The 55808-nt window shown below is 72.7% G+C and carries 52 protein-coding genes and 1 tRNA gene (1 of these 53 running past the window's edge); 23 read left to right on the forward strand and 30 right to left on the reverse strand.

The window, feature by feature from the left end; genetic code table 11:
• Positions 1-126 precede the first annotated feature (126 nt).
• Both ABZ312_RS00005 and metG read right to left on the reverse strand, forming a co-directional pair.
• Entirely contained in the window at positions 127-672 is a 546-nt protein-coding gene (locus ABZ312_RS00005) for a hypothetical protein (RefSeq protein WP_500331459.1), read from the reverse strand.
• Entirely contained in the window at positions 672-2399 is a 1728-nt protein-coding gene (gene metG / locus ABZ312_RS00010) for a methionine--tRNA ligase (RefSeq protein WP_500331461.1), read from the reverse strand. Before metG ends, ABZ312_RS00005 begins: the two co-directional genes overlap by 1 nt.
• Positions 2400-2535: 136 nt before the next feature.
• Between metG and ABZ312_RS00015 the strand changes: the two genes are divergently transcribed.
• The 4 genes from ABZ312_RS00015 to ABZ312_RS00030 all read left to right on the forward strand — a co-directional run bounded on the left by ABZ312_RS00015 (position 2536) and on the right by ABZ312_RS00030 (position 7291).
• Complete coding sequence (locus tag ABZ312_RS00015; protein WP_500331462.1) at positions 2536-3612, forward strand: AI-2E family transporter; 1077 nt, start codon at positions 2536-2538, stop codon at positions 3610-3612.
• A 110-nt stretch (positions 3613-3722) separates the two neighbouring features.
• A complete protein-coding gene (locus tag ABZ312_RS00020; protein WP_500331464.1) occupies positions 3723-5552 on the forward strand; it encodes an acyl-CoA dehydrogenase in 1830 nt (609 codons plus the stop codon).
• A gap of 95 nt (positions 5553-5647) precedes the next feature.
• Positions 5648-6937 carry a M18 family aminopeptidase gene (locus ABZ312_RS00025; protein ID WP_500331466.1) on the forward strand — a complete coding sequence of 430 codons (1290 nt, stop codon included), beginning with the start codon at positions 5648-5650 and terminating at the stop codon, positions 6935-6937.
• A gap of 132 nt (positions 6938-7069) precedes the next feature.
• The gene (locus tag ABZ312_RS00030; RefSeq protein ID WP_499512825.1) at positions 7070-7291 is read left to right on the forward strand and encodes a hypothetical protein; all 222 of its coding nucleotides are present in this window, start codon (positions 7070-7072) and stop codon (positions 7289-7291) included.
• Between the two features lie 16 nt (positions 7292-7307).
• Here ABZ312_RS00030 and ABZ312_RS00035 read toward each other — a convergent pair whose 3' ends face one another.
• Entirely contained in the window at positions 7308-9125 is a 1818-nt protein-coding gene (locus ABZ312_RS00035; protein ID WP_500331468.1) for an NHL domain-containing thioredoxin family protein, read from the reverse strand.
• A 216-nt stretch (positions 9126-9341) separates the two neighbouring features.
• Between ABZ312_RS00035 and ABZ312_RS00040 the strand changes: the two genes are divergently transcribed.
• Complete coding sequence (locus ABZ312_RS00040; RefSeq protein ID WP_500331470.1) at positions 9342-10721, forward strand: FG-GAP and VCBS repeat-containing protein; 1380 nt, start codon at positions 9342-9344, stop codon at positions 10719-10721.
• Positions 10722-10835: 114 nt separating this feature from the next.
• On the opposite strand, the gene ABZ312_RS00045 is transcribed toward ABZ312_RS00040, so the two are convergent.
• The 4 genes from ABZ312_RS00045 to pdhA (ABZ312_RS00060) form a co-directional block, all read right to left on the reverse strand.
• Positions 10836-11030 (reverse strand): hypothetical protein, encoded by a 195-nt coding sequence (locus ABZ312_RS00045; protein WP_500331472.1) that lies wholly within the window; start codon positions 11028-11030, stop codon positions 10836-10838.
• 105 nt (positions 11031-11135) lie between these two features.
• Positions 11136-12542 (reverse strand): dihydrolipoamide acetyltransferase family protein, encoded by a 1407-nt coding sequence (locus ABZ312_RS00050; RefSeq protein WP_500331499.1) that lies wholly within the window; start codon positions 12540-12542, stop codon positions 11136-11138.
• A gap of 52 nt (positions 12543-12594) precedes the next feature.
• Positions 12595-13560 carry an alpha-ketoacid dehydrogenase subunit beta gene (locus tag ABZ312_RS00055; protein WP_500331500.1) on the reverse strand — a complete coding sequence of 322 codons (966 nt, stop codon included), beginning with the start codon at positions 13558-13560 and terminating at the stop codon, positions 12595-12597.
• Between the two features lie 11 nt (positions 13561-13571).
• The gene (pdhA, locus tag ABZ312_RS00060; RefSeq protein WP_499512830.1) at positions 13572-14723 is read right to left on the reverse strand and encodes a pyruvate dehydrogenase (acetyl-transferring) E1 component subunit alpha; all 1152 of its coding nucleotides are present in this window, start codon (positions 14721-14723) and stop codon (positions 13572-13574) included.
• Between the two features lie 310 nt (positions 14724-15033).
• On the opposite strand from pdhA (ABZ312_RS00060), the gene ABZ312_RS00065 reads away from it, so the two are divergent.
• From ABZ312_RS00065 to ABZ312_RS00075, 3 genes are all read left to right on the forward strand, one after another.
• Positions 15034-15738 (forward strand): response regulator, encoded by a 705-nt coding sequence (locus ABZ312_RS00065; RefSeq protein ID WP_500435993.1) that lies wholly within the window; start codon positions 15034-15036, stop codon positions 15736-15738.
• Between the two features lie 94 nt (positions 15739-15832).
• The gene (locus ABZ312_RS00070) at positions 15833-16513 is read left to right on the forward strand and encodes a GntR family transcriptional regulator (RefSeq protein WP_500331476.1); all 681 of its coding nucleotides are present in this window, start codon (positions 15833-15835) and stop codon (positions 16511-16513) included.
• Complete coding sequence (locus tag ABZ312_RS00075; RefSeq protein WP_500435995.1) at positions 16513-17817, forward strand: MFS transporter; 1305 nt, start codon at positions 16513-16515, stop codon at positions 17815-17817. Before ABZ312_RS00070 ends, ABZ312_RS00075 begins: the two co-directional genes overlap by 1 nt.
• A 15-nt stretch (positions 17818-17832) precedes the next feature.
• Here ABZ312_RS00075 and ABZ312_RS00080 read toward each other — a convergent pair whose 3' ends face one another.
• On the reverse strand, positions 17833-18663 hold the full coding sequence (locus ABZ312_RS00080; RefSeq protein WP_500331478.1) for a maleylpyruvate isomerase family mycothiol-dependent enzyme: 831 nt from the start codon (positions 18661-18663) through the stop codon (positions 17833-17835).
• 131 nt (positions 18664-18794) lie between these two features.
• Here ABZ312_RS00080 and ABZ312_RS00085 point away from each other — a divergent pair, with 131 nt between their 5' ends.
• The 3 genes from ABZ312_RS00085 to ABZ312_RS00095 all read left to right on the forward strand — a co-directional run bounded on the left by ABZ312_RS00085 (position 18795) and on the right by ABZ312_RS00095 (position 21080).
• Positions 18795-19595 (forward strand): carbon-nitrogen family hydrolase, encoded by an 801-nt coding sequence (locus ABZ312_RS00085; RefSeq protein WP_500436115.1) that lies wholly within the window; start codon positions 18795-18797, stop codon positions 19593-19595.
• 91 nt (positions 19596-19686) lie between these two features.
• Positions 19687-20055: a PNPOx family protein gene (locus tag ABZ312_RS00090; RefSeq protein ID WP_499512835.1), complete on the forward strand. Its 369-nt coding sequence runs from the start codon at positions 19687-19689 to the stop codon at positions 20053-20055.
• Entirely contained in the window at positions 20052-21080 is a 1029-nt protein-coding gene (locus ABZ312_RS00095; RefSeq protein ID WP_500331480.1) for a phosphotransferase, read from the forward strand. Before ABZ312_RS00090 ends, ABZ312_RS00095 begins: the two co-directional genes overlap by 4 nt.
• A gap of 19 nt (positions 21081-21099) precedes the next feature.
• Here ABZ312_RS00095 and ABZ312_RS00100 read toward each other — a convergent pair whose 3' ends face one another.
• A complete protein-coding gene (locus ABZ312_RS00100; RefSeq protein WP_500435997.1) occupies positions 21100-22674 on the reverse strand; it encodes a protein kinase domain-containing protein in 1575 nt (524 codons plus the stop codon).
• A gap of 245 nt (positions 22675-22919) precedes the next feature.
• On the opposite strand from ABZ312_RS00100, the gene ABZ312_RS00105 reads away from it, so the two are divergent.
• Positions 22920-24689, forward strand: coding sequence for a Stk1 family PASTA domain-containing Ser/Thr kinase (locus ABZ312_RS00105; RefSeq protein WP_500435999.1), 1770 nt, complete (start codon positions 22920-22922; stop codon positions 24687-24689).
• A 113-nt stretch (positions 24690-24802) separates the two neighbouring features.
• On the opposite strand, the gene ABZ312_RS00110 is transcribed toward ABZ312_RS00105, so the two are convergent.
• From ABZ312_RS00110 to pdhA (ABZ312_RS00150), 9 genes are all read right to left on the reverse strand, one after another.
• Positions 24803-25366 (reverse strand): bacterial proteasome activator family protein, encoded by a 564-nt coding sequence (locus ABZ312_RS00110; protein ID WP_500331486.1) that lies wholly within the window; start codon positions 25364-25366, stop codon positions 24803-24805.
• Positions 25367-25542: 176 nt separating this feature from the next.
• The gene (locus tag ABZ312_RS00115) at positions 25543-25899 is read right to left on the reverse strand and encodes a hypothetical protein (protein WP_500331488.1); all 357 of its coding nucleotides are present in this window, start codon (positions 25897-25899) and stop codon (positions 25543-25545) included.
• A 75-nt stretch (positions 25900-25974) separates the two neighbouring features.
• Positions 25975-26946 (reverse strand): NAD(P)H-quinone oxidoreductase, encoded by a 972-nt coding sequence (locus tag ABZ312_RS00120; RefSeq protein ID WP_500331490.1) that lies wholly within the window; start codon positions 26944-26946, stop codon positions 25975-25977.
• 10 nt (positions 26947-26956) lie between these two features.
• Positions 26957-28027: a potassium channel family protein gene (locus ABZ312_RS00125; protein ID WP_500331491.1), complete on the reverse strand. Its 1071-nt coding sequence runs from the start codon at positions 28025-28027 to the stop codon at positions 26957-26959.
• Positions 28024-29433, reverse strand: coding sequence for a molybdopterin molybdotransferase MoeA (locus ABZ312_RS00130; protein WP_500331493.1), 1410 nt, complete (start codon positions 29431-29433; stop codon positions 28024-28026). The genes ABZ312_RS00125 and ABZ312_RS00130 overlap by 4 nt, the downstream gene beginning before the upstream one ends.
• Positions 29430-30341 (reverse strand): NTP transferase domain-containing protein, encoded by a 912-nt coding sequence (locus tag ABZ312_RS00135; RefSeq protein ID WP_500436001.1) that lies wholly within the window; start codon positions 30339-30341, stop codon positions 29430-29432. The genes ABZ312_RS00130 and ABZ312_RS00135 overlap by 4 nt, the downstream gene beginning before the upstream one ends.
• 28 nt (positions 30342-30369) lie before the next feature.
• Positions 30370-31710: a dihydrolipoamide acetyltransferase family protein gene (locus tag ABZ312_RS00140; RefSeq protein ID WP_500357389.1), complete on the reverse strand. Its 1341-nt coding sequence runs from the start codon at positions 31708-31710 to the stop codon at positions 30370-30372.
• Complete coding sequence (locus tag ABZ312_RS00145) at positions 31710-32735, reverse strand: alpha-ketoacid dehydrogenase subunit beta (RefSeq protein ID WP_500331581.1); 1026 nt, start codon at positions 32733-32735, stop codon at positions 31710-31712. Before ABZ312_RS00145 ends, ABZ312_RS00140 begins: the two co-directional genes overlap by 1 nt.
• Positions 32732-33832, reverse strand: a complete 1101-nt coding sequence (gene pdhA, locus ABZ312_RS00150) for a pyruvate dehydrogenase (acetyl-transferring) E1 component subunit alpha (RefSeq protein ID WP_500331583.1) — start codon at positions 33830-33832, stop codon at positions 32732-32734. Before pdhA (ABZ312_RS00150) ends, ABZ312_RS00145 begins: the two co-directional genes overlap by 4 nt.
• Positions 33833-33981: 149 nt before the next feature.
• Here pdhA (ABZ312_RS00150) and ABZ312_RS00155 point away from each other — a divergent pair, with 149 nt between their 5' ends.
• On the forward strand, positions 33982-34524 hold the full coding sequence (locus ABZ312_RS00155) for an Lrp/AsnC family transcriptional regulator (protein ID WP_078619887.1): 543 nt from the start codon (positions 33982-33984) through the stop codon (positions 34522-34524).
• Between the two features lie 35 nt (positions 34525-34559).
• Here the strand turns inward: ABZ312_RS00155 and ABZ312_RS00160 are convergent, their stop codons facing one another.
• The 3 genes from ABZ312_RS00160 to ABZ312_RS00170 are packed head-to-tail and all read right to left on the reverse strand — an operon-like array spanning position 34560 to position 37462.
• The gene (locus tag ABZ312_RS00160) at positions 34560-35288 is read right to left on the reverse strand and encodes an alpha/beta hydrolase family protein (protein WP_500331585.1); all 729 of its coding nucleotides are present in this window, start codon (positions 35286-35288) and stop codon (positions 34560-34562) included.
• Positions 35289-35321: 33 nt separating this feature from the next.
• Positions 35322-35939, reverse strand: coding sequence for a TetR/AcrR family transcriptional regulator (locus ABZ312_RS00165; protein ID WP_500331587.1), 618 nt, complete (start codon positions 35937-35939; stop codon positions 35322-35324).
• Entirely contained in the window at positions 35936-37462 is a 1527-nt protein-coding gene (locus ABZ312_RS00170; protein ID WP_500436003.1) for a 3-hydroxyacyl-CoA dehydrogenase, read from the reverse strand. Before ABZ312_RS00170 ends, ABZ312_RS00165 begins: the two co-directional genes overlap by 4 nt.
• A 131-nt stretch (positions 37463-37593) precedes the next feature.
• On the opposite strand from ABZ312_RS00170, the gene paaN reads away from it, so the two are divergent.
• Positions 37594-39270, forward strand: coding sequence for a phenylacetic acid degradation protein PaaN (gene paaN / locus ABZ312_RS00175; RefSeq protein WP_500357394.1), 1677 nt, complete (start codon positions 37594-37596; stop codon positions 39268-39270).
• A 45-nt stretch (positions 39271-39315) separates the two neighbouring features.
• Here paaN and ABZ312_RS00180 read toward each other — a convergent pair whose 3' ends face one another.
• Genes ABZ312_RS00180 through ABZ312_RS00190 form a run of 3 tightly spaced genes read right to left on the reverse strand, consistent with a single transcriptional unit; the run spans position 39316 to position 42115 of the window.
• Positions 39316-39996 (reverse strand): TrmH family RNA methyltransferase, encoded by a 681-nt coding sequence (locus ABZ312_RS00180; RefSeq protein WP_500331592.1) that lies wholly within the window; start codon positions 39994-39996, stop codon positions 39316-39318.
• Complete coding sequence (locus ABZ312_RS00185; protein ID WP_500331594.1) at positions 39993-41435, reverse strand: HTTM domain-containing protein; 1443 nt, start codon at positions 41433-41435, stop codon at positions 39993-39995. The genes ABZ312_RS00180 and ABZ312_RS00185 overlap by 4 nt, the downstream gene beginning before the upstream one ends.
• A complete protein-coding gene (locus ABZ312_RS00190) occupies positions 41432-42115 on the reverse strand; it encodes a DUF5819 family protein (RefSeq protein ID WP_500331596.1) in 684 nt (227 codons plus the stop codon). The genes ABZ312_RS00185 and ABZ312_RS00190 overlap by 4 nt, the downstream gene beginning before the upstream one ends.
• 205 nt (positions 42116-42320) lie before the next feature.
• On the opposite strand from ABZ312_RS00190, the gene ABZ312_RS00195 reads away from it, so the two are divergent.
• Complete coding sequence (locus ABZ312_RS00195; RefSeq protein WP_500436005.1) at positions 42321-43448, forward strand: acyl-CoA dehydrogenase family protein; 1128 nt, start codon at positions 42321-42323, stop codon at positions 43446-43448.
• A gap of 25 nt (positions 43449-43473) precedes the next feature.
• Here the strand turns inward: ABZ312_RS00195 and ABZ312_RS00200 are convergent, their stop codons facing one another.
• The 3 genes from ABZ312_RS00200 to ABZ312_RS00210 form a co-directional block, all read right to left on the reverse strand.
• Positions 43474-43806 (reverse strand): rhodanese-like domain-containing protein, encoded by a 333-nt coding sequence (locus ABZ312_RS00200; RefSeq protein WP_499512856.1) that lies wholly within the window; start codon positions 43804-43806, stop codon positions 43474-43476.
• A 49-nt stretch (positions 43807-43855) separates the two neighbouring features.
• Positions 43856-44683, reverse strand: a complete 828-nt coding sequence (locus ABZ312_RS00205; protein WP_500436007.1) for a hypothetical protein — start codon at positions 44681-44683, stop codon at positions 43856-43858.
• Positions 44684-44764: 81 nt separating this feature from the next.
• A complete protein-coding gene (locus ABZ312_RS00210) occupies positions 44765-46159 on the reverse strand; it encodes a DUF2252 domain-containing protein (protein ID WP_500331599.1) in 1395 nt (464 codons plus the stop codon).
• Between the two features lie 177 nt (positions 46160-46336).
• Between ABZ312_RS00210 and ABZ312_RS00215 the strand changes: the two genes are divergently transcribed.
• A complete protein-coding gene (locus tag ABZ312_RS00215; RefSeq protein ID WP_500331601.1) occupies positions 46337-48826 on the forward strand; it encodes an ATP-binding SpoIIE family protein phosphatase in 2490 nt (829 codons plus the stop codon).
• A 55-nt stretch (positions 48827-48881) separates the two neighbouring features.
• Positions 48882-49319, forward strand: a complete 438-nt coding sequence (locus tag ABZ312_RS00220; RefSeq protein WP_500331603.1) for a MarR family winged helix-turn-helix transcriptional regulator — start codon at positions 48882-48884, stop codon at positions 49317-49319.
• Between the two features lie 7 nt (positions 49320-49326).
• On the opposite strand, the gene ABZ312_RS00225 is transcribed toward ABZ312_RS00220, so the two are convergent.
• Entirely contained in the window at positions 49327-49737 is a 411-nt protein-coding gene (locus ABZ312_RS00225; RefSeq protein WP_499512861.1) for a winged helix-turn-helix transcriptional regulator, read from the reverse strand.
• A 114-nt stretch (positions 49738-49851) separates the two neighbouring features.
• Between ABZ312_RS00225 and ABZ312_RS00230 the strand changes: the two genes are divergently transcribed.
• The gene (locus ABZ312_RS00230; RefSeq protein ID WP_500359617.1) at positions 49852-50466 is read left to right on the forward strand and encodes an FMN-dependent NADH-azoreductase; all 615 of its coding nucleotides are present in this window, start codon (positions 49852-49854) and stop codon (positions 50464-50466) included.
• A gap of 107 nt (positions 50467-50573) precedes the next feature.
• Here the strand turns inward: ABZ312_RS00230 and ABZ312_RS00235 are convergent, their stop codons facing one another.
• Positions 50574-51149: a TerD family protein gene (locus tag ABZ312_RS00235; RefSeq protein ID WP_431959002.1), complete on the reverse strand. Its 576-nt coding sequence runs from the start codon at positions 51147-51149 to the stop codon at positions 50574-50576.
• 160 nt (positions 51150-51309) lie between these two features.
• On the opposite strand from ABZ312_RS00235, the gene ABZ312_RS00240 reads away from it, so the two are divergent.
• Together ABZ312_RS00240 and ABZ312_RS00245 are read left to right on the forward strand one after the other, a co-directional pair.
• A complete protein-coding gene (locus tag ABZ312_RS00240; protein ID WP_500436008.1) occupies positions 51310-51831 on the forward strand; it encodes a MarR family winged helix-turn-helix transcriptional regulator in 522 nt (173 codons plus the stop codon).
• Between the two features lie 545 nt (positions 51832-52376).
• Positions 52377-52988, forward strand: a complete 612-nt coding sequence (locus ABZ312_RS00245; RefSeq protein WP_500436010.1) for a hypothetical protein — start codon at positions 52377-52379, stop codon at positions 52986-52988.
• Positions 52989-53180: 192 nt separating this feature from the next.
• Here the strand turns inward: ABZ312_RS00245 and ABZ312_RS00250 are convergent.
• Positions 53181-53264, reverse strand: a tRNA-Leu gene (locus ABZ312_RS00250).
• 364 nt (positions 53265-53628) lie between these two features.
• On the opposite strand from ABZ312_RS00250, the gene ABZ312_RS00255 reads away from it, so the two are divergent.
• The 3 genes in view from ABZ312_RS00255 to ABZ312_RS00265 are tightly spaced (at most 57 nt apart) and all read left to right on the forward strand, a layout consistent with a single transcriptional unit that may run on beyond the window.
• Complete coding sequence (locus ABZ312_RS00255) at positions 53629-54474, forward strand: FHA domain-containing protein (RefSeq protein WP_500331610.1); 846 nt, start codon at positions 53629-53631, stop codon at positions 54472-54474.
• Positions 54475-54484: 10 nt separating this feature from the next.
• Entirely contained in the window at positions 54485-55009 is a 525-nt protein-coding gene (locus ABZ312_RS00260; protein WP_500436012.1) for an FHA domain-containing protein FhaB/FipA, read from the forward strand.
• Between the two features lie 57 nt (positions 55010-55066).
• Positions 55067-55808: the 5' end (the start) of a PP2C family protein-serine/threonine phosphatase gene (locus ABZ312_RS00265; protein ID WP_500331631.1), read on the forward strand. It continues 809 nt past the right edge of the window; 742 of the gene's 1551 nt are visible here — the first part of the coding sequence; the start codon lies at positions 55067-55069; its stop codon lies off the right edge, out of view.

Genomic DNA, 55808 nt, shown 5'->3' on the forward strand with positions numbered 1-55808 from the left:
GTGAGGAAGCTCGCGGCGAGCGAGCCCGTGGCGGGGCGGTCGTAGGTGTAGGCCGGGCCCTTCGGCGTACGCGGTTCGGTACAGGCCCTTGAGCCTCCTGCCCGGTGGCGACGCCCGGCCGGACGCTCAGCCGTCCAGGGCGACGAGGGCGACCACCGGGTGGGCAGGGTCGCTGTCGTCGACGGCGACACCGCGGCTGTAGGCGCCGTGGTCCGCGCCGGCGGGCACGTGGTCGCCGGCGTAGCGGGCGTGCGTGAGGCCACCGGCGGCGCGGCGGCAGGGGTCGGCGGGGGGCTCGCCGACCCGCAGGGCCTGCACGTCTGGGCCGAGCGCGCCGAAGCCGGAGGCGGACAGGAACCGCTCCAGGCCTGCGGCGGTGGTGCGGAAGCTCAGTTCGAGGTCGTGCTCGCCGGACAGCCCGCCGCCCTGCGCGAGGTAGTGCACGTCCTGCGGGTCGTCGGGCAGTCGCAGGCCGAAGCGCCCGGCGGCCTCCGCCAGCGTGACGTTGCTGCCGCGGCACGCCCCGTCCCGGTCCGGGGCGGCACCGGAGCGGCGGTCGTCCGAGCCGGTCAGCGAGACTGCGAGGATCACCCCGGCCACCACCAGCACCAGGGTCAGGCCCACCGCCAGGATCAGCACCAGCGGGGACCTGTCCCTGACCGTGGTCGGCATCAGACCGCCTCCGGCTCCCCGCCGAAGCGCTCGCGGTAGGCGTCCAGGCCCTCCTCGGTGATCTTCGCGAAGAGCACCGGCGGGACGGTGAAGGGCGTCCCGGCCGGGACGGCGGCCAGCGCGCGGGCCTCCTCGGGGGTGACCCAGGCCGCGGTGTCGTCCGTCAGGGCGAAGGCCCCGCGCATGGCGGCGGCCGTGGCCGGGATGAAGGGCTCGGAGACGACCGCGTAGAGGTGGATCAGGTTCATGGCGGTGCGCAGGGTCAGGGCGGCGCCGTCGGCGTCCGTCTTGATCTCCAGCCAGGGGGCCTTCTCCTCCAGGTAGGAGTTTCCGGCGCTCCACAGGGCGCGCAGCGCCTGCGCGGCCTTGCGGAACTGCAGGTCCTCCATGTGCCGCTCGTACTCGGCGAGGAGCTCGGCGATCTGCGCGCCCAGGCGCTCCTCGGCCTCCCCGGCCTCCCTGCCCGCGGGCACCTCGTCGCCGAAGCGCTTGCGGGAGAAGGACAGCACGCGGTTGACGAAGTTGCCGAGGGTGTCGGCGAGGTCCTTGTTGACCGAGGCCGCGAAGTGCTCCCAGGTGAAGGAGGTGTCGTCGGACTCCGGCGCGTTCGCGATCAGGAAGTAGCGCCAGTAGTCGGCGGGCAGGATCTCCAGGGCGGCGTCGGTGAAGATGCCGCGCCGCTGCGAGGTGGAGAACTTGCCGCCGTAGTAGGTCAGCCAGTTGAAGGCCTTGACGTAGTCGACCTTCTTCCACTTGTCACGGGTGCCCAGCAGGGTCGCCGGGAACATCACCGTGTGGAAGGGGACGTTGTCCTTGGCCATGAACTCGGTGTAGCGCACGTCGGTGTCGACGTCGTACCACCAGGAGCGCCAGTCGCGGGTCTCGCCGTCGCCCGCGGCGTCCGACCACTCCTTGGTGGCGCCGATGTACTCGATCGGCGCGTCGAACCAGACGTAGAAGACCTTGCCCTCGGCCGCCAGGTCCGGCCAGGTGTCGGCCGGCACCGGCACGCCCCAGTCGAGGTCGCGGGTGATGGCGCGGTCCTGCAGGCCCTCGGTCAGCCACTTGCGGGCGATGGAGGAGGCGAGCGTCGGCCAGTCCTTGCCGTGCTCGTCGACCCAGGCCTCGACCTCGTGGGAGAGCTTGGACTGCAGCAGGAAGAGGTGCTTGGTCTCGCGGACCTCCAGCCGGCTGCTGCCGCTGATCGCGGAGCGCGGCTCGATCAGGTCGGTCGGGTCCAGCACACGGGTGCAGTTCTCGCACTGGTCGCCGCGCGCCTTGTCGTAGCCGCAGTGCGGGCAGGTGCCGACGATGTAGCGGTCGGGCAGGAAGCGCTCGTCGTCCAGGGAGTAGACCTGGCGGATGGCGCGCTCCTCGATGAAGCCGTTCTCCTTCAGCTCCCGCGCGATGGCCTGGGTGATCTCGCGGTTCTGCTGCGAGGAACTGCGGCCGAAGTAGTCGAAGGAGAGCGCGAAGCCGTCGTAGACCGCCTTCTGCGCGTCGTGCTGCTGCGCGCAGAACGCGTCGACCGGCAGGCCGGCCTCCTGCGCGGCGAGCTCGGCCGGAGTGCCGTGCTCGTCGGTGGCGCAGATGTACAGCACTTCGTGGCCGCGCTGGCGCAGGTACCGGGAGTAGACGTCGGCCGGGAGCATGGACCCCACCATGTTGCCCAGGTGCTTGATCCCGTTGATGTACGGAAGGGCGCTGGTGATGAGGTGTCGAGCCATTGCCGGCTGCTCCCAAGTCGCTACTGTGGGTGAGGATTTCCTCTACGGACCGTCAATATCGTATCCGACCGGGAAGGTCCACCCGTTCGCCCTTTCCGGCATGCGGACACGGCCGGGGCCGTGATCGGCTGGCCGGGTGGACGCGCCCCTTCTGCCGGCCTCCGCGCGACGGACGGCCGCGTGGTGCGGCGTCGTGCTGCTGGTGGCCGGTGTGGGCGCGCTCGTCGTCTGGCTGGTCGTCACCTTCGCGTCGGTCGTCACCCCCGTCCTGCTGGCCCTGCTGGGCAGCGCCCTGCTGGGCCCGCTGTACCGGCGGCTGCGGGCCGTCAAGGTGCAGCGGTCGGCGGCGGCGGCGCTGACCTGCGTGGCCCTGGTGGTCTTCGTCGCGGCCGCGGGGTTCGTGGTCGTCCACAGCCTGCTGGAGACCGGGGACGAGATCGTGGCCTCGCTCAAGGACGCGGCCCGGAAACTGCTGCCACGCCTGGGCGCGTCGGGGACCTCGCTGAACGACACCATCGACAGCCTCAAGTCCTTCGCCACCAAGTACGGCGCCCGCGCCGCCTCCGGGGTGGTGTCCGGCATCAGCATCGTGGGACAGCTCATCGCGACCGCCGTGCTGGCGCTGCTGCTGACCTTCTTCTTCCTGCGCGACGGCGCCCGGTTCCCCGCACTGCTGCGCGAGGCCGCCCCGCACGGCACCGGTCCCCTGCTGGAGCGGATCGCCCACCGCGCCTTCGCCGCGGTCCAGGGCTTCATGCGGGGCACGACGGTGATCGCGCTGATCGACGCCACGCTCATCGGCATCGGCCTGCTGATCCTGCGGGTGCCGGGGGCGCCGGGCCTGGCCGCGCTGGTCTTCATCGGCGCCTACATCCCGTACCTGGGGGCGTTCATCTCCGGCGCGGTGGCGGTGCTCGTCGCCCTCGCCGACCGCGGGTGGGTGATCGGCGTGTGGGCCCTGGGTGTGGTGCTGGCGGTGCAGGTGCTGGAGGGGCACGTACTGCAGCCGATGGTGCAGAGCCGTACGGTGCACATGCACCCCGCTCTGGTGCTGCTGGCGATCACCGCGGGGGCGAGCCTGGCGGGCATCCTCGGGATGCTGCTGGCGGTGCCGATCGCGGCCGCCGCCTTCGGGGCCCTGGACGAACTCCGGCGCCACGAGCCGGACGTTCCTCCAGAAGTCGAAGGCCCTCCGTCACATCCGGCCGGATAGGGGTTGTTTTTATTACCCGCGGGTAGCATCATTACCGCCTGGTAAGTGATAAAGCTGCGAGGACTGCGAACCCTTCCCGCCGTCCGACCGACCCCGACGGAGCCGTCGCCATGGGCCACTACAAGTCAAACCTTCGCGACATCGAGTTCAACCTCTTCGAGGTCCTCGGACGCGACAAGCTGTACGGGACCGGCCCGTTCGCCGAGATGGACGTCGAGACCGCCAAGGACATCCTGTCCGAGGTCGCACGCCTCGCGGAGAACGAGCTCGCCGACTCCTTCGCCGACGCCGACCGCCACCCGCCGGTCTTCGACCCGGAGACCAACACCGCCCCCGTGCCGGACTCCTTCAAGAAGAGCTACAAGACCTTCATGGACTCCGAGTACTGGCGCCTGGGCCTGCCGGAGGGCATCGGCGGCACCACCGCCCCGCCGTCCCTGATCTGGTCGTACGCGGAGCTGATCCTCGGCTCCAACCCGGCGATATGGATGTACTCCTCCGGCCCGGCCTTCGCCCGCATCCTCTTCGAGGAGGGCAACGAGGTCCAGAAGAAGATCGCCGGGATCGCGGTCGAGAAGACCTGGGGCTCCACGATGGTCCTCACCGAGCCGGACGCCGGCTCGGACGTGGGCGCCGGCCGCGCGAAGGCCGTCGAGCAGGAGGACGGCTCCTGGCACATCGAGGGCGTGAAGCGCTTCATCACCTCCGGCGAGCACGACATGGAGGAGAACATCCTCCACTACGTCCTCGCCCGCCCCGAGGGCGCCGGCCCCGGCACCAAGGGCCTGTCCCTCTTCCTCGTCCCGAAGTACCTCTTCGACTTCGAGACCGGCGAGCTGGGCGAGCGCAACGGCGTCTACGCCACGAACGTCGAGCACAAGATGGGCCTGAAGGCCTCCAACACCTGCGAGATGACCTTCGGCGACAAGCACCCCGCCAAGGGCTGGCTCATCGGTGACAAGCACGACGGCATCCGCCAGATGTTCCGCATCATCGAGTTCGCCCGCATGATGGTCGGCACGAAGGCGATCTCCACCCTCTCCACCGGCTACCTCAACGCGCTGGAGTACGCCAAGGAGCGCGTGCAGGGCCCGGACCTCGCGCAGTTCATGGACAAGAGCGCACCCAAGGTCACCATCACCCACCACCCCGACGTGCGCCGCTCCCTGCTGACGCAGAAGGCCTACGCCGAGGGCATGCGCGCGCTGGTCCTCCACACCGCCTCCGTCCAGGACGCGATCGCCGTCGCCGAGGCGGCCGGCGAGGAGGCCAAGGCCCTCGAGGCGCTCAACGACCTGCTCCTGCCGATCGTCAAGGGCTACGGCTCCGAGAAGGGCTACGAGCAGCTCGCCCAGTCCCTGCAGATCTTCGGCGGCTCCGGCTTCCTGCAGGAGTACCCGATCGAGCAGTACATCCGCGACGCCAAGATCGACACCCTCTACGAGGGCACCACGGCGATCCAGGGCCAGGACTACTTCTTCCGGAAGATCGTCCGCAACCAGGGCGCCGCGCTGACCACCCTCTCCGAGGAGATCAAGAAGTTCCTCGCCGAGGCCACCGGTGGCGACGAGCTGGCCGCCGCCCGCGAGCAGCTCGCCAAGGCCGCCGTGGACCTGGAGGCCATCGTCGGCAAGATGCTCACCGACCTCGCCGCCACCGAGCAGGACGTGAAGTCCATCTACAAGGTGGGCCTGAACACCACCCGCCTGCTGCTCGCCTCCGGCGACGTCGTCGTCGGCTACCTGCTGCTCAAGGGCGCCGCCGTCGCCGCCGGGAAGCTGGCCGCCGGCGCCTCCGCCAAGGACACCGCCTTCTACACCGGCAAGATCGCCGCCGCGAAGCACTTCGCCGCCGAGGTCCTGCCGCAGGTCTCCGTCGCGCGGTCCGTCGCCGACGGCGTCACCCTCGACGTCATGGACCTGCCGGAAGAGGCGTTCTGACCCGGCCCTGACCGGTTCCGGCCGGGACCGATACGGCAACGACGGCCCGCTCCTCCCACGAGGAGCGGGCCGTCGCGCGTCCTTATGCTTGAAGCATGAACCCTCAGCCCCACTTCGGCCGCGGCCACACCGACGACCTCGCAGCCTTCCTCACCGCCAGCCCGTCTCAGTACCACGCGGTCGCGAGCGCCGCCGAGCGCCTGGAGAAGGCCGGATTCCAGCAGGTGGCCGAGACCGAGGCGTGGGGCGCCGGGGCGGGCGGCAAGTACGTGCTGCGGGGTGGCGCGATCATCGCCTGGTACGTGCCCGAGGGCGCCGGACCCGCCACCCCCTTCCGGGTGGTCGGCGCCCACACCGACTCCACCAACCTGCGCGTCAAGCCGCGTCCCGACTCGGGCTCCTTCGGGTGGCGCCAGATCGCCGTCGAGATCTACGGCGGCGCCCTCCTCAACACCTGGCTCGACCGCGACCTGGGCCTGTCCGGCCGGCTGGTGCTGCGCGACGGCACGACGACGCTGGTCCACGTCGACCGGCCGCTGCTGCGGGTGCCGCAGCTCGCCGTCCACCTCGACCGCGCCGTCAACACCGACGGCCTCAAGCTCGACAAGCAGCGCCACATGCAGCCCGTCTGGGGCCTCGGCGAGGTCGACGAGGGCGCCCTGATCGCGTTCCTCGCGGAGGAGAGCGGCGTGGCCGCCGCCGACGTCGTCGGCTGGGACCTGATGACCCACGACGTCCAGCCGCCCGCCTACCTCGGCCGCGACCGCGAGTTCCTGGCCGCGGGCCGGCTCGACAACCTGCTCTCCGTGCACGCCGGCACCGCCGCCCTGGCGGCCGTCGCCGGGGCCGACCTGCCGTACGTCCCCGTACTGGCCGCCTTCGACCACGAGGAGACCGGCAGCGAGTCCGACACCGGCGCCGTCGGCCCGCTGCTCGGCAACGTCCTGGAGCGCTCCGTCTTCGCCCGCGGCGGCAGCTACGAGGACCGCGCCCGCGCCTTCGCCGGCACCGTATGCGCCTCCTCCGACACCGGCCACGCCGTCCACCCCAACTACGCGGAGAAGCACGACCCGACGCACCGCCCGATGCCCAACGGCGGCCCGATCCTCAAGGTCAACGTCAGCCAGCGCTACGCCACCGACGGCACCGGCCGCGGCATCTTCGCCGCCGCCTGCGAGCGGGCCGGCGTGCCCTGGCAGGCCTTCGTCTCCAACAACGCCATGCCCTGCGGCACCACCATCGGCCCCATCACCGCCGCCCGGCACGGCATCACGACCGTGGACGTCGGCGTGCCGATCCTCTCGATGCACTCCGCGCGCGAACTGTGCGGCGCCGACGACCCGTACCTGCTGGCCAGCGCCCTGAAGGCGTTCCTGGAGGGCTGATCCGCGGCCCCGCCGGTGAAGTCCGCCCGCCGGGAGCGGACTTCATCGGCGGGGACCGGTCATGAGATGCCCGCCCCGGGGTACACGGGTTCTACGAGTCCGTAGTGCCAACCCAGTTCGGAGGCGGACATCATGGGCATCGGCGGTTGCATCGGTCTGATCGCGGTGGGGGCCATCCTCACCTTCGCGACCGACTGGCACATGGCCGGGGTCAACCTTGACCTGGTCGGACTGATCATGATGGCGGTCGGCGTCATCGGTCTGGCCGCGTACGTCAGCATCTTCAAGAAGCGCCGGGTCGTGGAGCCGATGCCGGTGATGGACGAGCGCGCCCGCAACTACCCGCACGTGTGACGGACGTGCGGGGGCGTCAGGCGTCCATCCCCGCGAGCACCAGGGCGAGCCGGGTGTCCCCCTCGGCGGTCAGCCGGACGGGGACACCCCAGTCCTGCTGGTGCACATGGCAGGCCGGGAACTCGTTGTCGGGGTCGTCGTCGCACGACGCGGCCATCGCCGACACGTGCAGCACCCCCTCGCCGACGTCCCCGTTCAGGACGACGTCCCGGAAGAGGTCCGTGCCCTTGCCGGCCCCCTCCAGCAGCAGCTCCGGCGGTGTCGCGCTGACCAGCAGCCGCGTCGAGGGGCCGTAGCGCTCGTCGAGCTTCTGGCCGGCCGGGGCGGAGAACACCACGTCCAGCCGCAGCGGCCCCGGCGCCACGTCCGTCGCGGGCCGCTGCGTACGGTGCGCCGCACCCTCGACCCGCGCCGCCTCCTCCGGCAGGCGCAGCCGCGTCAGCCGGTGACGGGCGGACTCCACCACCACGATCTCCGCGCCGTCCACCACCGCGCCCGACGGCTCCCGCAGGTCCGTCGCGAGCGTGCCGACCTCACCGGTCGCCGGATCGAAGCGGCGCAGCGCGTGGTTGTACGTGTCGCTGACCGCGACCGACCCGTCCGGCAGCGCGGTCACCCCCAGCGGATGCTGCAGCAGCGCCTGCTCCGCGGCACCGTCACGGTGACCGAAGTCGAACAGCCCCGTGCCGACGGCGGTGCGCACCCCGTACCCCGCGCCGTCACCGGCCCGCTCCACCCAGCGCAGCGCGCTCGTCTCGGAGTCCGCGACCCACAGCCGCTCGCCGGCCGCCGCCAGTCCCGACGGCTGCGCGAACCACGCCTGCTCCGCCGGCCCGTCGACCAGCCCCTCGTTCGTCGTCCCGGCCGCCACGGCGACCGTCCCGTCCGCCGGGTCGTACGTCCACAGCTGGTGGACGCCCGCCATGGCGATCCACACCTTGCCGTCCCACCACGCCACGTCCCACGGCGAGGACAGGTCGGTCCCCAGCGCCGGGCCCGAGGTCGCCGACCCCTGCCACCACTGCCTTCCGGTGCCGGCCACCGTCTCCAGGGCCCCGCCCGCCGGGTCGAACGTCCGCAGCCGGTGGTTCACGGTGTCCGCGACGACCACGGTGCCGTCCGGCAGCAGCGCCAGCCCCTGCGGCTCGTTGAAGTCCCCCGGCCCGCCGATCCGCCGCACGACGGTCTCCCCGTCCGGCTCCATCTCCACCAGCTGGTGCCGGGTCGAGTCCGACACCAGCAGGTTCCCCGACGGCAGCCGCAGCGCCTTCCCCGGGAACCGCAGGTCCGTCGCCACCGGCTCCGGCGGCACGTACGGCCCGTCGCCGCGGCGCAGCGTCCCCTTCGCCGCGTGCTCCGCCTCCAGCTCGGTGACCAGCGCCTCCAGCGCGTGGGCGTGCCCCTCCCCGGAGTGCTGGGCCACGACGTAGCCCTCCGGGTCGATCACGGTCAGCGTCGGCCATGCCCGCACGGCGTACTGCTTCCAGGTGGCCAGCTCCGGATCGTCCAGCACCGGGTGGTGCACCCCGTAGCGCTCCACGGCGTCCACGACCGACCGGTGCTCCGCCTCGTGCACGAACTTCGGCGAGTGGACGCCGACGATCACCACGGTGTCGCGGTGCTTCTCCTCCAGCTCGCGCAGCTCGTCTAGGACGTGCAGGCAGTTGATGCAGCAGAAGGTCCAGAAATCGAGGATCACGATCGATCCCCGCAGGTCGGAAAGATCCAGCTGCTTGCCGCCGGTGTTGAGCCAGCCGCCCTTCCCGACCAGCTCGGGGGCACGGACACGGGCACGGCGGGGCTTGGGGGAGGAGGCGGAGGCGGAATCGTTCATGCTGCAAGGGTGCCACCCCGCGCGAGGGGCGATCGCAGCCGTGGGCCCGGTACAACCTTTGCCCGTCGTGGACCGTCTCTCCTGTACCGACCGTCCCTCGTGCCACGGCACGACCAGGGGCACCGCAGCGTTCCGCCGCGTCGTGCTCCCCCGTCCGGACGGGCGATCCAGACCGGCGCGGGCCGCCGAAAGGCCCCGCACGCAGCAGGAGCTCGCATGCCCACGCGCAAGAACCTCCGCCTGGTCGCCGCGACGGCCGCAGCCGTCGCACTGACCGGAGGGCTGCTCACCGTCTCGGCGGGGACCGCAGCCGCCGCACCCGCCAAGTACGCCGACGACTTCAACGGCGACGGCTACCGCGACTTCGCCACCGGCGGCAGCGGTTCGGTCACCGTCACGTACGGGACCGCGAACGGCCCAGGAACCAAGGTCAAGACCTTCACCCAGAGCAGCGCCGGCATCCCCGGCACCGCGGGCGACAGCGGAGGATACGCCGACATGTTCGGCGACGCCCTGGCGGCCGCCGACTTCAACCGCGACGGGTACGCCGACCTCGCGGTCGGCGACGGCTCCGAGAAGGTGGGCAGCCGCGCCGCCGCGGGCGCGGTCACCGTCGTCTGGGGCTCCAAGTCGGGGCTGTCGTCCACCGCCACCCGCATACCGCTCAAGTCCCCCCACGCCGGATACGAGTTCGGCTACGCACTCGCGACCGGCGACTTCAACGGCGACGGCAAGATCGATCTGGCCGTCACGGACGTCGAGTCCGTGTACATCTACCGGGGCGGCTTCGCCAAGTCCGGCACCACGGGCAAGGTCACCCGCCACACCCCGGCCCCGGGCGCGGACAACATGCTCGAACCTGCCGGGCTCGTCGCCGGGAAGGTCACCAAGGACGCCGCCACCGACCTGTACGTCCTCGGCCAGGGCTACCGCAATGACAAGGCCACCTCGGTCGCCTGGTTCCTGCGCGGCGGTTCCACCGTCAAGGCGGGCAAGTTCACCACGTACAACACCTCGTCCCCGAACTACGGCCCCTCGGGCGTGATCGCGGACTTCGACAAGAACGGCTACGGCGACCTCGCGGTCGGCGACCACCCGTACAACAAGGGCGCCGGGGCCGTCTTCGTGCTGCGCGGCGGCTCGGGCGGCCCCACGACCGGCTACCGCCTCACCCAGGCCACCGCCGGTGTCGCCACCGGCGCCACCGGCGGCGACGCGTTCGGCACCACGCTCTCCGCGGGTGACACGAACCGCGACGGCTACCCGGACCTCGCGGTCGGTGTGCCCGGGGAGAAGATCGGCACCGCCAAGCACGCGGGCGGCGTGCACGTCCTGCGCGGCGGCAAGAAGGGTCTGACCGGCACCGGCTCCCAGTGGTTCAGCCTGCAGACCGCGGGCGTCCCCGGCGATGCCACGGAGTACTCCGGGTTCGGCTGGTTCGTCCGTCTGCGCGACCTCGACCGGGACGGCGACGCCGACCTCCTGGCCTCCGGGGGCAGCTACGACCCGTCGGGCGTGCTGCTGCCCGGCGGCACCAAGGGCATCACCGCGGCCTCCGCCCGGGTGATCCCGCTGCTCGCCGCGTTCCCGCAGTAGCGGGGGCGGGGTTCGACGGCGGAAGGGGCCCGGGCAGCCGCTCGCCCGGGCCCTTCCCCGTGCCGCCCGCGCCGGACGGCGGAGTCCGCCGGGAGGTCCGGCGGTGCGGGGGGCTCAGGGCCGCAGGTCGTTCACGACGTCCGTGGTGGCGACGAGGCCGGAGTGGATGGTGGGGGCGAGGCTGGAGCCGGCGAGGCAGAAGCCGAGGAGGACGCAGAGGATCGCGTGGGAGACCTTCAGCGACTTCGCCCGCAGCAGGATGAGCGTGATCACGATCAGGAGCAGGACCACGGAGATGGATACCGCCATGGCCGTATGACGTCACAGATCGGCGCCCGGGTGGGGGCGACACGCGCGGGAAGGGCCCGGACGCACAAATGTCCGGGCCCTTCCCGTTGCCGTGCCAGGGGCCGATCAGGCCCAGGTGATCAGGCGCTTGGGGTACTCCAGGACCGCCGCGACGTCGGCGAGGACCTTGGAGCCGAGCTCGCCGTCGACCAGGCGGTGGTCGAAGGAGAGCGCGAGCGTGGTGACCTGGCGGGGCTTGACCTTGCCCTTGTGGACCCAGGGCAGCTCCTTGACCGCGCCGAAGGCGAGGATCGCGGACTCCCCGGGGTTGAGGATGGGCGTGCCGGTGTCGATGCCGAAGACGCCGACGTTGGTGATGGTGACCGTGCCGCCCTGCATGTCGGCCGGCGAGGTCTTGCCCTCACGGGCCGTGGCGACCAGGTCACCGAGGGCGGACGCCAGTTCGGGCAGGGTCTTGCCCTGGGCGTCCTTGATGTTGGGGACGATCAGCCCGCGCGGGGTTGCGGCGGCGATGCCCAGGTTGACGTAGCCCTTGTGGACGATCTCCTGGTTGGCCTCGTCCCAGGCGGCGTTGACCTCCGGGTTGCGGCGGATCGCGACCAGCAGGGCCTTGGCGACCAGCAGGAGCGGGCTGACCTTGAGCCCGGCGAAGGCCGGGTCGGTCTTGAGCTCCTGCACGAGCCGCATGGTCCGGGTGATGTCGAAGGTGACGAACTCGGTCACGTGCGGCGCGGTGAAGGCACTGGCGACCATGGCCGCGGCCGTCGCCTTCCGGACGCCCTTGATCGGGACGCGGGTCTCCAGCGCGCCCGCGGCGGGTGCCAGGGCGGCGGGAGCCGGTACCGCCACCGGGGCGGCGGTGACCTGCGCGGGGGCGACCGGCGCGGCGGTGGGGGCCGCCGCCTTCTGGACGTCCTCGCGGGTGATCGTGCCCTGCGGCCCGGTCGGGGTGACCGCGGCCAGGTCCACGCCCAGGTCCTTGGCGAGCTTGCGCACCGGCGGCTTGGCCAGCGGGCGGACCTCGGCGGGGGCGAACCCGGCGTGGGCCGCCGGGGCCGGGGCTGCGGCGGCCGGCGCCGGGGCGTGGCCGTTGAGCTCGCCCTGGACGGCCTGCTGCGCCCCGGTCTGCGCCGGCACGGCGGGCTGCTTGCGCGCCCGGCGCTTGGTCGACGAGGCGGCGACGCCGTAGCCGACCAGCACGGGCTGGCGCTTCTGCGCCGGCTCCGCGGCGGGGGCCGGCGCGGCGGCCGGCTCCGGTGCGGTCCCGGCGGCCGGTTCGCCGCCCTCGCCCTCACCGGTGTCGACGGCGATGATCACGGTGCCGACGTCGACGGTCTCCCCCTCGGGGAAGCGCAGCTCGTGCACCACCCCGTCGAACGGGATCGGAAGCTCGACCGCGGCCTTGGCGGTCTCCACCTCGCAGACCACCTGGCCGTCGGTGACGGTGTCGCCGGGCTTGACGTACCACTTGAGGATCTCGGCCTCGGTGAGTCCCTCGCCGACGTCCGGCATCTTGAACTCACGGAAGCGCTGCGGTGCTGCCACTGTCGTCACAACCCTCTCCTCAGAACGCCAGCGATCGGTCGACGGCGTCCAGCACCCGGTCCAGGCCGGGCAGGTACTCCTCCTCCACCCGGGCCGGCGGGTACGGGGCGTGGAAGCCGCCGACCCTCAGCACCGGGGCCTCCAGGTGGTAGAAGCACCGCTCGGTGATGCGGGCCGCGATCTCCGCGCCCATGCCGAGCTGCACCGGCGCCTCGTGCACGACGACCAGGCGGCGGGTCTTCTCCACCGACGCCTGGACGGCGTCGAAGTCGAGCGGGGACAGCGACCGCAGGTCCACGACCTCCAGGCTACGGCCCTCCTCGGCGGCCGCGGCGGCCGCCTCCAGGCAGACCTTCACCATGGGGCCGTACGCGGCCAGGGTGAGGTCGGTGCCCTCCCGGGCGGTACGGGCCCTGTGGAGCGGCGCGGGGATGCCGTCGGTGTCGACCTCGCCCTTGTCCCAGTAGCGGCGCTTGGGCTCGAGGAAGATGACCGGGTCGTCGGAGTCGATCGCCTGCTGCAGCATCCAGTAGGCGTCCTGCGGGGTCGACGGGGAGACGACCTTGAGCCCGGCGGTGTGCGCGAAGTACGCCTCGGGCGACTCGCTGTGGTGCTCGACGGCGCCGATGCCGCCGCCGTAGGGGATGCGGATGACGACCGGGAGCTTGATCTTGCCCAGGGCGCGCGCGTGCATCTTGGCGAGCTGGGTGACGATCTGGTCGTACGCGGGGAAGACGAAGCCGTCGAACTGGATCTCCACGACGGGGCGGTAGCCGCGCAGGGCCAGGCCGATCGCGGTGCCGACGATGCCGGACTCCGCGAGCGGGGTGTCGATCACCCGCTGCTCGCCGAAGTCCTTGTGCAGGCCGTCGGTGATCCGGAAGACACCGCCGAGCTTGCCGATGTCCTCACCCATGAGGACGACCTTGGGGTCGGTCTCCAGGGACTTGCGCAGTGCCTCGTTGAGGGCCTTGGCGATGGTCATCGTTGCCATGGTCAGTGACCCTCCGTGCTGTCGGCGAAGGACGCCTGGTACTCCGCGAACTGGGCGCGCTCCTCGTCGACGAGGGCGTGGCCGTCGGCGTAGATGTTCTCGAAGATCGACATGGGGTCGGGGTCGGGCATGGCGCGCACGGCCTCGCGGACCCGCTTGCCGAGCGCCTCGCTCTCCTCCTCGACACCGGCGAAGAAGGCCTCGTCGGCGATGCCGTCCTTCTCCAGGTAGCTGCGCAGCCGCAGGATCGGGTCCTTGTGCTCCCACTGCTCGCGCTCCTCGTCGAGGCGGTAGCGGGTGGGGTCGTCGGACGTGGTGTGGGCGCCCATGCGGTAGGTGAAGGCCTCGACGAGCATCGGGCCCTGGCCGGAACGGGCGTGCTCCAGGGCGGCACGGGTGACCGCGAGAACCGCGAGGACGTCGTTGCCGTCGACCCGCACGCCGGGGAAGCCGAAGCCGGCGGCGCGCTGGTAGATCGGGACGCGGCTCTGCTTCTCGGTGGGCTCGGAGATCGCCCACTGGTTGTTCTGGCAGAAGAAGACCACGGGGGCGTTGTAGACGGCGGCGAAGGTGAAGGCCTCCGCGACGTCGCCCTGGCTGGAGGCACCGTCGCCGAAGTAGGCGATGACGGCGGAGTCCGCGCCGTCCTTGCTGATGCCCATCGCGTAGCCGGTCGCGTGCAGCGTCTGGGAGCCGATCACGATCGTGTACAGGTGGAAGTTGTTCTCGTTCGGGTCCCAGCCGCCGTGGTTCACCCCGCGGAACATGCCGAGCAGGTTGACCGGGTCCACCCCGCGGCACCAGGCGACGCCGTGCTCGCGGTAGGTGGGAAAGACGTAGTCGTCCGGCCTGGTGGCCCGCCCGGAGCCGATCTGTGCGGCCTCCTGGCCCAGCAGCGACGCCCACAGACCCAGTTCGCCCTGGCGCTGCAGGGAGGTGGCCTCCGCGTCGAACCGGCGGGTCAGGACCATGTCCCGGTACAGACCGCGCAGCTCTTCGGGGCTCAGGTCGATGGAGTACTCACTGTGCTGGACGCGCTCGCCCTCGGGGGTCAGGAGCTGCACCAGCTCCGGCTCGCCCTCACGGCGCTTCGCTCCACCGCGCGTGCCCGTACGGGGCGTACGGGGCTTCGCGGCAGTGCTTTTCACGCTCACGCTTGCTCCTCCGTCTGTCCGGCCCCCGGGATCCGCCGGCGGCCAGTGCGGCTCCTGCCCGACTCGTCGCGGCGCACGGGGTGTGTGCGGCACGGCCGAGCCGGGAGTGTTGGTCGACCCGGCAGGCAGCCCTGCGAAGTGAACGTTACCCACACCTCCCGCTTTCGCGCGAAGGGTGTTCTACCTGCGGTTTTGTTTGGATTTCCTAGTAAATGGGCGTTCTCGCAGGCCACCGGGACAACGGCACGGTATCCCGAGGATCGATTCTTCGTAAGAGGTCGGCGCGGGTCGCGTGTGCAACGCTGAAGTTGTGACCGAAAAGTCGGTAATCACGGTGTTCCTACTGGACGACCACGAAGTCGTCCGGCGGGGGGTGCACGAGCTCCTCGCCGCCGAGGACGGGATCGAGGTCGTCGGCGAGGCCGGCACGGCCGCCGAGGCGCTGGCCCGGATACCGGCCGTGCGGCCCGACGTGGCGGTGCTGGACGTCCGGCTGCCGGACGGCAGCGGCGTCGAGGTGTGCCGGGAGATCCGCTCCTCGCAGCCCGGCGTCGCGTGCCTGATGCTCACCTCCTACGCGGACGACGAGGCGCTCTTCGACGCGATCATGGCGGGCGCGTCGGGCTACGTGCTGAAGGACATCCGCGCCACCGACCTGGTCGGCGCCGTGCGGGACGTCGCCGCCGGCCGGTCACTGCTGGACCCGGTCGCCACCGCCCGTGTCCTGGAGCGCCTGCGCGGCGGCGGGGAACGCCAGGAGGGCCGCCTCGCCGACCTGACCGACCAGGAGAAGCGGATCCTCGACCTCATCGGCGAGGGCCTCACCAACCGGCAGATCGGCGACCGGCTGCACCTCGCGGAGAAGACGGTCAAGAACTACGTCTCCTCCCTGCTCGCCAAGCTCGGGATGCAGCGGCGCACCCAGGCCGCCGCCTACGTCGCCCGGCTGCGCAGCGGCGGCTCGTCGGGCCCGGACACGGGAGCGGGGACGGGCCCGGGTCCGTCCGGATCCTGACGGTCCGGATCCCGGCACCGGCGACCCACGTACCAGTCCGTATGCCGGACGTGGGCTGCTGGCGCATACGTCTTGTATCTATGATGTGCGCATCATGACCCGGAGCCCCGTCGCGACCGCCGGCACCACCGCCGAGCCGGCCGCCAAGCAGCCGCCCGCCGCCGAGCGGGTCTACACGCACGTCAAACAGGCGGTCCTTGACCGCCGCTACGAGGGCGGCACCCTCCTGAGCGAGGGCGAGCTGGCCGAGGCCGTGGGCGTCTCGCGCACCCCGGTCCGCGAGGCGCTGCTGCGCCTGGAGGCCGAGGGCCTGCTGAAGCTCTACCCGAAGAAGGGCGCCCTGGTGCTGCCGGTCTCCGCGCAGGAGATCGCGGACGTGGTGGAGACCCGGCTGCTCGTGGAGCGCCACGCGGTGATGAAGGTGGTGCCCGCCCCGGAGCGGCTGCTGACCCGCCTGGAGGAGCTGCTGGACGAGCAGCGCGGGCACGCCGCGACGGGCGACCTGGCCGCCTTCGCGGCGGCCGACCGCTGCTTCCACGCCGAGATCGTGCGCGCCGCGGGCAACCGCATCCTGGCGCACCTGTACGACCAGTTGAGGGACCGTCAGCTGCGCATGGGGGTGGCGACGATGCACGCGGAGCCGGGCCGGATCGCCAAGAACGTCGCCGAACACACCGAGATCCTCCACGCGTTGCGCGCGGGGGACGCCGCCCTGGCCGCCACGCTGGTCGAACGGCACGTCAGCTGGGTGAACCACCTGGCCAGGGGGGAGTGATGGCGACGAGCGCCACCCCGGCCGGCGAACCGCCCGGCGGCACCAGGGCGGTCGCGGTCTGGAGCATCGGCACCCTCGTCTACACGGTCGCGGTCGTGCACCGCACCAGCCTCGGCGTCGCCGGGATCGACGCCGCGGAGCGCTTCCACATCGGTGCCTCGGCGCTGTCCACCTTCTCCATCCTGCAGGTGCTGGTCTACGCGGGCATGCAGATACCCGTGGGCCTGATGGTCGACCGCCTCGGCACCAAGAGGGTGCTGAGCATCGGCATCGTCCTGTTCACCCTGGGCCAGCTCGGCTTCGCCCTCTCCCACACCTACGGCACGGCCCTGGCCGCCCGCGCGGTGCTGGGCTGCGGCGACGCCATGACCTTCGTGAGCGTGCTGCGGCTGGGCTCGCGCTGGTTCCCGGCCCGCCGCGGGCCGATGATCGCGCAGGGTGCCGCGCTGTTCGGCGTGGCGGGCAACCTGCTGAGCACCGTGCTGCTCGCGCGGCTGCTGCACTCCGCGGGCTGGACCCCCACCTTCGTCGGCACGGCGCTGGGCGGCGCGCTCGTCCTCGTCCTGGTGCTGGCCTTCATGAAGGACCACCCCGAGGGCTTCGAGCCCGCGCCCGCGGAGCACCCCGGACGCGGCTACGTGAAGCGGCAGATCGCCGCCGCCTGGCGGGAGCCCGGCACCCGGCTGGGGATGTGGACGCACTTCACCACCCAGTTCTCCGGGATGGTCTTCCTGCTGCTGTGGGGCCTGCCGTACCTCGTCGAGGCCCAGGGGCTGTCCCGCGAGACGGCCGGCACCCTGCTGACGGTCGTCGTGATCGCCAACATGGTCTTCGGGATGCTCTTCGGGCAGATCATCGGCCGCCACCACGGTGCCCGGATGCCGCTCACCCTGGGCGTCGTCGGGGCGACCGCGGTGATGTGGGCGGTGGTCCTGGTCTGGCCCGCGGACCACGCCCCGCTGTGGCTGCTCGTGCTGCTCTGCGTCGTGCTGGGCACCTGCGGCCCGGCGTCGATGATCGGCTTCGACTTCGCGCGCCCGGCGAACCCGCCCGAGCGCTTCGGCACGGCCTCCGGCATCGTCAACATCGGCGGCTTCACCGCCTCGATGGCCGCGCTGCTGGCCATCGGCGTCCTTCTGGACGCCAGCGGCGACGACTACCGGGTGGCGTGGAGCAGCGTGTTCGTCCTGCAGGCGCTCGGCCTGGTCCAGATCCTGCGGCTGCGCGGCCGGGCGGCGCGGCTGGAGCGGCAGCGCATCGCGGTCAGCCGCGTCGAGAGCGTCCACGTCCCCGCGGGGACATGAACGCTCCCCCCGGCGTCACTGTGTGACGGCGATGTTCGCCAGGATCGCGTCGGCCAGCGCCTGGTCGCCCTCGGTCTTCAGCCGGCCCTCCACCGCGTGCGCGCGCGTGCGCCCGCAGCTCAGCCGGACGAAGGTCTCCCAGTCCAGGGTCAGCGTGACCGCGGGGCCGAGCGAGACGCTGCCGTCGATCGTGCCCTGGCCGTCGGTGTCGACCCGGACCGTCCGCATGAACTCCAGCTCGCCGTGGACGTCGAACACCACGGCGGAACCCGCCGGGGCGCCCGCGCGCCCGGCGACCACCTTGGGCAGTTCGGAGAGGATGTGGTCCCGGGCGACGACCGCGCCCGGGGAGTCGAGGTTGCCGGGCTCGCCCAGCGCCCGGCGCAGGTCCTGCTCGTGCACCCACACGTCGAAGACCCGCCACTTCAGCAGCTCCTCGAGGGTCATCTCCTTGCCCATGGGGCCGCGGACGGTGTCCTGCGCGCCACGGGTCTCGTTCCGCAGCTGCCGGGACCGGCGGATGATCGTGTAGTCGAGCTCGCCGACGACCTCGGGCGCGGTGTGGTGCCGCCGCTTGTCGACCGGCACCTCCACGTAACGGGCGTGCTCCGTGGTCATGTGCCGCAGGTCGCTGGGGAGCGTGTGGATCGGCCGGGGATCGCCGAGCAGCTCGCACTCGAACCCGATCACGTGCGACACGATGTCGCGCACGGACCAGTACGGGCACTCGGTCGGCCGGTTCCAGGCGCCCGCCGGAACGGGGCGGACCAACTCGGCTATGGATTCTATGGAGTGGGTCCAGGCGTCGATGTACGGCTGGATCTGGCTGTGGACGGTGCCGGTCACGGGACCCCTCGACGGTCGGGCGCGGTCGTGGTGTGCGCCTTAAATTACGCTGCGCAGTGACACCACGGGAGTGCTTTCGTGTGACGATCGTAGGCCCGCAAGAACATGCCGAACTCATGGGCGGTGGTACTGTGCGCGTTTCCCTGCTCCAGATCGACGTCGACCCCGGCGAAGCGGTGGACGCCCGGCGTGAACGGGTCGCGTCGCTCGTCCGCGGACAGTCCGGGTCGGACCTGGTCGTCCTGCCCGAACTGTGGCCGGTCGGCGCCTTCGCCGCCGATCTTTTCCAGCCAGAGGCCGAGCCGCTCCAGGGCCCCACCGCGCAGGTGATGAGCGCCGCCGCGCTCGACGCGGGCGTGTGGCTGCACGCGGGCTCGATCGTCGAGCGCGCCCCCGACGGCGCTCTGTACAACACCTCGCTGCTCTTCTCCCCCGACGGCGAACTGCGCGAGACCTACCGCAAGATCCACCGCTTCGGCTTCGACCAGGGCGAGGCCGTGCTCATGCACGGCGGCGACCGCGTCGTCACCACCGACGTCCAGGGCGTCCCCGTGGGCCTGGCCACCTGCTACGACCTGCGCTTCCCCGAGCAGTTCCGGCTGCTCGTCGACGCGGGCGCCACCGTCGTCCTCCTCCCGGCCGGCTGGCCCGCGCGGCGCCGCGAGCACTGGACCCTGCTGGCCCGGGCCCGCGCGATCGAGTCGCAGGCCTACGTGGTGGCCTGCGGCACCGCGGGCACCCACGCCGGGGTGAAGCTGGCCGGGCACAGCCTCGTCGTCGACCCCTGGGGCGCCGTCCTCGCCGAGGCCGGACCGGGCGAGGAGGTCATCACCGCCGACCTCGATCCCGGCCTGGTGGCCAAGACCCGGGCGGACTTCCCGGTGCTGCGCGACCGCGTGCTGGGCCTGCCGGTGCCGGATTCGGCCGGTTGAGGCGGTATGGCCCCATCAGGGACCATCGGCCCCGGAGGTGGGGGCGGAGTGCTCTGCGCCTCCGGGGGGCCGGCCCGGCAAGGTGGTTCCCATGGAACTCGAGGGGCGCGCTGCGCTGGCGCTGCTGGGAAAGGTCCGGTACGGGCGGCTGGCGCTGACGCGGGGGGCCCTGCCGTACATCGCCGTGGCCCGGCACGTCGTCGCCGACGGCTCCGTGCTGATCCGCACCGACCGCTCATGGGGCGTGGACGGCACGGTCGTGGCCTACCAGGCGGACGACGTCGAAGCGGGCTGGGCGGTGCAGTTCCTCGGGACGGCACGCGCCTTCCATCCCTCGACGGCACAGCGGGCGCTCTTCGGCACAGATCGTCAAAACGATACAAGCCGGGAGCCGGGCCATGTGTACGTACGTCTCGACCCGCGAGTCCACCACCGGAATGATCTAGCATCTGCCTGGTGATCGGGAGTTCGGCGACGGCGCCGCCCTCCGCCGGGACACTGGACACCCTGCTGCGCCGATACACGGACGCCGGCGCCCCGCTGTCCTGCGAACCCGTTGCCCAGGGCTTACTGAACCGGGGATTCCGGCTGGCCACCACCAGCGGCCGCTACTTCCTCAAGCTGTACGTCGACGGTGCCACCGCCGACTCCGCCGTCATCGCCCGCCAGCACCGGGCGACCCAGCGGCTGGACGAGGTGGGCCTGCCCGTCGCCTCCCCGGTGCCCGACGCCGACGGCCGCACCGTCGCCGTGGTCGGCGGCCGCTGCTTCGCGCTCTACCCGTGGGTGGAGGGACGGCACCGCGAGGGCGGCGAACTCACCACCGGCGACTCCCGCCGCCTGGGCGCCCTGCTCGGTCTCGTCCACACCACCCTGGCCCAGGTGCAGCCCGCCCCCGAGCCGGGCCGGCACGCCAGCGCCGACCCCGAACTGACCTACGCGCTGATCACCGCGCTGCTGCGGCGCGTGCGCGCCAGCGCCCCGCGCGAGACCTTCGACGAACTGGCCGAGCACCGGCTGCTGGAGCGCCGCGCCCTGCTGGAACGTCACGCCCACCGCCGCCCGCCCGACGCGGCCGGCCCGGTCTCCGGCTGGGTGCACGGCGACTTCCACCCGCTCAACCTGCTCTACCGCGAGGACGAACCCGTCGCCATCGTCGACTGGGACCGGCTCGGTGTGCAGCCGCGCGCCGAGGAGGCGGTACGGGCCGCCGTGATCTTCTTCGTGCAGCCCGGCGGCGCCCTGGACCTCGACAAGATCCGCGCGTACGCCCGGGCCTACCGCGCCGCCGCGGGCGTGCCCGGGGACGAACTGGCCGCGGCCGTGCACCGGGTGTGGTGGGAACGGCTCAACGACTTCTGGATGCTGCGCTGGCGCTACGTCCTCGACGACCGCAGGACCGACCCCCTCTTCCCGGCCTCGTCCGCCCTGGTCGTCTGGTGGACCGCGGCGTACGAGGCCGTGCTGGAGGCCTTCACGGGCTGACCCGGCGGCCGGCGGCCGGTCAGCCGCCCGTGACGCCGCCGTCCGCGGCGCCCTCGGTGCCGGCCGTGCCGCCGGACACGTCCCCCGAGGTCCCCTCGGTGCCGCCGGTCTCGGACGCGGTCGGCGTCGGCGTGGGCGGCGCGGAGGTGGCCGGGGTGCTCGGCTTCTGCGTCGGCGGCGGGGAGGTCGCGGGGGCCTGCGAGGTCGGCCGCGTGTAGGAGGGGCTCGGGGTGTACGAGGGCTGCTCCGAGACGCTGCCGCTGCTGTCCTGCGTACCGCCCGTCGAGTCGTCCTGGGTCGGCTGCGACGTCGGCTTCTCCGGCTGCGACCGAGTGGGCGTCACCTTCTGCGCCGGGGGCGTCTTGTCGCCGGTCTTGGAGACCGCGAAGTAGATGCCGAGCGCGACCGCGAGCACCGCGGCGATCACGAACAGCACGGGCTTCACCCACCGCCCGCCGCCGTGCGGGGGCCGTCCGTCGTCGTAGCCGTGGCCGTGGCCGCCGCCGTCACCACCGGGCGGGCCGAGCAGCAGGGGCGGCTGCAACTCCGCGGTGGTGTGCGGGTGCTGCTGCCCGTACTGCGGGGGGACGCCCATCGGCGCGGTCGGGGCGGCGTTCGCCACGGGCACGTAACCGGTGTTCCAGGTACCGGTGTGACCGCCGCGCTCGCTCAGCATGGCCAGCGCGTACTGGACAACGCCGCGCATCTCCTCGGCGGTCTGGAAGCGGTCGTCCGGTTGCTTGGCCAGCGCGTGCAGCACCAGCCCGTCCAGCTCCGGCGGCACCCGGTCGCTGAGCTCGGAGGGCGGGCGCGGCTCGTCCTGGACGTGCTGGTAGACCACCGACAGCGGGGTCTCACCGGTGAACGGCGGCCTCAGCGCGAGGAGTTCGTAGAGCAGGCAGCCCGTCGCGTACAGGTCGGAGCGGGTGTCGACCGTCTTGCCGAGGGCCTGTTCCGGCGACAGGTACTGCGGGGTGCCCATGACCATGCCGGTCTGCGTCATCGTGGTCGAGGCGCCGTGCAGCGCCCGCGCGATGCCGAAGTCCATCACCTTCACCGCGCCGGTGTTGGTGATGATCACGTTCGCCGGCTTGATGTCCCGGTGGACGATGCCGTGCGCGTGGCTGTAGGCCAGCGCCTCCAGCACGCCCGAGACGATGATGAGCGCCTGGTCGACCGGCGGCGGCTCGTCAGACCCCACCAGCAGGTCACGGATCGTGCGGCCCTCCACGAGTTCCATCACGATGTAGGGCACGGTGCCGCCCGGCGTGACGTCCTCGCCCGAGTCGTACACCGCCACCACCGCATGGTGGTTGAGCCCGGCGACCGACTGCGCCTCGCGCGTGAATCGGGCCTTGGACACCGGGTCCTCGGCGAGGTCGGAGCGGAGCAGCTTCACGGCCACCGTCCGCCCCAGGCGCACGTCCTCCGCCGCGAAGACCTCGGCCATGCCGCCGCGTCCGAGGCGCCGGGTCAGCCGGTAGCGGCCGTCGCCCACCAGGCCTGCGGCACCCCACAGCTCGGGCGAGTCAGGCACTCCCCGGCCGTCGGCAGAGGGCTCGTCAGGGCCCCCGGCGGCTGTCGTCTGTGCCATCAGTCCTCGCCGTCGATCGTCGCCGTACAGGGTCCTCCAGCGCACCACGCTACCGCGTTCCAGGACGGACGCGCTCCCGTGGCACCCGTGCCCCCGATGAAGGGATTCATACGCATCCGGTGACGAACAGGTCAACGAACTTGACCTGTCCAGGCCGTCCGGCAGACTGGGCGGTCAGGATCGGGGCAACTGTCTTGTGCGTACACGCGGTGCGCCCAGGGGGATCGTCAAGGGGACGGGTACGGATGAGCGGGGACGGCACGCGGGGCACTCATTCGGGGCGTTCGGTCGGTAACGGTCGCTACGTCCTCCGCGACCTGCTGGGGCAGGGCGGCATGGCGGCCGTGCACCTGGCGCACGACACGGTGCTGGACCGGCCGGTGGCCGTCAAGACGCTCCACACCGACCTCGGCAGGGAACAGTCGTTCCGCGAGCGGTTCCGGCGCGAGGCGCAGGCCGTCGCCAAGCTCAACCACACCAACATCGTCTCGGTCTTCGACTCCGGCGAGGACACCGTCGACGGCGCGCTCGTGCCGTACATCGTCATGGAGTACGTCGAGGGCAAGCCGCTGCGCGACGTGCTCGACGAGGACATCGCGCAGTTCGGGGCCATGCCCACCGAGAAGGCCCTGAAGATCACCGCCGACGTGCTCGCGGCGCTCTCCGAGAGCCACAGCATGGGCCTGGTCCACCGCGACATCAAGCCGGGCAACGTGATGCTCACCAAGCGCGGCGTGGTGAAGGTGATGGACTTCGGCATCGCCCGCGCGATGCAGTCCGGCGTCTCGTCGATGACGCAGACCGGCATGGTGGTCGGCACCCCGCAGTACCTGTCGCCGGAACAGGCACTGGGACGCGGCGTGGACGAGCGCTCCGACCTGTACTCGGTGGGCTGTCTGCTCTTCGAGCTGCTCACCGGACGGCTGCCCTTCGACGGCGACTCCCCGCTGTCCATCGCCTACCAGCACGTCCAGGAGCTCCCGCCGGCCCCGTCGGCGCTCAACCGGGCGGTGCAGCCGGGCGTCGACGCGCTCGTCGCGCGGGCCCTGAAGAAGAACCCCGCCGAGCGCTTCCCCACCGCCGACACCATGCGCGACGAGGCGGAGCGGGTCGCCGCACCGGCGCGCGGCGCCGGCACCACACCGCTGATCATCGGCGGCGGACCGCGCCCGCGCGGCCGCGGCGAGGAGGTCTCCTCCGCGGTCTTCCCGCCGGTGCAGGGAGACCTGCGCACCCCGCCGCCGAACGTGCAGACCCCGTACCAGGCCCCGGCCCCGGCTCCTTATCCGCGGCCCCAGCCCCAGCCTCAGCCGCAGCCTCAGCAGCGGTGGGGCACCGCAGGTCAGGGCGGTCCCGCGCACACCCCGCCGCCCGGCCCGGGACCGTCATACGGCTACCCGCAGAACGCCCCGCACGCGCCCCACCAGCCCCACCCGCAGGCCGTGCAGCAGCACGCCACCCCGCCCTACACGATGCGCCCGGGCACCCCGGCGGGCGGCGGCCGCAGGGGCGGCGGCGCCTCGACGGCGGTCGTCGCCATCGGCGCCACGGTCGCCGTGATCGCGGTGGTCGTGGTCGTCATCATCGCGATGTCGATGGGCGGCAAGGACGACACCGGGGACACCGGCGGCACCCCCACCTACGACTCCCGGGGCAGCGCCTCCGCCACCGCCCGCGAGGAGACCCCCTCGCAGCCGGCGGGTGACGAACCCGCGCCGGGCGTCAGCCAGGCCGACCAGACCCGCACCATCGACGCCTCGCGCTGCACCGAGGCCACCAAGAGCTACCTGGGCGACGACCCGGACGCCGTGGTGATGCCGGACTTCTTCACCAAGTACGTCGACTCCGTCAAGTCCTGCATGGACGCGGCCGGTTGGAAGTACGAGGTCAAGTACCGCAACGAGCAGATCTACGGGAAGGGCGCGGTCGTCGACCAGAAGCCCAAGACCTACACGGCGTTCAAGCCGGAGACGGACAAGATCACCCTGTGGGTCTCCACCGGCCAGGGCGGCTGACCCGCCCCGGGCGTGCCCTTGCGGCGACGACGGACGGGCAACGACGGACGGCGGGTGACCCCACGGGTGCCCGCCGTCTGTACCTACGCGTACGTACCGTCCATGCCGACCGCTCACAGATAGGGGCCGGTGCGCGCCCCGCCCGGGGCGTGCCCCTCCTCGTCGCCCTCGTGGCCCACACCGGGCGGCAGCGCGCGGCGCATCTGCTCCAGCTGGGCGCGTGCGGCCATCTGCTGGGCGAACAGGGCGGTCTGGATGCCGTGGAAGAGGCCCTCCAGCCATCCCACCAGCTGCGCCTGGGCGATCCGCAGCTCGGCGTCGCTCGGCACGCCGTCCTCGGCGAAGGGCAGCGAGAGCCGCTCCAGCTCCTCGACGAGCTCGGGGGCGAGCCCCGCCTCCAGCTCCTTCACGGAGCTGTGGTGGATCTCCTTCAGGCGCGCCCGGCTCGCCTCGTCCAGCGGCGCCGCCTTGACCTCTTCCAGGAGCTGCTTGATCATGCTGCCGATCCGCATGACCTTCGCGGGCTGTTCGACCATCTCCGTCACGGGCACCTCGCGCTGCTCGTCGCCTTCTCCGGCGCGGTTGGCGTGTCCGCCGCCGCCGAGGGCCATCCCGTCCGGGCCGACGACCAGGACCTGCGGGCTCTCCTGCGACCGTTCGTTCATCGGCATCTCCATGCCGCCATTGTCGCGCACCGTCGCCCCTCCGGGATTTGTGCCCCCCGACGCCCCGCGCTACCCCTCCCGCGCGGCACTCGTCCGCCTCGGCCAGGCCGGCCCGGTGTGCGACCCGGACGCGGTGCGCGGCGGGTGGACGTGCCGGGGACCCGTGTACGGGGGCGGGGCGTCCGAGGTCAGCGGCCACGGCGCAGCCGCAGGCCGAGGAAGCCCAGACCCAGCCCGATCAGCACCAGCCCCGCGCCGAGCGGCAGCACCTCCAGCACCCGTCCCATGGGCGCCTGGACGGCGGCCGGGCCCTGGTCCTGCGGTTCCTCGACGTGGACGGGGAGCGGCGCGGAGGGCCGGCCGCCACCGTCGCCCGGGGTCGCGGGCGGCTCCACCCGACCCGGGTGCCTGCGCCCCTCGCCGGCCTCGCTGCCGGCCGGCCCGGAGGACGCCGCCGGATGGGGCGGGGGCGGCGCCGCCGCGCCGGTGACCAGGAGGGCGACCCCGGTCACCGTCGCCGCCACGACCACCTTCCGCAACTCCATGCTTTCAGCGTCACACGGAGCGTCATGGGCGGCCAGTCGTGCCCACCGGGCCCGTACCGGCCGTCCGGCGGCGGCTCAGACCGTGAGCAGCACCTTGCCGACGTGGGTGCTGGCCTCGACCAGCCGGTGCGCCTGTGCCGCCTCGCTCATCGGCAGGGCGCAGTCCACCACCGGGCGCACCACGCCGGACTCCAGCAGCGGCCAGACGTGCTCCCGCACCGCCGCCACGATGGCCGCCTTCTCCTCCAGCGGCCGTCCGCGCAGCGACGTCGCGGTGATCGCGGCCCGCTTGGCCAGCATCTTGCCGAGGTCGAGCTCTCCCTTGACGCCACCCTGGAGCCCGATGATTGCCAGCCTGCCGTTGACCGCGAGGGCGTCGACGTTCCGGCCCAGGTACTTCGCGCCCATGATGTCGAGGATGACGTCGGCGCCGCCGAACGCCTCCCGCACCTCGGCCGTGAAGTCCTGCTCGCGGTAGTTGATCCCGAGGTCCGCGCCCAGCTCGCGGCACTTCGCGAGCTTGTCCTCGCTGCCCGCGGTGACCGCGACCTTGGCGCCGACCGCCTTGGCCAGCTGGATCGCCATCGTGCCGATGCCGCTGGAACCGCCGTGGACCAGCAGCGTCTCGCCGGGGCGCAGGTGGGCGACCATGAAGACGTTGGACCAGACGGTGCAGACGACCTCGGGCAGGGCCGCGGCCTCCACGAGCCCCACGCCCTTGGGCACCGGCAGCAGCTGCCCGGCGGGGACCGCGACCTTCCCGGCGTACCCGCCGCCCGCGAGCAGCGCGCACACCTCCTCGCCCACGCTCCAGCCGCTCACCCCCGGGCCGAGGGCGGCGACGCGGCCCGAGCACTCCAGGCCCGGGTAGGGGGACGCGCCGGGTGGCGGGTCGTAGAAGCCCTGCCGCTGCAGCAGGTCGGCACGGTTGACGGCGGTCGCGGCGACCTCGACCAGCACCTCGCCCTCGGCGGGTACGGGATCGGGGACCTCGGCCCAGACGAGCGCGTCCGGGCCGCCGGGTTCGGGGATGGTGATCGCATGCATGGGGCCGACGCTACCCCTGCGGGACGTGCGACGGGTCGTCCTGACTCGTCCTGTGGATGACGATGAGCCGATCGGTCAACTGCAAGGGGCTCGCCTCTGGGTTGTCGTGGTCGAGCATCCGGTGGCCGCGCTTGACGACCACCACCAGGTCGGCGACCTCCCGCGGATCGAGCCCGGCCTCGGCCTTGGTGACGGGACGCTCGATCAGGTCCAGCCCGCTGCCGTAGGTGATCAGCTCCTCCATCACCTCGCCGGCGCTCGGGCTGAGCATCGACATCCCGAGCAGCCGGCCCGCCGCGCCCGAGCTGGTGACGACGGCGTTGGCGCCGGACTGGCGGAGCAGCGGGGCGTTCTCCTCCTCACGCACGGACGCGACGATGTTGATCCGCTTGCTCAACTGGCGGGCCGTGAGCGCCACCAGGACGGCGGTGTCGTCCCGTTGCGCGGCGATGATCAGCTCCTTGGCCCGCTGGATCTCCGCGCGCAGCAGGACGGCGTTGCGGGTCGCGTCCCCGGTGACGCCCGCGAACCCGGCGGCGACCGCGGACTCCACCGCCTTGGGGTCGGGGTCGACCACCACGATCTGCTGGGCGGGCACGCCGTGCCCGGTCAGCGTCCTGGCCGCGGAACGGCCCTTGGTGCCGTATCCGACGATGACGGTGTGGTCGCGCACGGTGGACCTCCAGCGCTGCTGCCGGTACTGCTCGCGGGTGCGCTCGGTGAGCACCTCCAGAGTGGTGCCGACGAGGATGATCAGGAAGAGCACGCGAAGCGGCGTCACCAGGAGCACATTGGTCAGCCGGGCGCTCGGGCTGTACGGGACGACGTCGCCGTAGCCGGTGGTGGAGAGGGTGACGGTGGCGTAGTAGACGCAGTCCAGCAGCGACATCGAACCGCCGGCGTTGTCGTGGTAGCCGCCCCGGTCCAGGTACACGATCAGCACGGTGAGCACCAGGACGAACAGCGCCATCAGCAACCGCCGGACGACCTGGTGCAGCGGGCCGAGGGGGCTCTTGCGGGGCAGGTGGACGACGTCGCCGTCCGCCCCCGAGGTGGCGCGTCCGCGGCCCGCCTCCCTCACAGCCGTCCCCAGCCCGTCTCCAGGACGGCCGTGCGGTCGCCCTTGACGGCTCCGCCGGGCGGGATGACGGCCATGCCGTCGGCCGTCGCGATGCCGCGGAGCATGGCAGGACCGCTGAAGTGCAGCGGGGCCGCCTGCGACTCCTCGTCGAGCACCACCGGCACCAGGCGGGTGTCGGTGGGGTGACCGTGCACGTCGCCGCCGAGCCGCGCCTCGTACGCCACCGGGGCCGGGCGGCCCGCGAGCGTGCGCAGCAGGGGGACGGCCAGGGTCAGCACCCCGGAGACCGCCGCGAGCGGGTTGCCCGGCAGGCCCACCAGGCGGCCGCCACCGGGCAGTTCGGCCAGCAGCATGGGGTGGCCGGGGCGGACCGCGACGCCGTCGACGAGCAACCGCGCGCCGATGCGCTCCAGCACGGGGTGGACGAAGTCCACCGGGCCGCCCGCCGTGCCACCGGTGGTGACGACGAGATCGGCGGTGGACGCGGTGACGGCGTCCTGCAGCAGGCCGGCGTCGTCCTTCAACCGCCGCGCACGGACCGTGCCGGCCCCGAGCGCGGTGAGCCATGCGGGCAGCAGCGGTCCGAGCGCGTCCCGCACCCGGCCGCCGCCGGGGGCTCCGGCGTCCAGCAACTCGTCGCCCAGGACGAGGACCTCCACCGAGGGCCGCGCGGTGACGGTCAGTTCGTCGTAGCCCGCCGCCGCGGCCAGGCCGAGCACCGCGGGCGTGACCAGCACGCCGGCCGTCAGCAACTCGTCGCCGCCACGGCACTCCTGGCCGCGGGGCCGCACGTCCTGCCCGGGCCCGGGGCCGCCCCGCGTGGCGTGCAGGTGCCCGTCGGCGGTGACGCGTCCGTGTTCCCGGCGCAGCACCGCCGTCGTGCCGGGGGGCAGTGCGGCCCCGGTGGCGATGACGGTCGCGTGGCCGTCGAGCAGCGGGGCCGCGGAACGCTGCCCGGCCAGGACGCTGCCTGCCGTGCGCCACGGGCCGGGGCCCGCGACGGCCCAGCCGTCCATCGCGGAGGTGTCGAAGGCGGGCAGGTCCGTGAGCGCGGTCAACGGCTCGGCCAGCGCGTGCCCCAGCGCGGCGCCGAGCGGCACGGACAGCCGTCCCAGCGGTCCCGCGGCGGAGCCTGCGATGTGCCGCGCCCGCGGCCACGCCAGGTCGTGGTGCCCGCCGTGGGCGCCGGCCCGGGTCCCGCCGTGGGTCCCGCCATGGGTCCCGTGGGGACGGGGGAGGGACGACCGGGAGCCGTCGGCGCCGGTGCCGCCGGAGGGTGGCTGCACGGGGTCGTGCCGGCCGGTGGCCCGCCCGTTGGCCAGGGCGAGCGCCGCGGCCAACTCGTCGTCGGCGGCGTCCCCGGCACCGGTGTCGCGGGCACCGCCCGCCGCACCCGGCAGGTTCATGCGCCCGGGTCCCCGCTCTCCGCTTCCTTCGCCCACCGCTCGGCCAGTGCGGCGGCGCGCCTGACGGCCTCCGCGACGGCCTGTTCGCCGCCGCCCGCCGTGGCTGCCGCGTAGCCCACCAGGAAGGTGGTCAGCGGCGCGGCAGGGCGGTCGACGCCGTGCGCGGCGTCCCGGGCGAGATCGAGGAGCATACGGATGTCGACGTCGAGGTCGATGCCGAGTTCGGCCTTGGCTGCGGTGATCCATTCATCCAACACGCCCCCATGCTCCCTGATGCGGGCCCGGGCTGTGGAGAGGTCGTCCCAGGTGTCGCAGTCGAAGGAGGCCTGCCCGGTGGGGTCGGGCAGCCTCCGCAGGGCCAGTTCACCGGTGAGCAGCCGCAACGGCAGCCCGGCGAGGGTCCCGTGCTCGGCGGCGATCAGCGCCAGGTGCTGGCGCAACGCCTCCGTGCGGTAGGCGGCCGCCAGCGTCTGGTCACGCCCGTCGGGGTCGGTGAGCACGACCCCGTCCTCGCCCTGCCCGCCGCGCAGCGAGGCGAGCAGCGCGCCCACCGTCGTGCGGGAGAGGAACGGCAGGTCGGCGGCGAGCACCAGCACGACGTCCGCGGTGACCTCGCGCAGCCCGGCGGAGAGCGCGGGCAGCGGGCCCCCGCCCGGTGGTTCCTCGCGGACCCAGGCCACCGGGCGGACGGTGGGGCGGCGCGGGCCGACGACCACCGTGGTGGCCGCGCCCGCGCACGCGTCCAGGACACGGTCGATCAGCGCGCGTCCGGCGACCGGCAGTCCCGGCTTGTCGGCCCCGCCGAGGCGCCTGGCGGCGCCGCCGGCGAGGACGACCGCGTCGTAGGGCTGCTCGTGCGGCGAACGCGGCGAGGAGTGGTCACGCGGCTCACCTGGCTCCGGAGTCATGCCCGGAGTATCGCCCACCGTGACGCGTTCACACCGCCCGGAGCAGCACCGCCGGTTGTTCCACGCAGTCCGCGACGAAGCGGAGGAAGCCGCCCGCCGTGCCGCCGTCGCACACCCGGTGGTCGAAGGTGAACGACAGCTGGACCACCTGACGCACCGCCAGCTCGCCCTGGTGCACCCACGGCTTGGGGGTGATCCGGCCGACGCCGAGCATCGCGGCCTCGGGGTGGTTGATGATCGGCGTGGATCCGTCGACACCGAACACGCCGTAGTTGTTGAGCGTGAAGGTGCCACCGGTCAGCTGGGCCGGGGTCAGGCCGCCGGAGCGGGCCGCCTCGGTGAGCCGGCCGATCTCCGCCGACAGCTCCTCGGTGCTGCGCCGGTGGGAGTCCCGGACGACCGGCACGACCAGACCGCGATCGGTCTGCGCCGCGAAGCCGATGTGCACCTCCGGCAGCACGACGATCTCGCCGCGCTCGGTGTCCACCGTGGAGTTGAGCTCCGGGTAGCGGGCCAGGGCCGCCGCGCAGATCCGCGCGAACAGCGCGAGCACCGAGACCTTGGGACCTCCGGCGGCGTTCATCGCCGCCCGTGCCGCGAGCAGCTCCGTCGCGTCGGCGTCCACCCAGCAGGTGGCGTCGGGGATCTCCCGCCTGCTGCGGCCGAGCTTCTCGGCCACGGCGCCGCGGATGCCGCGCAGCGGGATGCGGGTGCCCTCGGCGGCGGGGGCCGCGGGCGCCGCGGGGGCGGCCACGGTGACCGGCGCCGCGGACCCGGTCGTGATGGCCCGTTCCACGTCCGAGCGCAGGATGAGCCCGTCGGGACCGGAGCCCGTCAGCGCGCGCAGATCGAGGCCGTGCTCACGGGCCCTGCGCCGCACCAGGGGGGAGATGACGGCGACGGGACCCTCGTGCCGGACCGGCGCGGCGACCGCGGCCACCGGGACCGGGACGGGCACCGGGACCGGGGCGGCGGCCGGCGCGGGGCGCACCCGGCGGCGCCGGGCCGCGGGGCCGCTGGTGCCGTAGCCGACCAGCACGTTGCCGGATCCGGAGTCGCCGTCGGCCGAGGCGGCCGGGGCGGCGGGTGCGGGCGCGGGTGCGCCGGCGGCGTGCCGGTCGGGGGAGCCGACCGCGACCGTCAGCAGCGGCCGTCCGACGTCGAGGGTCTGGCCCTCCTCGCCGAAGCGCGCGGTGACCACGCCGCCGTAGGGGCAGGGCACCTCGACCACGGCCTTGGCCGTCTCGACCTCGACGACCGGCTGGTCGATGGCGACGACGTCGCCGACCTGCACCAGCCAGCGCACGATCTCGGCCTCGGTCAGCCCCTCACCCAGGTCGGGGAGGGCGAACTCGCGGACGACGGCCATCACACCTCCTCCCACTGCAGGCGCCCCACCGCGTCGAGGACGCGGTCGACGCCGGGCAGGTGGTGCCGCTCCAGCATCGGCGGCGGGTAGGGGATGTCGAAGCCGGCGACCCGCAGGACCGGGGCCTCCAGGTGGTGGAAGCAGCGCTCGCTCACCCGGGCCGCGATCTCGGCGCCCACACCGCCGAAGCCCGAGGACTCGTGGACGACGACCGCGCGGCCGGTACGGCGCACCGACGCGGTGACCGTCTCGTCGTCGAAGGGCACCAGGCTGCGCAGGTCGACGACCTCCAGGTCCCAGCCTTCCTGCACCGCGGCCTCGGCCGCCTCCAGGCAGACCGTGAGCGACGGGCCGTAGGTGATGAGCGTCGCGGAGCGGCCGCTGCGCCGGACGACGGCACGTCCGATGGGGGCCACCTCCTCCGGCGCGTCCGCCGACCAGTCGGCCTTGGACCAGTACAGCCGCTTCGGCTCGAGGAAGATCACCGGGTCGTCGGAGGCGATCGAGGCCCTCAGCAGCCCGTAGGCGTCCGCCACCGTGGCGGGGGTGACGACGTGCAGACCGGGGGTGTGCGCGTAGTACGCCTCGGAGGCGTCGCTGTGGTGCTCCACGCCGCCGATGCCGCCGCCGTACGGCACCCGGATGGTCAGGGGCAGCGGCATGGTGCCGCGCGTACGGTTGCGCATCTTGGCGACGTGGCTGACGAGCTGCTCGAACGCCGGGTACGCGAATGCGTCGAACTGCATCTCGACCACGGGGCGCATGCCGTACATCGCCATGCCCACGGCCGTACCGAGGATGCCGGCCTCGGCGAGCGGGGTGTCGGTGCAGCGGCTGTCGCCGAACTCCTTGGCGAGGCCGTCGGTGATCCGGAAGACGCCGCCGAGGGTGCCGATGTCCTCGCCGAAGAGGTGGACCGACGGGTCCTCGGCGAGGGAGTCGCGCAGCGCGCGGTTGAGCGCCTGGGCCATGGTGGCCGGCTTGCGTCCGGTGGCCACGGGGGTCGCGGTGGTGGCGGTGCTCATGACTGTGCCTCGGCCTCCAGCTCGGCCCTCAGCATCGCGGCCTGCTCGCGCAGCTGCGGGGTGGGCTCGGCGTAGACGTGTGCGAACAGGTCCATCGGGTCGAGGACCGGATCCTCGTTCATCCGTTCGCGCAGCGCGGCGGCCATCCGCTCCGCGTCCTCCTCGGCGGCGCGGACCATCGCCTCGTCGAGCAGGTCGCGCTCGCGCAGGGCGCGCTCGAGCACGGCGATCGGGTCGTGCTCGCGCCAGGCCTCGACCTCGGCGTCCTCCCGGTAGCGGGTGGCGTCGTCGGCGTTGGTGTGGGCGTCCATGCGGTAGGTGATCGCCTCCACCAAGGTCGGGCCGCCGCCCTCGCGGGCGCGGGCCACGGCCTCGGTGAGCACGGCGTGGACGGCCGCGACGTCGTTGCCGTCGACGAGCCGCCCGGGCATCCCGTAGCCGACGGCCTTGTGGGCCAGCGACGGGGCGGCGGTCTGCTTGGCGAGCGGCACCGAGATGGCGAAGCCGTTGTTCTGCACGAGGAAGACGACGGGGGAGTGCCACACGGCGGCGAAGTTCAGCGCCTCGTGGAAGTCTCCCTCGCTGGTGCCTCCGTCGCCGACCATGGCCAGGGCGACGACGTCATCGCCCTTGAGCCGGGCCGCGTGCGCGAGGCCCACGGCATGCGGCAGCTGGGTGGCCAGCGGCGTGCTGAGCGGGGCGACCCGGTGCTCGCGCGGGTCGTAGCCGGTGTGCCAGTCACCGCGCAGCAGCGTCAGCGCCTCGACGGGGTCGACGCCGCGGGCGACGGCGGCCAGGGTGTCGCGATAGCTCGGGAACAGCCAGTCCTGGGGCTCCAGGGCGAGTGCCGCGGCGACCTCGCACGCCTCCTGACCGGTGCTGGAGGGGTAGACGGCCAGCCTGCCCTGCTTGGTGAGCGCGGTGGCCTGCCGGTTGTAACGGCGGCCCCGCACCAGCTGTCCGTACATCGTGGTCAGCACTCCGGCGTCGAGCGCGCCTGCCTCGGGGGTGCCGAGCAGTCGGTACGGCTCAGGGTCGGGCAGCAGCGGCGCCGGGTCGGTGCGGGGTTGCCAGACGTGCTGGTCCAGGACGGTCATCGCGAGCACCTCCTCGTGGGCGTGTTCAGTGGGGGGAGCGGGTATCGCTCCCCTACCGATTGTTCGGTCGCCGGAGGCATTTTGGCTACAGGTGTGTCCCGCCTGTGGACAAACGGTTCTCCACACCCTGAGATGGAGCCAGTACGTCCATGCTAGGGAGGCTCGGGGGCGTGACGGATTCCCAAATTTCTCGGGGCGGCGCCCCGGGACCGCAGGCAGCGGCGCCGGACACCGGTCCGGCGGCGGTGCGTCCGCTGGACGCGATCGACCGCGCGATCCTGCGCTACCTGCAGGAGGACGGGCGGGCGTCCATACGATCGGTGGCCGAGCACGTCCACGTGTCCCGCGCCAACGCCTACGCCCGGATCAACCGCCTCATCGAGGACGGGGTCATCCGCGGCTTCACGGCCCGGGTCGACCACGAACGCGCAGGTCACGGCGCGTCCGCCTACATCACCTTGAAGATCGTGCAGAACTCCTGGCGCACCGTGCGGGAAAAGCTGCTGGAACTGCCGGGGGTGGCCCACATCGCCCTGGTGAGCGGGGACTTCGACGTGCTGCTGCTCGTCCACACCCCCGACAACCGCAGCCTGCGCGAACTGGTGCTCACCCGCATCCAGGCGGTGCCCGAGGTGCTCAGCAGCCGCACGCTGCTGGTCTTCGAGGAGACCGACCGGGTGCTGACCGACTGACCCCACCGGCACCGCCCGCGGGCTCCCCGGCGCGGCTATCCGGCGTACTTCTGCAGGAAGGCCGTCACGGTGGCCCAGTTGGGGTCGTAGGTGAGCATGCCCACGCCGTGCTGGGGTCCGCTGACGATGTCGAGCCGGTTCTCGGCCGCCTTCTTCGTGGCCTTGCTCAGCGCCTCGGTCGACTCCGCGAACGCGGTGTCGCCCGCCGCCGCCATGTAGAGCACGGGCGCGGTCAGCCGCGGCACCGCGGAGCTCGCGTCCATGGTCCCGTAGGTCTCGGGCGCGGAGAGCGAGACCACGGCGTCGACCGGCGGATCCACCGACGCGGCGCCCTCCAGGACCGCCGTGCCGCCCTTGGACGCGCCCATGAGCAGGACGTGCCGCGCGCCCTTGGCGCGCAGGAACGCCACCCCGCCCACGACCTCGGGCACCTCGCTGCCGTTGGAGTCGACGACCAGGACGCGGTAGCCGTCCTTCAGCAGGAGGTCGGCCTGCGGCATCCACTGGCACATGTCGCCGTCCGCCTGGTGCATCAGCAGAACGGAGGTGTCGCCCTTGCCGGCGAGCCAGGCGTCCACGGGGTTGTCGTCGGTGTCGTCGTAACTGACGGACCCGGACTTCGCCTGCGCGGCCGTCAGGCAGCCGAAGTCCTCCGGCGGTGTGGCGTCGGCGGCCTGACCGCCGTCGTCACCCCCTCCGCACCCGGCGAGCAGCAGGACGGCGGCTGAGGCGGCGCACAGGCGGGCACGGAGGGTGAAGGACATGGCCCCGATCGTGAGGGTTGGTCTGGACCAGCGTCAAGAGACGCGCAAGCCGTCGAAGGCCAGCCGCACGACGGCGTCCACGACCGCGGCGTCGTCGTGCTCCCGGGTACCGGCCGTGTGCGGCTGGTACCACTCGACTATGGAGTTGATCATTCCGAAGAGCAGCCTGGTCGCGAGCCTGGGCTCCACGTCACCGCGCAGGTCCCCCTCCGCGACGGCCGACTTCAGCAGGTCGGCGACCCGGTGGTCGAACTCCCTGCGGCGCTCCAGGGCGGCGCGCTCGGTCCTGGTGTTCCCGCGCACCCGCAGCAGCAGCGTGACGTAGGGAAGCTCCGCCATCAGCACCTCGGTGGTGCGGCGCGTGACGTACTCCAGCCGCTCCACGGCGCGCCCGCCGCGCGCTCCGGGCTCCTCCAGGATGCCGAAGAGACCGTCCAGGGCACGGCCGACGGCGCGCTCCAGGAGCTCCTCCTTGCCCCGCACATGGTGGTAGATCGAGGACTTGGAGATGCCGGCGGCCCGCGACAGGTGCTCCATGGACGTGCCGTCGTAACCGCGCTCGATGAAGACCGTCACGGCCACGGCCAGCAGCGAGTCAGGCGTGTAGGTGTCCCTCTTGGGGGCGGGGTTGTCGCGCTGTGCCATGGTCATGATGAGAGTAGTCTCCCCTCGGCCGCCGCGCGGCGGTTCAGCGGACGGGACGGCGCGTAGCGCCCGCCGGGGTACGCCTGGTGCAGGTTGCGCAGCACCTCGCGGACCCACTCCGGGCCGAGTTCGGCACCCCAGGCGAGCGGACCGCGCGGGTAGTTCACGCCGAGCCGCATCGCGGCGTCGACGTCCTCCGGTGAGGCCACCCCCCGGGCGACGGCGTCGGTGGCGAAGTCCACCAGCATCGCCACGGTACGGGCGACGATCATGCCCGGTACGTCCTCGATGACGCTGACCTTCTTGCCCAGCGCCTGGAACAGCCCGATCGCCGCCTGCACGGTCTCCGGGCGTGCCGAGTCGGACGGCGCGATCGCGACCCGGGTGGCCACCCGGTAGTCCAGCGCGAGGTCGAACTGCACGTAGTCGACGGCCGGGCCCGTGGTGGCCGGGCCCCCGTCCGCCAGGTAGAGCCGGCCGCCGCCGGGCAGCTCGAGGTACCCGTCGTCCGGGTCGGCGACCTCGCCGTCCAGCACCTCTATGCCCGCCTCGGCGATCAGCCGGGGCAGCACCGCGGCCGGGCCGCGGCCGCCCATGCACACGGTGACTTCGGCGGGCGGCTTCTCCGGCCCCGCGGTGTGGGGGGCCGGGGCGGCGGCGCCCTCGGCGTGGTCGTACCAGCCGTGCCCGCTCTTGCGGCCGAGCCGCCCGGACTCCACCAGCCGCCGCTGGGCGAGGGAGGGGGTGAACTTGGGGTCCTGGAAGAACGAGTCCCACACCGAGCGCGTGACGGCCTCGTTGACGTCCTGGCCGATCAGGTCGGTGAGCTCGAACGGGCCCATCCGGAAGCCGCCGCTCTCCCGCAGCACCGCGTCGATGGTGGCGGGGTCGGCCACGCGCTCCTCGTGGAGCCGGAAGGCCTCGGCGTAGAAGGGGCGCGCGACCCGGTTGACGATGAAGCCGGGGGTGTCGGTGCAGCGCACCGGTGTCTTTCCCCAGGCGGCGGCGGTGTCGTACACGGCCTGGGCGGCGGCCTCGTCGGTGGCGGCGCCGGAGACCACCTCGACCAGCGGCAGCAGCGGCGCGGGGTTGAAGAAGTGGAGGCCGACGAAGCGGCCCGGGCGCCGCAGCGCGCCGCCCACGGCGGTGACCGACAGGGAGGAGGTGTTGGTGGCCAGCAGGCAGTCCTCGGCGACCACCGACTCCAGGGCCGTGAAGAGCTGCTGCTTGGCGCCCAGGTCCTCCAGGATCGCCTCGACGACGAGCGACACGCCCGCCAGTTCCTCGATCTCCCGGACGGCCGAGAGCCGGCCGCGGGCCGCGTCACGCTCGGCGGCGGGCAGCCGGCCCCTCTCCACCAGGCGGTCCAGCCGTTCCGCCAGGGCCCGCTCGGCCTGCTCGGCCCGGCCGGGGCCCGCGTCGTAGAGCCGTACGGAATGGCCCGCCACCAGCGCGACCTGGGCGATCCCCTGGCCCATCGTCCCCGTGCCCACCACCGCGACCGTGCTGGATCGGTCAAGAGCGCTCATCGCCGCCACTGCTCCTCGCCAGTTGTCCACAGCTTCGGTCGGCCCCCTTGTCCCGACCGAACATTCGGTTAATCTAGCGGGGAAGCCAGCACCCTGCCCACCCCAATCCAGCTCGACGAGGAGTTGGCCCCATGGCTGCCGATCTCACCGCTGTCCCGTCGGTCGCACGGCACCGCGAGACGCTCGACAAGGCGCTCGAGGCGATCCGTACCCGCGAGTACTGGTCTCCGTACCCCGAGCACCCGAAGGCATACGCGGACGGCGAGACCGCCCAGGCCGCGTTCGACGCCCTGCGCGGCACCCGCTTCGACCTGGACCAGCCCGGCACCGACGGCTGGACCGGCGGCGAGGTGTCCCCGTACGGCATCGAGCTGGGTGTGGAGTACCCGCACCCGGACGTCGACGTGCTCCTCCCCGCGATGAAGGCCGCGATGCCCGCCTGGCGCGAGGCCGGCCCGGAGAACCGGGCCCTGGTCTGCCTGGAGATCCTGGCCCGGATCAACGCGCGCACCACGGAGATGGCCCACACGGTCATGCACACCTCCGGTCAGGCCTTCATGATGGCCTTCCAGGCCGGCGGCCCGCACGCGCAGGACCGCGGCCTCGAAGCGGTCGCGTACGCCTACGTGGAGCAGGTGCGCACCCCCGGCACGGCCGAGTGGGTCAAGCCGCAGGGCAAGCGCGACCCGCTGACCCTGCGCAAGGACTTCACGACGGTGCCGCGCGGCATCGCGCTCGTGATCGGCTGCAACACCTTCCCCACCTGGAACGGGTACCCGGGCCTCTTCGCCTCCCTGGCCACCGGCAACGCGGTCGTGGTCAAGCCGCACCCGCGCGCCGTGCTCCCGCTGGCGCTGACGGTCGGGATCGCCCGCGAGGTGCTCGCCGAGAACGGCTTCGACCCGAACCTGGTCTGCCTGGCCGCCGAGCGCCCCGGCGAGGGCCTGGCCAAGACGCTGGCGCTGCGCCCCGAGGTCCGCGTCATCGACTACACGGGCTCCACCGCCTTCGGCGACTGGCTGGAGGAGAACGCCCGCCAGGCCCAGGTCTTCACCGAGAAGGCCGGCGTCAACACCGTCGTCGTCGACTCCACGGACGACTACAAGGGCATGCTGTCCAACCTGGCCTTCTCCCTGTCCCTGTACAGCGGACAGATGTGCACCACCCCGCAGAACCTGCTGATCCCGCGTGACGGCATCGCCACCGACGACGGCCACAAGGGCTTCGACGAGGTGGTGGGCGATCTGTCGGCCGCCGTGGGCGGGCTGCTCGGCGACGACGCCCGGGCCAACGCCCTGCTGGGCGCCCTGGTCAATCCCGATGTGAAGGCACGCCTGGAGGCCGCCGCCTCCCTCGGCGAGGTCGCGCTCGCCTCCCGCGAGGTCGCGCACCCCGACTTCCCGGACGCCGTGGTCCGCACCCCGGTGATCGTGAAGCTGGACGGCGCGAAGCCGGACGACGAGGCCGCCTACATGTCGGAGTGCTTCGGCCCGGTCGCCTTCGCGGTCGCCATGGACTCCACCAAGGACTCGGTCGACCTGCTGCGCCGCACCGTGCGGGAGAAGGGCGCCATGACGGTCGGCGCCTACACCACCTCCGGCGAGGTGGAGCGGCAGATCGAGGAGGTCTGCCTGGAGGAGGCCGCCCAGCTCTCCCTCAACCTGACCGGCGGGGTGTACGTCAACCAGACGGCCGCCTTCTCCGACTTCCACGGCTCCGGCGGCAACCCGGCCGCCAACGCGGCCCTGTGCGACGGCGCCTTCGTCGCGAGCCGCTTCCGGGTCATCGAGGTCCGCCGCCAGGCCTGATCCGGCCCGCCCGCACCACCGACAGCCCCGTCCGGAGCAGCCCTGTCACTCCGGACGGGGCTGCTCCGTACCCACCCGCGCGTAGCGCTGGATCCAGGCGTGCATGGCGATGGCCGCCGCGGCCCCCGCGTTGATCGAGCGCGTGGAGCCGAACTGGGCGATCGAGCAGACCGCCGCCGCGTGCTTCCACGCCTCGTCGGTCAGCCCGGGCCCCTCCTGCCCGAAGAGCAGCACGCAGCGCCGTGGCAGTTCGGTGGTCTCCAGCGGCACGGCACCGGGGAGGTTGTCGATCCCGATGATCGGCAGGTCCTCCGCAGCCGCCCACGCGGCCAGCGCCGCGACGTCCAAGTGGTGGCGCACGTGCTGGTAGCGGTCGGTCACCATGGCGCCGCGCCGGTTCCAGCGGCGCCGCCCCACGATGTGCACCTCCTTCGCCAGGAAGGCGTTGGCGGTGCGCACCACGGACCCGATGTTGAAGTCGTGCTGCCAGTTCTCGACGGCGACGTGGAAGTCGTGGCGCCGGGTGTCGAGGTCGGCGACGATCGCCTCCCGCGTCCAGTAGCGGTACTCGTCCACCACGTTGCGGCGGTCGCCCTGCGCGAGCAGCTCGGCGTCGTAGCGCGGGTCCTCGGGCCAGGGCCGCGGGTGCGGCCCGACCCCGACCTCGGGGCCGAAGCCGTCGTCGTACTGCAGCGGCTCGGCCGCGTCGTCCTGGCTGGTGCTCACACCACGAGATTAGAGGGGGCGGGCTCGCCGGCCGGTCCCGGCCCTCGCTGCCCCGCGACCGCCCGCGCCTGCGCGTCCTCCGCGCCTTCCCCGCCTTCACCGCCTTCACCGCCTTCACCGTCTTCACCGCCTCCCGCGCCCTGCGGCCGGCCGTCCTCGGACTCCCCGGCCGCGCCGCGCCGCAACGGACGCACCACCCGGTCGCCCGCCCAGCGCAGGAAGCCGGTGGGCAGGAAGACCGCGTCGGCGGCGATCATCGCCAGCGAGAAGAACGGCAGTCCGAGGACGATCGCGATCGAGGCGTGCTCCAGCATCATCAACGCGAGGAGCACGTTCTTCACCCGGCGGTTGAAGAGGGTGAAGGGGAAGGCGACCTGGACGATCACCGTGCCGTAGGTGATCACCATGACCATCAGTCCGCTGGCGGCCATCGCATGGGACAGCCCCGGCCAGGGGCTGAAGTCGTCCAGGTGCAGCGGGTAGTACACCGCGGTGCCGTCCTGCCAGCGCGAGCCCTGGACCTTGTACCAACCCGCCGTGGCGTAGATCAGGCACACCTCGACGACGATCACCAGCAGACCGGCGGCGTGCAGGATGTTCGCGAGGATCCGAAGGACCGTGCGCGGCTCGCCCGGCGCGTACCGCCGCACCGCCCACCACACGGCCTGCAGCAGCAGGAAGCCCCACAGGAACGGCGTCCAGCCGAGCCAGGGCAGCAGGCCGTCGGTCCAGTTCAGGCCGGTACGGCCGAGCAGCTGCGCCACGGTGAGCACGAGTCCGAGGACGATCCACAGCGCGATCCCCGCGCCGTCGCCGTCCCGCCCCTTGGCGCGGCGGCGGGCGTCGAGCGACCAGACCCGCCCGCACCGGGTGAAGACGAGGTAGATCGCCATCAGGTGGATCACGTTGTCACCGCCGTCGCCGACGAACACGCTCCGGTTCTGCAGGGAGAGCACGCCGATCATGAACAGCAGCGAGGCCGTGCGGGTCCGCCAGCCGAGCAGCAGCATCGCGCTCGCCACGATCGCACCCGCGTACACGACCTCGAACCACGCGTCGGCCCTGCCCCACAGCAGCAGGGTGAAGGCGTGGTTGTCGGCGACGAGCCGGTTCGCCAGGTCCCAGCTCCACGCCCCGTCCGGCCCGTAGAGCTCGTGGCGGTGCGGCCACTCGCGCAGCAGGAACAGCAGCCAGGCCAGTGAGATGCCGATCCGCACCACGGCGGTCTGGTACGGGCCGACGGTGGTGCCGGTGATCCGGGCCAGGCCACGCGACAGCCCGCCCGCGGCGGAGTCGAGCAGTCCGGCGAAGGGGGACGGGACGGGGGCCGGGCGGGCGGCGGGGGCCGGGCGGCCGCGGGCCGCCGCCGGCTCGGGTACGGGGCGGCCCACGGGCTCCGCGGCCGCCCCGTGCGCGGACTCGTTCACGGCTTCGCTCACGACGCCTCCTCCCCGCTCTCGTCTCCCTCGTCCTCGTCCGCCGCGTGCGCGTTCCACCAGGGCAGCACCTGGAAGGTGGTGCGCGTGTCGATCTCCTCGGGGCTCCAGGTGGGGGCCGCGACCGGCGTGGTGCCGGTGCGCACCTGGAGGCGGACGACGTCGCCACCGTCGAGCCGGGGCCCGATGCGGTCCTCCACGATGCGTTCCAGGTACCGCCTGCTCAGCTCGCCGCGCACGCCGATCGGCTTGTCCTTCTCACCGTGGGAGGCGGCGTAGAAGCTCCACGCCCGGCGCAGCTCGTTCTGCTGGGTGTGGCTGGGCAGGACGTTGTGCCTGATGGCGGCGATGTCCATGGCCGTGAGGTCGATCCAGCCGGTCACCTGGTCGGTGCCGTCGTCCTTGTGGACATCGGCGCGCGCCCAGACGTGGATGTTCTGCTGGAGCGGATTGGGTGCGAAGAGCTTCCAGTTTTGCTCGAACTCGGGGTAGACGTAGCTGCCGACCAGGTCGCCGTGCTTCTTGGTGGCGGTGTTCGTGGGCGCGACGTGCAGGAAGACCATGAGCAGGTGCACCGCGACGCCGACCACGGCCGCGGCCAGCGCCAGCGCGACCACGGCCCGGGCGGGTGGCGACAGCGCGGCTATCCCGGCCGGTCCCCCGGATTCCTCGGGTGGCTCCATCGTGGTTCTCCGCTCGTGTTCCCCGTGTTCCGCTCAGCACGGAACGGTACTCATGCCGCACACGTGCGGTACAGCCGTCCCGGTCAGCACGGGCCGCGGGCGCCACGGGCAGGGTCAGGGAGGAGGCTACGGGGATGTGGACTTCCCCGCCCGGTCCGCCTAATCTGACACACCGTCAGAATGGACGCGTCCGGGAGGTCGGGCCATGGACTTCAGCTTCAGCGAGGAGCAGCTGGCGGCCGTCGAGGCGGCACGGGCGGTGTTCTCCGGCGTGGCCCCCGACGCCGTTCCGAGCCCCGCGCTCACCGCCGGTGCGGTGGCGGAGGACTTCGACCGCCCGCTGTGGCGCCGGCTGGCCGCCGCCGACCTCCTCGGGCTGGTGCTCGGCGAGGCGTACGGCGGGGCCGGCCTCGACCCGGTCGCACTGTGCCTGGTGCTGCGCGAGGCCGGGGCCGTGCTCGCCCGGGTGCCGCTGCTGGAGACCTGTGCCGCCGCGCTCGCCGTGCAGGGCGACGGCCCCGAGGAGCTGCGCGCCCGGCTGCTGCCCGCGGTCGGCCGCGGCGACCTCGTCCTGACCGTCGCCTCCGCGGGCCGCACCGGCCACGACGGCGCGGAACTCGCCGTCACCGCGCGGCCCGTGGACGCGGACGCGAACAGCCACGGGCACGGCGCCGCCCGCGACTGGCTGCTCGACGGCGTCCAGACCGCCGTCCCCTGGGCCCCGCAGGCCGACCTCGTCCTGGTCCCGGCCTCCGCCGCCGGAGGCCGCACGGTCATCGCCCTCGTCCCGCGCGAGGCGGTCACCGCGGCCGAGCAGATCTCGACCAGCGGGGAGCGCCACGCCGAGCTCCGGCTGGACGCCGTCCGCGTCCCCGCGGGCGACGTGATCACCGCCGAGGGCGCCTGGGACCGGCTGCGCCGGCTGCTGACCACCGGCACCTGCGCCCTGGCGCTGGGGCTGGGCACCACCGTCCTGCGCATGACCGGCGCCTACACCGCCAAGCGCGAGCAGTTCGGGCACCCGCTGGCCACCTTCCAGGCGGTGGCCGTGCAGTCCGCCGACCGCTACATCGACCTGCGGGCGATGGAGGTCACCTGCTGGCAGGCCGCCTGGCGGCTGGACCCCGCCGACGTCGCGGTCGCCAAGATCTGGGCCTCGGAGGGCGTACGACGGGTGGTGCAGACCGCGCAGCACCTGCACGGCGGCTTCGGCGCCGACACCGACTACCCGCTGCACCGCTACCACGCCTGGGCCAAACAGCTGGAGCTCTCCCTCGGCCCCGCCGCCGCCCACGAGGAGGAGCTGGGCGACCTGCTGGCGGCCGAGGCCTGACGGCCCCGGGGCCGCCCCGCGGGCCTCAGAGCACGTGCGCCGGGCCCGCGCCGTCCGTCACCAGCGGGCGGCCCGCGGCCTCCCAGCCGAGCATGCCGCCGTCGACGTTCACCACGTCGAGGCCCTGCGCGATCAGGTACTGGGCGACCTGCGCCGAGCGACCGCCGACCCGGCACACGACGTGCACCCGGCGGTCCGCCGGGACCTCCTCGATGCGGGCCACGACCTCGCCCATCGGGATGTGCACCGCGCCCTCGGCGTGCCCGGCGTCCCACTCGTCGTGCTCCCGGACGTCGAGCAGGTAGCCGTCGGCGGGGACCTGCGCCGCGTCCACCGCGGGCAGCTGGGCGTAAAACATGGAACGGACTCCTTCGGTCGGGGCGTGCACGTCGAACGTACCCGACCCGCTAATCGGACCCCTTCGAGGAGCGCACCAGCTCCGCCAGCCGGGCCTCCCGGTTGGCCACCTGGTTGAGGAGGTTCTCCGCGATCTCGTTGAGCAGCCCGTCCGGGTCCTCCGGGGCGAGCTTCATCATCTGCGCGATCGCGCTGTTCTCCAGGTCGGCGGCGAGCGCGGCCAGCCGCTCCTTGCGCTGCGCGAGCCACTCCAGCCGCGCGTACAGCACCTCGGCCTCGCTCGGCTGCTCCTCCTCCGGGACCGGCCCGGCCTCCCACTCCTCCGCGAGCTCCCGCAGCCGCTGCTCGTCGGCGTAGGTGTACGCCTCGTTGACCCGGGCGATGAACTCGCTGCGGCGCTCGACCTCGGCCTCGTCCTGCGCCAGGTCCGGGTGGGCCTTGCGGACCAGCTCGCGGTAGAGCCGCTGCGCCTCCTTGCCCGGCCGCACGCGGCGCGGCGGGTTCGAGTCCTCCTGGGGCCGGACCCCGTCCGAGCCGAGCAGGCCCTCGAAGAGCTCCTCCACCCCCGGCATCGGCATCACGAGGGCGCGCGCCTCCCAGGCGCGCTGGATGTCCTCGCGGGAGCCGCTCTTGGCCGCGACCGCCTCCGCGATCAGCGCGTCGAGCTCGTCGAGCCGGGCGTACATCGGGCCGAGCTTCTGGTGGTGCAGCCGGGAGAAGTTCTCGACCTCCACCCTGAAGGTCTCCACCGCGATCTCGAACTCGATCAGGGCCCGCTCGGCGGCACGCACCGCCTGGGCCAGCCGGTCCTGGGGTTCGGAGGATGCGGCGGCCGACTCGGTGCCGGGGGCCGACTCGGTGCCGGGGGAATTCGTCACCGGTCCAGCCTACGAGGAGTGGGGGGCGCCGGTCACAGGGTACGGCCTCGTACCTGCCCCGGCACACCGGCGCCCGGGCCCTCACACACCCTGTTCCGCGGCGATCCGCCCGGCCCGCACCTCCGCCACCAGCTCGGCGTGGTCCGCCTCGGTCCGGTCGGCGTACGCGACCGCGAAGGCCGCGACCGCCTCGTCGAGTTGCCCGCCCTTTCCGCAGTAGCCCGCGATCAGCCGGGGGTCCGCGGAGTGCGCGTGCGCCCGGGCCAGCAGCGCGCCCGTCATCCGCGCGTAGTCGTCTATCAGGCCGGCCTCCAGTGCCGCGGGGTCGACGCTGCCCTTGCGGTTGCGGAACTGCCGTACCTGGTGGGGACGGCCGTCCACGTCGGCCCAGCCCAGCAGGCTGTCGCTGACGACCTGCATGCGTTTTTGGCCCAGCACCACGCGCCGTCCCTCGTGCTCCACCGCGGGCGCGTCGAACCCGGCCTTCCCCAGGTACGGCAGCAGCGCGGAGGGCCGGGCCTCCTTCACCTGGAGCACCAGCGGCTGATCGAGGTGGTCCAGGAGCAGCACCACGTACGACCTCGTGCCCACGCTGCCCGTCCCGACCACCCGGAACGCCACGTCGTGCACCGCGTACCGGGCCAGCAGCGGCCGCCGGTCCTCACCGATCGTCGCCAGGTAGCCGCCCTCCGACAGGGCCCCGGCGACCGCCGCCGCCTCCCCGTCCGGCACCCGGCGCAGCACCGGGGGCGCGTCGACGAAGCGGCGGCCGCCGCCCTCGACCTCCTCCGTGGCCCGCGCCGCGAACTTGGCGCTGGTGTTGCGGCGTGCCTTCCCGGCCACCCGGCGCAACGTGCCCGCCAGGTCGCGGGCGTCGGCGTGCGCGACCAGCTCCTCGTCGGCGATGGCGTGCCAGGCGTCCAGCACCGGCATCTTCGCCAGCAGCCGCATGGTGCGCCGGTACGCGCCCACCGCGTCGAAGGCGGCACCCCGGCACGCGTCCTCGTCCGCCCCGGCCTCGCGCCCGGCCAGCACCAGGGAGGCGGCGAGCCGCTTGACGTCCCATTCCCAGGGGCCGTGGACGGTCTCGTCGAAGTCGTTGATGTCCATGACCAGCCGGCCCAGATGGTCCCCGTACAGGCCGAAGTTGGCGGCGTGCGCGTCCCCGCAGATCTGGGCGCCGATGCCGGTGACCGGGCCGCCCGCGAGGTCGGCCGCCATCAGCCCGGCCGAGCCGCGGAGGAAGGCGAAGGGGCTCGCCGCCATCCTCCCCACCCGCAGCGGGACGAGTTCCGGGATGCGCCCGAGGCTCGACTCCCGCACCGCCTCCACCGCGCCCGGCCGGTCTGCACCCGGAGTGAACACCGCGTGCGCCTCGCGCGGCACCGCCTCCCGCAGCGCCTTGCCCTCCTGCTTGGGCGCGCCGTCGTGCGGCCATCTCTGGAACCCCGCGATGTGCGGAAGCCTGTGCTCCACGTGCTCTTCCTCCCCACGGGCCATGCCCGGTTGGTCACTCCTGGGGGCAATCTAGCCATTTACCGGACCGCGTCCGATGTTTCATGCTTGCCTGGACGGTGAAGACCCGACCCTGATGCTCCTTCAGCCTTCCGCGCCGAACCGCAGCCGAACCGCAGGTGCCCGACGTTGGACGAGATGACCAGGCTTCCCACGACCACGACCACGACCCCGCTCGCAGCCACCGGTGTCTCCGCGCTCGTACGCCTCGCCGTGCTCTGCGTCGGCCCCGACGGTGACATCTCGTACTGGAACCGCGGCGCCGAGGAGCTCTTCGGCCACCGCTGGGAGGGCGTGTTCGGCCGTCCGGCGGCCGGACTGCTGCCGCACACCGCGGGCCGGCACCCCGGTGAGCAGGACGCCCTGGAGGTGCTGGACGAGTTCACCCGCTCCGCCTGGGCCGGATCGCTGCCCACCACCGACCGTGACGGCGGCGTCAAGGACGTGGTGTGGTGGTCCTACCGCATCATGGAGCCGGCCGGCCGGAGCCTGCTGGTGATCGCCGCCAACGCCCGCCCGTTGCGCGACACCGGGCCGCGTCTCGCGCTCGGCGACCACCTGCTGCCCTACACCGCCGACGGCACCACCGCCCGCGGCGCCGTCCGCATCATCCCGCGCCTCGCCCCGGCCGCCGACCCCGCGCACGCCGAGCACCTGGCCGGCCGGCTGGGCTCGGTGCTGCCCCGGGTCAGCGCGGGCCGGCTGGACCGGATCGTCCGTCAGATCGTGCCCCTGGGCTACCCGGCGGTGGAGGTCGACGGCACCGTGCTTCTCCCCGTGCTCCCCGAGGAGCACGGCACGACCGTGGCCCAGCCCGCCGCGAACCCCGCCACCGGCCGCGCCGCGCGGCCCACCCGGCCCGCCCGGCGCACCCGGCCCGCGCAACCGGAGCTGCTGCCCGGCCCCCGCGGCGACGTCGCGGCACCGGTACTGCTCCCGGTGGCCGCCCCCAGCGTCTCGCTCGCCCCGGGCCACGTGCTGGACGAGCAGCTCGCCCTGCTCCGGGAGACCGGGGCCAAGGTCGGCACGACCCTCGACCTGGCGACGACCGCCCGCGAGCTGTGCGCCGTCACCGTGCCGCGTTTCGCCGACTTCGCCGCCGTCCTCGTCGTCGACCAGCTGTTCTCCGACTCCGAGCCGCCGAAGGACGACCTGACCGGGGACACGATCATCGCGCGCCGGGTCGCCGTCGCCCACACCGACACCACTCCCGGCCCGTGGGCGGCCGCCCTGCCGGAGGGCGAACTGATCCCGCTGCCCGCCGACTCCACCCCGCGGCTGGGCGAGCCGCTGCTCGTGCCGGTGATAGACCCGGCACTGGCCCGGGACATCGCGCTCGACCTGGGCGTCCCCGGGCTCGGCCCGTTACTGCCCGAGCGGTCGATGGTCGTCGTACCGCTCACCGCACGGGGCACGGTGCTGGGCCGGATGTGCTTCCTGCGCCACCCCGGCCGCCGTCCCTTCGACGCCAAGGACGCCGCGACCGCCGCCGAGGTCGCCGCCCGCGGCGCGGTGCAGCTGGACAACGCCCGGCTGCACCGCCTGGAGTCGCGCGCCGCCGCGACCCTGCAGCGCAGCATGATGCCGACCCGCCCGCCCCGCATCCCCGGGGTGCGGATCGCCCACCGGTACATGCCCGGTGACCGCCAGGCCCAGGTCGGCGGCGACTGGTTCGACGCCATCCAGCTGCCCGGCGGGCGCGTGGCGCTGATCGTCGGCGACGTGATGGGCCACGGTCTGCTGTCGGCGGCCGTGATGGGCCAGTTCCGCACCTCGGTGATCACGATGGCCGCGCTCGACCTGCCGCCCGCGCAGTTGCTGCGCCACCTGGACAACCTCGCCCACCGCCTCGGCGCCGAGCACCTGGCGACGTGCGTGTACGCGGTCTACGACCCGATCCACCGGACCCTGACCCTGGCCAACGCCGGCCACATCCCGCCGGTGCTGGCCCGGCACGACGGCCGCAGCGAACTGCTGCAGATCCCCAAGGGCGCCCCGATCGGCGTCGGCGGCGTGCCCTTCGAGACGGTCGAGATCCCGGTACCGGACGGCAGTTGGCTGGTGCTGTGCACCGACGGCCTGGTGGAGGTGCGCGGCCAGGGGATAGACGCGGGCCTGGCGGCGCTGTGCTCCAACGTCATCGAGCCCCAGCAGACCCCCGAGGACGTCTGCGAGCAGATCCTCAGCCGTGTCCACTCCGACGACCGTCGCGACGACGTGGCGCTGCTGGTCGCCAACTTCCAGGGCATCCCGCCCGAGGACGTCGCCGAGTGGCGGCTGTCGATGGACCTCTCCGACGTCCGGCGGGCACGCGCGCTCACCCGTGAGCAACTGGCGCGGTGGGGGCTGGAGGGGGTCAGCGACCTGACCGAGCTGCTGGTCAGCGAGCTGGTGACCAACGCGCTGCGGGTCGCCTCGCACGAGGTGTCGCTGCGGCTGATGCGGGTCGGCAAGCTGCTGGTCGAGGTCAGCGACGACGACCACAACCTGCCGCAGCTGCGCCGCGCGGACGCCGACGACGAGGAGGGCCGGGGCCTGGCCCTGGTCAGCAACCTCTCCCGGCGCTGGGGCACCAGCCGCAAGGCGGTCGGCAAGGTCGTCTGGTTCGAGCTGCCGCTGCCCGCCTGACCCTGGGACGAACCGGACCGAACCACCCCGATCCAGTCAGATGTAACCTACAAGCATGCAGGCCGGCAAAGGCGCGTCCGTCGAGACGATCCACCGCGAGATGACCGCGTTCGCCCGCCGCGCGCGCACCGCGGTGGCCCGCATGCACCCACAGCTGTCCCTGGTGGCGTACACGCTGCTGGCCCACATGAGCGAGCACCGGGACTGCCGGGCCACGGACCTCGCGCAGGCGTTCCTGCTGGACAAGTCGACGGTCAGCCGCCAGGTCGCAACCCTGGAGCGGCTGGGCCTCGTCGAACGGCGCCCCGACCCCGCCGACCACCGCGTCCAGGCGCTGCTGCCGACCGCGGCGGGCGCGGCCGTGCTCGCCGAGGCGAACCGCGCCGCACGGCGCATCGTGTGCGGGAGGCTCGCGGACTGGGACGACACCGACCTGGAGCGCTTCGCCGCCTACCTGACCCGCTACAACGACGCCGCGGAGCAGCAGGGCTGACCCGGCGTCAGCCGGTCGCCCCCGCCCCTGAGCCGCAGGCCTCCGCGCCCTCCGTGCAGGCAGCCGCACCGTCGGGGAGGTACTTCTCCGCCCACGACCCCAGCTCCCCCAGGGCCGGACCGAGCGCCTCACCTGCCTCGGTGAGGCGGTAGCTCACCCTCAGCGGCGGGCCGGGGTCCACCTCGCGGACGACGATGCCCGCCTCGGCCAGCTCCGTGAGCCGATCGGAGAGCATCCGTTCGCTGATCTTGGGGATGGCCCGGCGCAGTTCGACGAAGTACGCCGGCCGCTGCGTGAGGACGGCCACGATCAGGCCGCTCCAGCGCTTGCCGAGGATCCCGAAGACGCGGGTCAGCCCGACGTCGACCTTGGCGCACGGCTCCGCGTCGTGCGCGGCCGGCTCAGTCCCCTGTCCCATGGCCACAAGGGTACCCGGCTTGTCGTTACGTGCTGCAGAAAAGTAAGGTCCTGTGGTAGCAATAGCAACGCACGAATTTTTCACTCCGAACTTTACGGAAGTGGAGGCACCCCCATGCCCACGCTGCTGCACCTCGACTCGTCCATCTGGCCCTCCGAGACCTCCGCGTCCCGTGACGTGGCGAACTCCTTCCGCAAGGAATGGGAGGCCCAGCACCCGGGCGGCGTCGTGATCTACCGCGACCTGAACGCCGAGCCCGTGCCGCACCTCGACGCGACCCACTACGTGGGCGGCGCCGAGCACCCGCTGCGCAGCGAGCTGGCCGACGAACTCGAACGGGCCGACGCCCTCCTGATCAGCGCGCCGATGTACAACTTCTCGATCCCCAGCACCCTCAAGGCCTGGCTCGACCAGGTGATCATCCTGGGCCGCACCGCGGGCGAGCAGCCCTCCGCCGCGGACACCCCGGTCGTCGTGGTGGCCAGCCGCGGCGGCGGCTACGGCCCGGGCACCCCGCGTGAGGACTTCGAGTTCGTGACCAACTACCTGGAGAAGGTCCTGCAGGGCTGCCTCGGCATCACCGACGTCGAGTTCATCGTCCCCGAGCTGACCCTGGCCCGCGTCGTCCCGGCCATGTCCGGCCTCATCGAGGCCTCCGACGCCTCCCGCACCAAGGCCCACGAGCAGGCCACCGCCAAGGCCAAGGAGCTCGCGGCGCGCGTCGCCTGACCCCCGTCCCGGCCGCCCCGACGCACGGAGGGGCCGCGTGGCGTGCGCCACGCGGCCCCTCCGTCGTCGTACGTGCCCGGCCGCCCGGGCGTACGGCTACCCCACGCTCACAGGTTGACGCCGAAGTCCTGCGCGATGCCGCGCAGGCCCGAGGCGTAGCCCTGGCCGACGGCGCGGAACTTCCACTCGGCGCCGTTGCGGTACAGCTCGCCGAAGACCATCGCCGTCTCGGTCGAGGCGTCCTCGGAGAGGTCGTAGCGGGCGAGCTCGTTGTTGTCGGCCTGGTTCACCACACGGATGAAGGCGTTGCGGACCTGGCCGAACGACTGCTGGCGGCTCTCGGCGTCGTAGATCGACACCGGGAAGACGATCTTCTCGACCTCGGCCGGCACGGTGGCCAGGTTCACCTTCACCTGCTCGTCGTCGCCCTCACCCTCGCCGGTGAGGTTGTCGCCGGTGTGCTCCACCGAGCCCTCCGGGCTCTTCAGGTTGTTGAAGAACACGAAGTGCTTGTCCGAGACCACCTTGCTCTCGGCGTTGACCAGGAGCGCGCTCGCGTCGAGGTCGAAGTCGGTGCCGGTGGTCGTACGGACGTCCCAGCCCAGACCGACGGTGACCGCGGTCAGTCCCGGGGCCTCCTTCGTCAGCGAGACATTGCCGCCCTTGGAAAGGCTGACACCCATGGGATCTCCCTGCTCATTCCGGCGCGGGCCGCGCCCCTTGACGATTCCTTTGCCCAATCGCTCAACGGCTCTCCGGGGCCGCGGGTTCCCGGCGCCGCACCCGTTCACCTGAGTGCCGTACACGCCCGTACGACGGGCGTGGGAACGGTAGAAAGGACCCATGGCCACCGGCTCCCGCGCTCCGTCCGACTCCCCCTCCGGCGCCGACGACCCCGGGAGCACCGCCGAGGAGATGGTCGGCGCCCTGCTGACCGCGTCCCGGCTCCTCGTCGCGGTCTCCGCCCGCTCGCTCGCCGCGGTGGAGGAGGCACTGACCCTGCCGCAACTGCGCATGCTGGTCGTCCTCGAGACGCACGGGGCGCTGAACCTCTCGCAACTCGCCGCCGAACTGGGCGTCCAGCCCTCCACGGCGCTGCGCATGCTGGACCGCCTGGTGGCGATCGACATGGTCACGCGCGACGCCTCCCCCACCGACCGGCGCACGACCGTCATCTCGCTGACCGCGACCGGGCGGCGCACCGTGAACGACGTCACGGAGCGCCGCAGGGCCGAGATCGCCCGCATCGTCGACGCGATGCCCGCAGGACAACGCCGCCACCTCATCCAGGCCCTCCAGGCCTTCGCCGAGGCCGGCGGCGAGCCCCCCGTCGGCCAGCGCGACGCGCATCACGCCGGCTGGTGACCCTCCCGCCGGCGTGCGGCGGTCAGGACGGCTGGAAGCCGCCGACCTGCGGGAGATCCCCGGCCAGCCCGAGCTTCGCGGCGGTCAGCTCCACGCTGCCCTTGCCGGTGGGCCAGCAGCACCGCGCCGCTCTTCGGTGACCAGGCGATCCACCCCGGTGCCGCCGGCACCGACGTCTCGTGCGGGCTGGTGGACCTCGGCGACGTCCGCTTCCACTGCACCGGTGAGCACGACGGCCCCTGTCCCCGGACCCGTTCCGTGACGTCGTCTCGTAAAGACCGCGGGTCGCACCCGTGGGAAGGCCTCCCCAGGGCGGTGGGCAGGCTGATGGTGGCCATGCCTTCGCCGAGGTTGCGGGAACTGCTGACCGCCCTCACTCAGCTCGCGCTCTTCTGCCACGCGAGGGCCTGCCTGCGTCAGCGGAGATCTGGCTGTCTCGCAAGGTCATCGAACGGTTCATCGCTGTTGGCTGTCCCCAATGGGAAAAGGCACCCGGGGCAACTAGCGCACCCGTCTTTTGCGCCTACGCGAGATCCTCTTCGGCGGTGAATGCCGCACCGGCGCCCCGGCCGGGCTCTCCGCCGCAACCGCGAACCGCCCCTACGGCAGCACCGAGTTGCCTGGACAAGCCGGGAGAGCGCCCCGCGTACAACGGGCCGAAGACCATCCGTCGCCTCCGGGAGCGCGGCTACACGCCCGGCTACCTGGCCGACGACCGCGCCTCCAACAACTCCGAACTCCCGCTGGTCGACCCACAACCCGGTCCGACCGGGCCTGTCAAGGTCAGCCGCCAGCGCGCCATCCCGCTCGCCCCAGAAGAAGGGGCCAAGCACCGGCAGGCCTTGGACCACGGCGACGAACAGTGGCGGAAGATCTACTTCCGCCTCCGCAACAGCGTCGAAGGCTTCAACGGCTTCGCCAACAGCCCGCTCGCCGAGACCATCGAATCCTCACGATCCCGGCCCATCCGAGGGGTCGCCGCCCAGACCATCCTCCTGGTCCTCCAGCTCGCCCATGCCAACCGTCGGAAGATCACGACGTGGCTGGACAGCCTGGCAGTCGGCGGACACCACCCCATCAGGCGCACCAACCGCAGACGCAAGACGAAGCCCCTTGGTACCTGGACGCCAACGGGCCACTTGACACCCGCCACTTGAGTGACGCGCCTCACAGGTGCACATCACCCATACGAAAGAGCCCTCTCGCCGACCGTAAGCGGCCGGCGAGAGGGCTCCAGCGCGTGAGGGATGCGGCGACCGCCCCAGCCGCCGGCCCGACCCCTTGATCAGCACGAGAAACGGGCCCCCGACTGCGACTTTCGTCACGGTCGGAGACCCGTCTCCACTGTGTGCGCGAGGGGGGAGTTGAACCCCCACGCCCTTTCGGGCACTGGAACCTGAATCCAGCGCGTCTGCCTATTCCGCCACCCGCGCATGGGTGTTGTCTTCCGGATCCCTTCACACCTTGGGGTCTTCCCCGTCCGGTGCGTCAGCCCCTTCCGACACGGAGAACATTAGCACGCTGCTCAGGGTGGAATCACATCCGTTTCCGGGCACCCCCGAGCGAGGGGAACCGTCCTCTGTTGCGGGACACTGGCATGAGCCGCCTCTACCATCCCTGTGGGGGAGCGGCCGCGGACCATGGCACTGTTGACACCGGTCCCGTGGGACCGATCGGGGAACCAGCGGTTTTCCCAGTGCGTGGATACGATCAGTAAGCAGTACCGGAAGGATCGGACCGGAGGACCACGGCGGACCGCCGTGCGCAACCGCAGGACCTCGAGGAGGGAGGTGCACCGTGGGAGTACTCAAGAAGTTCGAGCAGCGTCTCGAGGGCTTCGTGAACGGCACCTTCGCCAAGGTGTTCAAGTCCGAGGTACAGCCCGTGGAGATCGCGGGTGCCCTGCAGCGCGAGTGCGACAACAACGCGACGATCTGGAACCGGGACCGCACCGTGGTCCCCAACGACTTCATCGTCGAGCTCAGCACCTCCGACTACGAGCGGCTGAGCCCGTACGCCGTCCAGCTCGGCGAGGAGCTCGCCGGCATGGTGCGCGACTACGCCAAGCAGCAGCGCTACACCTTCATGGGCAACATCAAGGTGAACCTGGAGAAGGCCGACGACCTCGACACCGGCCTGTACCGGGTGCGCAGCCGCACCCTCGCCTCCAGCGAGTCGCAACAGCAGCAGTACCAGCAGCAGCAACAGCCCCCCGCCGGCCGTGGTGGCTACGGCTACCCGCCGCAGGCCCCGCAGCGCCCCGCGGGCCCGCCGCCGATGCCGGCCGGTCCGCCGCCCGGCGCCGCGCCGGTCACCAGGCTCCCCGGAAGCGGCCCCACGGCCCCCGGTGGCGCCGGCATGAACGTACGCCGCTGGATCGAGATCAACGGCACGCGCCACCAGATCTCCCGTCCGACCCTCGTGCTCGGCCGCAGCACCGAGGCCGACGTCCGGGTCGACGACCCCGGTGTGTCCCGCCGCCACTGCGAGATCAGGGCGGGATCGCCCTCGACGGTCGTGGACCTCGGGTCGACGAACGGCATCGTGGTGGACGGACAGCACACCCAGCGCGCTACGCTCCGCGACGGTTCACGGATCGTCGTGGGCAGTACCACCATCGTGTACCGGCAAGCCGAAGGGTGAAGCGGGGGCAATGTCAGAGCTGACCCTGACGGTCATGCGGTTGGGTTTCCTCGCCGTACTGTGGCTGTTCGTCATCGTGGCCGTGCAGGTCATCCGCAGCGACCTGTTCGGCACGCGGGTGACCCAGCGCGCGGCCGGGCGCCGCGAGGCCCAGTCCCGCCCGCCGCAGCAGCGCCAGCAGGCGCAGCCCGCGCAGGGCCGCCAGCAGCAGAACAACAACAACAACCGGGCCCGGCGCGGTGCCCCCACCAAGCTGGTGGTCTCCGAGGGCTCGCTCGCGGGCACCACGGTCGCGCTCCAGGGGCAGACGATCACCCTGGGCCGGGCCCACGATTCCACGATCGTGCTTGACGACGACTACGCGTCCAGCCGCCATGCCAGGATCTACCCGGACCGCGACGGCAACTGGATCGTCGAGGACCTGGGATCCACCAACGGCACCTTCATGGACCGGAACCGGCTCACCACGCCGACCCCGATCCCGCTCGGTGCCCCGATCCGCATCGGCAAGACCGTCATCGAGCTGCGGAAGTAGTCGCACAATGGGCGAGCACAGCCAGCGAGCGCGAGCGAGAGGGTGGGCAGCGTGCGGATGTACCCGGAGCCGACGGGCGAGGTGCGCATGACTCTGTCGCTGCGCTTCGCCGCCGGCTCTCACAAGGGAATGATCCGGGAGGGCAACGAGGACTCCGGCTACGCCGGCCCGCGGCTGCTCGCCATCGCCGACGGCATGGGCGGCCAGGCCGCCGGTGAGGTCGCCTCCTCCGAGGTGATCTCCACGCTCGTCCCCCTCGACGACGACATCCCCGGCTCGGACATCCTCACCTCCCTCGCCACCGCAGTACAGCGGGCCAACGACCAGCTGCGCGTCATGGTCGAGGAGGACCCCCAGCTGGAGGGCATGGGCACCACGCTCACCGCCCTGCTCTGGACCGGCCAACGGCTCGGCCTGGTGCACGTCGGCGACTCCCGTGCGTACCTGCTGCGCGACGGTGTGCTCACCCAGATCACCCAGGACCACACCTGGGTGCAGCGGCTCGTCGACGAGGGCCGGATCACCGAGGAGGAGGCCGGCACGCACCCGCAGCGCTCGCTGCTGATGCGCGCCCTGGACGGCCGCGGCCAGGTCGAGCCCGACCTGTCGGTCCGCGAGGTCCGGGCCGGCGACCGCTACCTGATCTGCTCCGACGGCCTGTCCGGCGTCGTCAGCCACCAGACCCTCGAGGACACCCTCGCCGGGTACCAGGCGCCCGCCGAGACCGTGCAGGAGCTGATCCAGCTCGCCCTGCGCGGCGGCGGCCCCGACAACATCACCTGCATCGTCGCCGACGTCC

The sequence above is a fragment of the Streptomyces sp. NPDC006207 genome, assembly GCF_040613835.1.
Classification (GTDB): domain Bacteria; phylum Actinomycetota; class Actinomycetes; order Streptomycetales; family Streptomycetaceae; genus Actinacidiphila.

What these genes read in the sequence shown, in the direction of transcription:
- ABZ312_RS00035 (WP_500331468.1), bottom strand. Translation starts at nt 9,125, where the DNA reads ATGAACGATTCCGCCTCCGCCTCCTCCCCCAAGCCCCGCCGTGCCCGT.
- metG (WP_500331461.1), bottom strand. Translation starts at nt 2,399, where the DNA reads ATGGCTCGACACCTCATCACCAGCGCCCTTCCGTACATCAACGGGATC.
- ABZ312_RS00100 (WP_500435997.1), bottom strand. Translation starts at nt 22,674, where the DNA reads ATGGCACAGACGACAGCCGCCGGGGGCCCTGACGAGCCCTCTGCCGAC.
- ABZ312_RS00140 (WP_500357389.1), bottom strand. Translation starts at nt 31,710, where the DNA reads ATGGCCGTCGTCCGCGAGTTCGCCCTCCCCGACCTGGGTGAGGGGCTG.
- ABZ312_RS00030 (WP_499512825.1), top strand. Translation starts at nt 7,070, where the DNA reads ATGGGCATCGGCGGTTGCATCGGTCTGATCGCGGTGGGGGCCATCCTC.
- ABZ312_RS00115 (WP_500331488.1), bottom strand. Translation starts at nt 25,899, where the DNA reads ATGGAGTTGCGGAAGGTGGTCGTGGCGGCGACGGTGACCGGGGTCGCC.
- ABZ312_RS00135 (WP_500436001.1), bottom strand. Translation starts at nt 30,341, where the DNA reads ATGACTCCGGAGCCAGGTGAGCCGCGTGACCACTCCTCGCCGCGTTCG.
- ABZ312_RS00050 (WP_500331499.1), bottom strand. Translation starts at nt 12,542, where the DNA reads ATGCCGGACGTCGGCGAGGGACTCACCGAGGCCGAGATCCTCAAGTGG.
- ABZ312_RS00055 (WP_500331500.1), bottom strand. Translation starts at nt 13,560, where the DNA reads ATGACCATCGCCAAGGCCCTCAACGAGGCACTGCGCAAGTCCCTGGAG.
- ABZ312_RS00230 (WP_500359617.1), top strand. Translation starts at nt 49,852, where the DNA reads ATGCCCACGCTGCTGCACCTCGACTCGTCCATCTGGCCCTCCGAGACC.
- ABZ312_RS00070 (WP_500331476.1), top strand. Translation starts at nt 15,833, where the DNA reads ATGACCCGGAGCCCCGTCGCGACCGCCGGCACCACCGCCGAGCCGGCC.
- ABZ312_RS00235 (WP_431959002.1), bottom strand. Translation starts at nt 51,149, where the DNA reads ATGGGTGTCAGCCTTTCCAAGGGCGGCAATGTCTCGCTGACGAAGGAG.
- ABZ312_RS00040 (WP_500331470.1), top strand. Translation starts at nt 9,342, where the DNA reads ATGCCCACGCGCAAGAACCTCCGCCTGGTCGCCGCGACGGCCGCAGCC.
- ABZ312_RS00075 (WP_500435995.1), top strand. Translation starts at nt 16,513, where the DNA reads ATGGCGACGAGCGCCACCCCGGCCGGCGAACCGCCCGGCGGCACCAGG.
- ABZ312_RS00110 (WP_500331486.1), bottom strand. Translation starts at nt 25,366, where the DNA reads ATGGAGATGCCGATGAACGAACGGTCGCAGGAGAGCCCGCAGGTCCTG.
- ABZ312_RS00090 (WP_499512835.1), top strand. Translation starts at nt 19,687, where the DNA reads ATGGAACTCGAGGGGCGCGCTGCGCTGGCGCTGCTGGGAAAGGTCCGG.
- pdhA (WP_500331583.1), bottom strand. Translation starts at nt 33,832, where the DNA reads ATGACCGTCCTGGACCAGCACGTCTGGCAACCCCGCACCGACCCGGCG.
- ABZ312_RS00155 (WP_078619887.1), top strand. Translation starts at nt 33,982, where the DNA reads ATGCTAGGGAGGCTCGGGGGCGTGACGGATTCCCAAATTTCTCGGGGC.
- ABZ312_RS00005 (WP_500331459.1), bottom strand. Translation starts at nt 672, where the DNA reads ATGCCGACCACGGTCAGGGACAGGTCCCCGCTGGTGCTGATCCTGGCG.
- ABZ312_RS00120 (WP_500331490.1), bottom strand. Translation starts at nt 26,946, where the DNA reads ATGCATGCGATCACCATCCCCGAACCCGGCGGCCCGGACGCGCTCGTC.
- ABZ312_RS00200 (WP_499512856.1), bottom strand. Translation starts at nt 43,806, where the DNA reads ATGTTTTACGCCCAGCTGCCCGCGGTGGACGCGGCGCAGGTCCCCGCC.
- ABZ312_RS00105 (WP_500435999.1), top strand. Translation starts at nt 22,920, where the DNA reads ATGAGCGGGGACGGCACGCGGGGCACTCATTCGGGGCGTTCGGTCGGT.
- ABZ312_RS00045 (WP_500331472.1), bottom strand. Translation starts at nt 11,030, where the DNA reads ATGGCGGTATCCATCTCCGTGGTCCTGCTCCTGATCGTGATCACGCTC.
- ABZ312_RS00025 (WP_500331466.1), top strand. Translation starts at nt 5,648, where the DNA reads ATGAACCCTCAGCCCCACTTCGGCCGCGGCCACACCGACGACCTCGCA.
- ABZ312_RS00170 (WP_500436003.1), bottom strand. Translation starts at nt 37,462, where the DNA reads ATGAGCGCTCTTGACCGATCCAGCACGGTCGCGGTGGTGGGCACGGGG.
- ABZ312_RS00130 (WP_500331493.1), bottom strand. Translation starts at nt 29,433, where the DNA reads ATGAACCTGCCGGGTGCGGCGGGCGGTGCCCGCGACACCGGTGCCGGG.
- ABZ312_RS00220 (WP_500331603.1), top strand. Translation starts at nt 48,882, where the DNA reads ATGCAGGCCGGCAAAGGCGCGTCCGTCGAGACGATCCACCGCGAGATG.
- ABZ312_RS00215 (WP_500331601.1), top strand. Translation starts at nt 46,337, where the DNA reads ATGACCAGGCTTCCCACGACCACGACCACGACCCCGCTCGCAGCCACC.
- ABZ312_RS00260 (WP_500436012.1), top strand. Translation starts at nt 54,485, where the DNA reads ATGTCAGAGCTGACCCTGACGGTCATGCGGTTGGGTTTCCTCGCCGTA.
- ABZ312_RS00195 (WP_500436005.1), top strand. Translation starts at nt 42,321, where the DNA reads ATGGACTTCAGCTTCAGCGAGGAGCAGCTGGCGGCCGTCGAGGCGGCA.
- ABZ312_RS00240 (WP_500436008.1), top strand. Translation starts at nt 51,310, where the DNA reads ATGGCCACCGGCTCCCGCGCTCCGTCCGACTCCCCCTCCGGCGCCGAC.
- ABZ312_RS00145 (WP_500331581.1), bottom strand. Translation starts at nt 32,735, where the DNA reads ATGAGCACCGCCACCACCGCGACCCCCGTGGCCACCGGACGCAAGCCG.
- paaN (WP_500357394.1), top strand. Translation starts at nt 37,594, where the DNA reads ATGGCTGCCGATCTCACCGCTGTCCCGTCGGTCGCACGGCACCGCGAG.
- ABZ312_RS00225 (WP_499512861.1), bottom strand. Translation starts at nt 49,737, where the DNA reads ATGGGACAGGGGACTGAGCCGGCCGCGCACGACGCGGAGCCGTGCGCC.
- ABZ312_RS00190 (WP_500331596.1), bottom strand. Translation starts at nt 42,115, where the DNA reads ATGGAGCCACCCGAGGAATCCGGGGGACCGGCCGGGATAGCCGCGCTG.
- ABZ312_RS00020 (WP_500331464.1), top strand. Translation starts at nt 3,723, where the DNA reads ATGGGCCACTACAAGTCAAACCTTCGCGACATCGAGTTCAACCTCTTC.
- ABZ312_RS00165 (WP_500331587.1), bottom strand. Translation starts at nt 35,939, where the DNA reads ATGACCATGGCACAGCGCGACAACCCCGCCCCCAAGAGGGACACCTAC.
- ABZ312_RS00160 (WP_500331585.1), bottom strand. Translation starts at nt 35,288, where the DNA reads ATGTCCTTCACCCTCCGTGCCCGCCTGTGCGCCGCCTCAGCCGCCGTC.